Raw genomic sequence first — 56489 nt, forward strand, 5'->3', positions numbered from 1 at the left:
CCGAGCAGCGAGATGAATTCGCCGTCGTGGACCGACAGCGAGACCGAGGAGGCGGCGACGTGTCCGGGGTAGCGCTTCTCGAGGCGCTCCAGCGTGAGTGCGGGCATTCTGCTTACGGAATCGTGAGGACGGCGGCGGCGCTCAGCGCGCGACTTCGCGCTGCCAGCGGCGGGTCCACTCGGGCATGGACTTCGCGACCTGCTCGGGATCGGGCAGCCAGAGCTTGTCGAAGGTCTCCTTGTACGGAACGATCTTCGCGGCCTTGTCGCTGAGCTTGACCTGCGTGTTGACCGGGCCCGCGTACTTGCGCTCGGCGAAGCAGGCCTGGCCTTCCTTCGACAGCACCTCGTCGATGTACTTGAGCGCGAGCGCCGGCGACTTCGCGCCCTTGGGAATCACCAGCGCGGGCAGGATGCCGACCGCGCCTTCCTTCGGATAGACGATCGCGAGCGGCAGGCCCTTGTCGATGGCCGAGCCCGCGCGGTCGGGGTACCAGACGGCGGCGGCGATCTCCTGGCGCTCGAACAGCGAGACGATCTGGTCGGCCTGCGTATAGAGCGTGACCGAGGCCTTGGCGATCGGCTTCACGGCCGCGAAGCCGGCATCCATGTTGCTCAGCTCGCCGCCCTTCATGCGGTTGAGCGCCATCAGGAACTGCGAGCCCGAGGTGCCGCTGATGTCGCCGATGGCGAGGCGGCCGTCGTACTCGGGCTTGGCGAGATCGGCCCAGGAGGTGGGCGGGGTCTTGATCTGCTTGGTGTCGTAGACGATGACGGTGGCGCCCGTCATGAACACGATGTACTGGCCATCCTTGTCGAGCGCGCGCGGCGAGATGTCGGCGGCGTTCGCGAGTTTGGACTTGTCGATGATCTCGAGCAGCTTCTCGTTCTTGAGCTGCGCGGCGAGCGAGTTGTCGATGTAGACCACGTCGAAATCGGACTTGCCGCCGGTCGCGCGGATGGCCGCGGCGAACTGCGAGGAGCTGCCGAGCTTGAGCGCCACCTTGGCGCCGGTCTTCTTCTCGAACGAGGCGATGTGGCAGGTCTTCGAGTCGTCGGCGAAGGAGCCGCCGAAGATGCCGACCACCAGCTCCTCGGCGTGCAGCGCACCCGACATCAGCAAGGAGGCAAAGCCCAGGGACAGGCAACGTGCGAGCGCGGTTTTCATGGAAGCGACTCCTGTGAGAGCGAAGGCTGGAGGGGATCGAAGCGCGATGCGATTCACTTTATCTTTTGCAAAAGATAAACGCAAGGCATTTAAGATAGGTAGCAACCCGCTGCCCGGCGATGCACCAAGACGCATCGCGAACGCACGCAAATCGCCATCGAAAGGACGCCATGCAGCACAAGGACGATGCATCGAAGAGCCCCCCGCGACCCCGCGGTGCCAAGGCGCGCGAAGCGCTCGAGGTTCCCGCGCCCGAGGCCTTGCAACCCGCGACCGGCGGCGACCTGGTCGAGCGCGGCATCCGGCAATGGCGCACCGAGCGGCCCGACATCGACAGCAGCGGCAAGGCGGTGGTCGGCCGGCTGCTGCGGCTCGAGGAAGTGGTGCTGCGCACCATCAACGCAGTGCTGCAGCCCTTCGGCATCAAGTACCAGGAGTACGCGGTGCTCGCCACCCTGCGCGTGGCCGGCGCGCCCTACCGGCTGTCGCCCTCGCGGCTGCAGAGCACGCTGCTGTTCACCTCGGGCGGGCTGTCGAACCTGCTCAAGCGGCTCGAGCAGGAAGGGCTGGTCAAGCGCTCGATCCATCCCGACGACGGCCGAGGCGTGCTGGTGAAGCTCACGGCCAAGGGCATGCGGCTGGCCGACGAGGCGATGCCCAAGCATGCCGCCGCCGAGCTGCATCTGCTGCGCATGTTCGATACGGGCCAGCGCGAGTTGCTCGCCGGCCTGCTGAGCCAGATGATGACGGGCAACGCGCCCGAGACCGGCCCCGAGCCGGGCTGAAAGCTCAGAGCAGCCCGAGCGTCATCGCCTTGAGCGTCGCGGCCGCGCGCGTGGTGCAGCCGAGCTTGCGGAAGATGTTCTCGAGATGCGCGCGCACCGTGCTCGGGCTGATGCCGAGCGTGCGCGCCGCTTCCTTGTTGCTCTCGCCGAGGCTGATGCGGCCCAGCACCTCGACTTCGCGCGACGAGAGCAAGGCATTGGCTTCGCCCTCCGCGGCGGGCGCCTTCGCGGCCACCGATGCGCGGCCGGTCAGCGCGGCGACGGCTGCCGCGTCGAGCCGGCCCTGCTCCGCCTCGCAACGCAGTTGCGCCTGCGCCTCCTCGGCCGCCAGCGCGGGCCGGCCCGGCGCGCCCGTATGCAGCAGCACCCAGTGCACCGCCGCGGCCAGCACGCGCTCGGCCGTGCCGATCGCCGCGCCCTTCACGCCGCGGAAGAAGCCCGAGCCATCGAGCCGCTCGTCGACGAAGGAGGCGATCTCGGCCTCGGCCCGCAAGGTCTCGATGCGGCGCGCGGCGCGCTCGGTCCAGTAGGGCACGAGGCGCAGCCGCTCCTTGTCGGCCTCGCTGCGCAGCTTCAGCGAATCCCAGACCGCGTTCGGCACCGAGGCGCGGCCGATGCCATGGATCAGCGCCGCGCGCCGCACCTGCTCGCAGGCCGCGGCATCGAGCCCCACGCCCGCTGCGCAGGCGGCGGCCGCCTCGGCCACGCGGCGCGAGAAGCCGGTCATCCACGGCATCTTGAGATCGATCACGTCGGCGATCAGCTCGAGCGGCGCGAGCGCATCGCGCAGCGCGCCCTCGGGCGCCTGCAGGTCGGCCGCGGCGCCCTGGTCGAGCGCATGCAGCCAGTCGACCGCGTGCTGCCGCGCGACCTGCACCAGCGCCGCGGGATAACGCCCGTCGGCGCGCTCGGCGATCTGGCGCAGCGCGCTCTGCAGGCCATGCGTGCGCGAGAAGATCTCTAGATCGCCCGCGAGCGTGGCCAGGTACACCGCCTCCGGAATATGCGGCGCGGCCAGGCCCGCCGGCTTGCCGCTGCCGTCGAAGTTCTCGAACATGTGGCGCAGCGGCCGCTCGACCGCATCGGGCAGGCCGAGGAAGCGCGCGATCTCGCCCGACACCTCGCAATGGATCTCGGCCAGCGAGCCGACCGTGCCCGCGAAGGCCGCGGCCTCGCGCGCCGAGGCGGTCGCGAGCATCGCGCGGCGTCCGCCGACGTCGTCGCCAAGCAGGTCGGAGAACTCGGGCGCATTGGCGGTGCAGCCCGACCAGCGCAGCAGCGCGACGCAGGCCGCGTGGCCCTGCGCCGCATCGTCCCGGCCCATCGCCTGCGCCAGCCTCGCGGCGATCCACGCCACGCGCGCCGAGTGGTCGATGGGCTGGCCCATGCTGAGGTCGCCGACGAAGGCGAGCGCCTTGATGGCATCGAAGAGCGGAACGTGGGCGGTGGGCTGCAAGGCGAAGGATCCGGTGGAGGGCGACGGCACGGCGTGCCGGCCGCGAACGAACGCGGCGCGGCACGCGGCCGGCACCTTACTTCGACTGGCGCACGGCGTCCAGGATCACCTCGGCCACCTTCGCGGGCTGCGCCTGCTGCGGCACGTGGCTGGTGTTCAGCGTGGTCACGTGCGCGCCGATGCGCTGGGCCATGTCGCGCTGCAGCGCGGGCTGGATCATGTGGTCGGCGCTGCTGACGATGTACCACGAGGGCTTGGCCTTCCAGGCGGCGGCCGACACCTTCTGCTCGAAGGCCTTGGCCTGGATCGGGCCCTGCGTCACGGCCATCACGCGCGTGGTCGCGGCCGGCAGGTCCTGCGCGAAATGCTTGCTCATGCCCTCGGGCGTGAGGCGCAGGAAGCCCGAGGCATCGGCTGCGATGTGGGCAAAGCCGGGCGGCGCGGGATAGTCCTTGCCGAGCTCGCCCGAGTTCTGGCCCGCGTCGGGCGCGAAGGCTGCCACGTAGACCAGCGAGGCGACCTTGTCGTTGCCGCCGGCCTCGGTGATCACGGTGCCGCCCCACGAGTGGCCGACCAGCACCACCTTGCCGGGCTGGGCGTCGATGGCGCGCTTGGCGGCGGCCACGTCGTCCTCCAGCGAGGTCAGCGGGTTCTGCACCGAGACGACGTTGACGCCCTTGGCCTGCAGCAGCGGGATCACCTTGGCCCAGTCGGAACCATCGGCGAAGGCGCCGTGCACCAGCACCACGCTGGGCGATGCGTTGGCGGCGGCGGCCGCGGCCGGGCCCGCCGCGCTGGCGGCCGTGACGGAGAACGAGAGGCCGACGGCCAGGGCGGCGGCGGCGAGTTGGAGGCGTTGGAAGTGCTTCATGAGAGGGTCTTGGCAAGGGAGTGACGGGAGCCGCTACTGTCGGCCGCGGCGCCTTTTCGCGCCATTGGACGAATGTCCGATCGCCCCCTCCCCGCCCCCTCAGAACTTGTAGTTCAGCGTCGCCACCGCATTGCGCGGCGTGCCCGCGAAGGCCTGCCCGTCGATGTTGACGTTGTAGCGCTTGTCGAACAGGTTCTCGATATTGAGCTGCAGCGACAGCTGCGGCGAGACCGCGTAGCGCGCCATCAGGCTGAAGACGGCGCGCGAGCCCTGCGTGTAGCGCATGTCGACGTCGCCCACGCTGAACGGGTAGTACACGCGGTTCTGCCAGTTGACGCCGCCGCCGACCGTGAGCTGGTGCCAGCGGCCCGGCAGCCGGTAGGTGGTGAACAGCGTGGCCAGCGTGGTCGGCATCGAGGGGTTGATGCGGTCGCCGCTGCCCTCGCGCCCGAGCGTGCGCGCGATGCCCGCGTTGACCTGCCAGCCCTCGGCCAGCTCGCCCGACAGCTGCAGCTCGATGCCCTTGGTGACGACGCCGCGCGCGCCGTAGTAGGCGCCATCGGTCGAGCCGGGCACGAGGCGGGTGCCGTCGCGCTGCGCCACGTTCTCCTGCTCGGAGCGGAACAGCGCGAGCGAGCTGTTCAGCCTGCCGTTCAGGTGCTCGCCCTTGAGGCCGATCTCGTAGCTCTTGCCGGTCACCGGGTCGAGGTACCTGCCGCTGGTGTCGCGGTAGTTCTGCGGCTGGAAGATGTCGGTGTAGCTCGCATAGGCCGAGTAGTGCTCGCCCAGGTCGTAGATCAGGCCCACATAGGGCGTCAGCACTTCATGGCGGCGCGTGGTCCGGTCGTCGGCCGTGAGGCGGGTGGCACGCCAGTCGTTCTGGCGCGCGCCGAGGATGAACTTGAGCGAATCGGTGACCGAGAAGCGCGCGGCGCCGTAGTAGCCGGTCTGGCGCAACTTGTCGATGCCCGACACCTCGAGCTCGCCCCAGCTCGGCTCGGGATAGCCGCCGTTCCAGAGGTAGAAATTGCCGACCTCGGGCAGCGCGCTCAGGCGCACGTGGTTGGCCTGCACGTAGCGCGACTGGGTGTTGCTCAGGCCCAGCACCAGCTCGTGCCGGCGCCCCAGCAGCTCGAACGGGCCGGTGGCCTGCAGGTCGAGGCTGTTCTGGCGGAATTCGTGCTCGAAGTAGCCGGGCAGCGAGCCCAGCCCGGTGCCGGTGAGGCGGTCGAGGTCGCCGAACAGGTAGAGCAGCTTGGCGTTCTGCTTGCTCTGGCGGTGCGAGACATTGGCCTTGAGCTTCCAGCCGTTGCCGAAGGCATGCGTGAGGTTCGCGAACAGCGTGGTGTTGGTCGCGTCCCAGTGGGTCCAGGGCGTGCCGATGCTCTTCGAAGCAGCCCAATTCGCGGGGCCGCCGTCGCCGAAGGTCAGCGGCAGGCCGCCCCAGGTCGATCCGTTCGGACGGCTGGCCTGGGAGTCGATGCCCACGCTCAGCGAGGTGGCGGGCGTGAGGTCGGCATCGACCACGCCGTACAGCACGTGCTTGCGGCCGTGGTAGCGCTCGAGGAAGGAGTCGCGGTCCTCGGTCATGCCGATGACGCGGGCGCGCACGCGGCCGTCCTCGGTCAGCGGGGTCGAGAGGTCGACGGTGCCGCGGCGCAGGTTCCACGAGCCCAGGGCCAGCGAGGCGCTGCCGGTGAACACCTTGCTGTCGGCATGCTTGCGCACCAGGTTGACCGAGGCCGAGGGATTGCCGGCGCCGGTCAGCAGGCCGGTCGAGCCGCGCACGATCTCGATGCGGTCGTACAGCACCGGGTCGTTGTTGGAGGCGCCGAAGAAGTCGGTGGTGACCGTGGTCGGCACGCCGTCGTACTGGTAGTTGTCGATGTAGAAGCCGCGCGCGTAGAGGTCGGTGCGGTCGCTGTCGGAGCTGACCGCGAACACGCCGGTGACGCTCTTCATGGCCTGCCCGAGCGAGAGCAGGTTCTGGTCCTCGATCTGCTGGCGCGTGAGCACGGTGACCGACTGCGGCGTTTCGCGCGGCGACAGCGCCAGGCCGGTGGCCGCGGCGGTGGCGCGCGTGGTGTACGAGCCGGTGCCTTCGGTGGTGCCGCTGCGGTCGGCTTCGGCCGTGACGGTGACCGGTGCCAGCGTGCCGATGCCGGTCTGCGCGCCACCACCTGCAGGCCGCTGCCCGCGAGCAGGCGCTCGATGGCCTCGCGCGCGGTATAGCGGCCCGAGACCGCGGGGCTGCTGCGGCCCTGCGTCAGCGCGGGATCGAAGGACAGCGCGATGCCATTGCCGACCGCGAAGCTGGCGAGCGTGCGGCCCAGCGGGCCGGCGGGAATGTCGTAGGCCCGGGGCACCGCGGCATCGAGCGGCGAAGGTTCGGCCGCCAGGGCCGGCGGCGCGGCCAGCCCGGCGAGGGCGAAGGCCATCAGCGCGTGGCGCAGGGCGGCGTGGAAGCGGCGCTCCGCGCTGACGCGCGGAACGGACGGACGGGATGCGGACATGGAGACGGGCCTTTCGGTTGGCAGCGGTGGGTTCTTCCCTTCCTTGCCAGTCGAAACGAAAAAAAGTCTCACCCCTGGGCGGAAATATTTCTGGCCACCAGCGTGACCCAGTAGCCGCGCAGCCGCGTGAGCGCATCCACCGGATAGGTCGACACCAGCATGCGCAGCACGCGGTCGGTGTCGTCCAGCGGGAAGGCGCCCGAGATGCGCAGCCCGGCGACGGCCGCGTCGCAATGCAGCGCGCCGGGCCGGTAGCGCGACAGCTCGGCCGCGAAATCGGCCAGCCGCATCGCGTCGGCCAGCAGCATGCCCCGGGTCCACGCCACGCGGCTCTCGTCCGCGGGCGCGAAGGCCTCGATGCCATCGGCGCCGAAGCGGGTCTGCTGCCCGGCCGGCAGCACGCGCGACGCGCCGCGCTCGGGCGTGACGCGCACCGCGCCCTTGAACACCGCGACCGCGGTCGCGCCCTCTTCCTCCCTGCGCACGCTGAAGCGCGTGCCCAGCGCCTCCAGCGTGCCGCCGCCGGCCTGCACGCGAAACGGCCGGTGCGCCGCGGCGGTGTCGGGCGCGGTCGCGACCAGGATCGCGCCCGCATGCAGCACGAGCAGGCGCTGCGCGGCGTCGAAGCGCACGTCGACCGCGCTCGCTGTGTCGAGCATGAGGCGGCTGCCGTCGGCGAGCTGGAGCTCGCGGCGTTCGCCGGTGGCGGTGCGGTGCTCGGCGGTCCAGCCGCGCTCGCCGGCGAAGCGCCAGCCGAGCCAGCCCGCGGGCACGGCCGCCAGCAGCGCAGCCAGCCTGCCGATGGCGGCGCGCCGGCCACCATGGCGCGAGGAGCGCGCGAGCGACGGCATGGCCAGCGCCGACGGCAGGCCGCCGAGCTTGTTCATCAGCAGCTCGGCGCGCGCCCAGGCACGGGCATGGTCGGGATGGCTCTGGCGCCAGCGCTCGCAGGCGCGGCGGTCGGCATCGGTCGCGGCGCTGTCGTGCAGGCGCATCAGCCACTCGGCGGCCTCGTCGAGCACGCGCGGCGGCAGCGCCGCCGATGGCGCGTCGGCGGTGGAGGACGGCAGCGCGCTCACGCCATCAGCGCAAGGCAGCCGCGGAAGCCCTGCTGCATGTAGCGCTTGACCGTGACCAGCGACACGCCGAGCTCGCGCGCGATGTCCTCGTACTTCAGGCCCTCGATCTGCGACAGCAGGAAGGCGCGCCGCGCGGCCGGCTTGAGGCTGTCGAGCATGGCGTCGATCTCGTGCAGGGTCTGCAGGATGATCAGCCGCTGCTCGGGCGATGGCGCCTCGGGCTCGGGCATCACGGCCAGCGCCTCGAGGTAGGCGCGCTCGAGCGCCTGGCGCTGGTACCAGTTCACCAGGATGTTCTTGGCCACGCTCGTGAGGTAGGCGCGCGGCTGCGCGATCGCCTCCGGGTTGCGCGCGGTCAGCAGCCGCGCGAAGGTGTCCTGCGCCAGGTCGGCCGCGTCGAAGGAATTGCCGAGCTTCCTGCGCAGCCACGACTGGAGCCAGCCGTGGTGGTCGCTGTAGAGGGTGTGGACTTGCTGGAAGTCGGCTTCGGCGGCGGGAATGGCGGACACGGCGAACGGCGTTGGCGGCCTGGCTGCCGCACACGAATAAGAATTGTTCTCATTTTAGACGGATGCCCGCGCCCTCGCCCTCCGCCGCCGGTTCAGAGCCTGGGCGTGTACTTCACCGTGAACATCACGTTGCGCGGGTCGCCGTAGTTGTTGTTGCCGTTGGTCTCGTTGAAGGCCGGGATGTAGTAGCGCTTGTCGAACACGTTGTAGACGTTGAGCGCCAGGCTCAGCTCGGGCGTCGCCTGGTAGGCCACGCGCGCGCTCCACACCATGAAGCCCGGCACCTTGAACGAGCGGTCGTAGCCCAGCGTGCTGCTCTGCACCGTGAAGCCGCCGCCCACGCTGAGCCGGCTCCATGCGCCCGGCAGCCGGTAGTCGCTCCACACGCGCAGCATGTGCCGCGGCGTCCACTGGCTGAAGACCTGGCCCTGGTTGTCGGGGTCCTCGAGGAACTGGGTCGTGTTGTAGGTGTAGCCGGCCGTGAGCTGCAGCCGCGGCGCGATCTCGCCGCTGAGCTCGGCCTCGAAGCCTTCGCTGCGCACCTTGCCCGAGGACTTGTAGCAGTACCAGTCGTCGCAGGCATAGCCATTGTCGTAGTCGGTCACGGCGCGGTTGCGGTGGTCGTAGCGGAACACGGCCAGCGAGGCATTGAGCCGGCCGTCCATCAGCTCGCCCTTCAGGCCCAGTTCGTAGTTGCGGCCGGTGATCGGTTTGAGCGGCTCGTTGTTCAGCGCGCGCTCGGACTGCGGCTCGAACACCTCGGTGACGCTGCCGTAGGCCGACCACTGCCGGTCGAGCGCGAACACCAGGCCGACGTAGGGCGTGATCTTTGTGTTGGTGCTCACGGTGCTGCGGGTGTCGCGGGTGCGGTCGGCATAGAGGTAGTCGTACCAGCTCGCGCGCGCGCCGAGGATCGCCGTCAGCGGCTCCGCGAGCTTCACGCGCCAGCTGCCGTACAGGCCCGACTGGCTGATGTCGTACTCGGTGTGGCTCTTGGTGCCGCCCGCCGCGAGGATGGTCTCGTAGTTCTGCGCCGGCCGGTAGTGGTCGGGCGCGAAGATGTTGCCGCCGCTCGTGAAGCGGCGGCCGAAGCGGTCCTTCGAGGTGTACTTGGCGTAGTTCGCGCCGACCGTCAGGTCGTGCTCCAGCGACAGCGCCTCGAAGCGGCCGCGCACATAGACGTCGAGCCCGGCCTTCTTCGAATCGAACAGGTTGTCCCAGTCGGCGAAGCTCAGCCCGCTGCCGTCGGGCTGCACGTTGCCGTGCATGCGCTGGTGCTGCGAGGCATTGCGCTCGTTCATGCGCAGCGTCGAGGCCTTGAGCTTCCAGTTCGCGTTGAAGCGATGCTCCAGGTCGGCATAGAGGGTGGTCTGCTCGCTGTCGTGGTGGTTCCACCAGGCGCCCGTGTACACCGAACGCGGCAGCCCGATGTCGCTGCCGTCGGGATAGCGCGGAAAGCCGCGCAGCATGGGGCGGCCGCTGCCCTTCATCTGGCTGATGCCCAGGCCGAGGGTGGTGTCCGGCGACAGGTCGTAGTCGATCGCGCCATAGAGCGAGCGCGTGCGGCTCCAGACGAAATCGGTGAACGAGTGGCTGCGGTCCTCGTCGATCACCACGCGCCCGCGCAGCGTGCCCTCGGCATTGAGCGGCCCGCCCGCGTCGAGCTGCGCGCCGTAGTGGTTCCAGCTGCCCGCCTTGCCGGTCAGCACCAGCGTCTTCTCGGACTGGCCGCGATTGCGCACCAGGTTGACGGCGCCGCCCGGGCTGCCCGTGCCCTGCAGCAGGCCCGCGGCGCCGCGCAGCACCTCGAGACGGTCGTGGAACACCAGCGCCTCGGTGGCCCAGTTGCCCAGCGAATACCAGTTGCGCGGCACCGGCACGCCGTCGTACTGCCAGGCATCGATCTGGAAGCCGCGCGACGACAGCACCATGCCCGGCCCCACGCCCTTCACGCCGACCACGCCGGTGACGGCATTGGCCGCGTCGCGCAGGTCGACGAGGCCCTGGTCGTCGAGCCGCTGGCGCGTGAGCACGCTGACCGACTGCGGGATGTCCTTCGCCGCCTGCTCGCCCTTGCCGATCGTCAGCAGCGGCGCGGCATAGGAGCGCGTGCCCTCGCTGGTGGCGCTGCGCACCGGGGCCGCCGTGACGGTGATCGGCGCGAGCGTGGCGCCCGCGGCATCGCTTTCGGTGCCGGCCGCGGCCGGGCGCAGCACATAGGCACCGCCCGCGCCGCCGGCGGCCTCGAGCCCCGAGCCCGCGAGCAGGCGCGCGAAGGCTTCGCGCACGCCATGGCTGCCCTGCAGCCCCGGCGATCGCTTGTTCTGCACCAGGGCCGGCGGCATCGTGAGGCTCAGGCCCGCGGCGGCGGCGAAGCTGGCGAGCGCGTCGTCGAGCGGGCCCGCGGCGATGCTGTAGCTCCTGGGTTGCTCGGCCTGGGCCGTGGCGTCGACGCCTTGCGCCTGGGCCGCGGTGCCGCCGGCGGCGCAGGCCATGGCGAGCAAGGCGCCATGCACCGCGCGCGCGATGCGGGAATCGAAGAAAAACGGAGGGCGACGGGCCATGGGGAGATCTCTCGCAAGAAGGTGTGAAGTGGCTGTTCCTCAAGGCTTCACACGCGAGAAGAAGAAAAGGGACACGGCGCGGCCGATTTTTTTCGCCGGCCGGCCCGGCGCGCTCGCGCGCCCTCAGCCGCCGGCCGGTGCCACCGTCACCCAATAGCGCGTGCGCGACAGCACCCGCACCGGCAAGGCCTGCGGCAGGCTGTCGAGCACGGGCGTGGTGTCGCGCAACTGGAAGATGCCCGAGACACGCAGCTCGGCCACCGCGGGATCGCAATGCAGCACCCCGGGCCGGTAGCGGCCGAGCTCGGCGAGGAAGTCGTGCAGGCGCATGTTCTTCACGCGCAGCACGCCGCGCGACCAGTCGTCGGCCCCCGGGTCCAGCGCGCCCGGCGCATCGACCGCCGACGCGGAGAAGCCGGCCTGCTCGCCGGCGCGCACCACCACCGCGAGACCCTGCGCATCGTCGGGCCGGACCTCGACCGCGCCCTCGAGCACGCCCACGTGGCTGCGGCGGTCCTCGCGCTGCCGCACCACGAAGCGCGTGCCCAGCGCGCGCAGCCGGCCCTGCGCGGTCTCGACCACGAAGGGGCGGTAGGCGGGGTCGCCGGCGGACACGCGGTCGGGCGCGGTGTCGATCAGGATCTCGCCCGCGCGCAGGCGCACCCGTCGCAGCGTGGTGTCGTAGGCCACGTCGATGGCCGTCGCGGTGTTGAGCTGGATGCGCGTGCCGTCGGGCAGCCGCACTTCGCGCCGCTCGCCGGTGGCGGTGCGGTGGTCGGCCAGCCATTCGCGCGCCGGCGAGGCGCGCCATGCGACCCAGCCGGCGGGCACCGCGGCCAGCAGCAGCGCGAGCGCCTTGACCGCGGCGCGGCGGTCGGCCCGCACCGTGCGCCCCAGCGCGGGCATCGCCAGCGCGCCCGGCAGCAGGCCGAACTTGCGGCTCACCTGCTCGGCGCGTTGCCAGGCGTCCTCATGGGCCGGATCGGCCGCGCGCCATTGCGTCCAGCGCATGCGGTCGGCGGCCGTGGCCTCGCCCGACTGCAGCAGCAGGAAGCCCTGGGCGGCCTGCGTGGCGACGGCCTTGTCGACCACCACGCGCGGCACGCTCGCGGCGCTCATTGAAATACCTTCGTGCTTCGCACTGCGGTGCGAGCTTGCTTGGGGCGGCCCGGCGCAGCGCTCATGCGGCCAGCAGGATGCAGTGCGCCATCGCCTCGGCCATGTAGCGCTTCACCGTGCGCTCGCTCACGCCCAGCCGGGTCGCGATCTCGGCATAGCCGAGCCCTTCGAGCTGCGCCATCAGGAAGGCCTGACGCACCGGCGGCGCGAGGCCGTCGAGCATCGCGTCGATCTCCTGCAGCGTTTCGAGAATGATCGCCTGCTGCTCGGGCGACGGCGCCAGCGGCTCGGGCATCGCGCCCAGCGCATCGAGGTAGGCCTGCTCGAGCGAGCGCCGCCGGTAGAGGTTCGCGAGCAGGCGCTTGGCGACGACCGTCAGATAGGCACGCGGCTCGCGCAGCTGCCAGTCGCCCTGCTTCTCGGGCGTGTGATCGGGCGCCGTGAGGATGCGCAGGAAGGTGTCCTGCGCCAGGTCCGCGGCGTCGAAGGAATTGCCCAGCCTGCCGCGCAGCCAGCCCAGCAGCCAACCGTGGTGGCCACGGTAGAGGGCATGGACATGTGCATGGGGCTGCGGGTGAAGGGCGGAATCGGCGTTCATTCTTCCGAACGGCGTGCGGGGATCGCGGCCTCATGAATACGAATGGTTCTCATCTTAGTCGATCGAGCGATGGCGCCCGCGCGTTTCGGTATAACCACGGACACGCCAGCCGCAAGGCCCACCCCACACTTCAGCAGTTGTCGATCAACGACAGCTCACCCACCCCATGAAGATCGCCACCTGGAACGTCAACTCCCTCACCGCCCGCCTGCAGCACGTGCTCGACTGGCTGATCGCCAACCCGGTCGACGTGCTGTGCCTGCAGGAACTCAAGATGAGCGACGACAAGTTCCCGCTCGAGATCCTCAAGTCGGCCGGCTATGACGCGGCGGTGTTCGGACAGAAGACCTATAACGGGGTCGCGATCCTGAGCCTCGCGCCGGTGCGCGACGTGGTGAAGAACATCGGCGGCTTCACCGACGACCAGTCGCGCGTGATCGCCGCCACCATCGACACGCCGCGCGGGCCGGTGCGCGTGGTCAACGGCTACTTCGTGAACGGCCAGGCGCCGGGCTCCGACAAGTTCGCCTACAAGATGAAATGGCTGGACGCGCTGCGCGAGTGGCTGCGTGCGGAACTCGCCGCGAATCCGAACCTGGTGCTGCTGGGCGACTTCAACATCACGCCCGAGGACCGCGACAGCTTCGACCCGGTGGGCCTGAAGGAAACCATCCACCACACGACCGAGGAGCGCGACCACTTCAAGCAGTTGCTCGGCCTGGGCCTGACCGACAGCTTCCGGATGTTCGAGCAGCCCGAGAAGAGCTACTCGTGGTGGGACTACCGCATGCTCGGCTACCAGAAGAACCGCGGGCTGCGCATCGACCACGTGCTGGTGAGCGACGCGCTCAAGCCGCAGGTCAAGGGCTGCGTGATCGACCGCGTGCCGCGCAAATGGGAAAAGCCCAGCGACCATGCGCCGGTGGTGCTCGACGTGGACCTCGGTGGCTGAGGCCGGAAAGCGCCGCGCCGCGGCGATCGCCAAGGCCGTGGCCACGGCCGCGCTGGCACTGTCGCTCGCGGCCTGCGGCATGTTCGACAAGAAGCCCGCGGGCGGCGGCGAGAGTCCCGCGAGCCCCGGCACCACCGCCACCGCGCCCGACGACGGCCCGCCCGCGAAGTCCGACGTGCCCACGGTGCGCCTCATCACGACGCAGACGCCCGTGGTGCGGGCCTACCGCAAGATCGGCGCGCGCCACATCTACACGAAGTACGCGCAGCGCATCTACAAGGGCAAGATCCCGCCGCTGGTGTATGCGGTAGTGGTGGTCGAGACGGACATCGACGCGAACGGCAAGGTCACGGGCGTCACGTTCAGCCGCATCCCGAGCCATGCGCCCGAGGTGCCGCCGATGATCGAGGAGCTGATCAAGGCGGCCTCGCCGCTGCCCAACCCGGGCAAGCTGGGTGGCCACACCTACATCGACACCTGGCTCTGGGACAAGAGCGGGAAGTTCCAGCTCGATTCGCTGACGCAGGGACAGCGCAGCCGCTGAGCTTTCCGGCAGGACGACGAGCCGCGCGGCGCCGAGGCCGCGGGCTCGCCTGGCATCACTCGATGCCGAGTTCCTGGATCTTGCGCGTGATGGTGTTGCGGCCGATGCCGAGCTTCTGCGCGGCCTCGATGCGCCGGCCGCGCGTGCTCGACAGCGCCGTGAGGATCAGGCGCGATTCGAAGCGGCGCGACAACACGTCCCACACGTCGGTGCGACCGGCCGCGAGCAGCGCCTGGGCTTCGGCCTCGAGACCGCTTTCCCAGTTGCCGGCGGAGTCCGCGGGTGCGGGCGCTGCGACGGCAGGCGCCGACACGGCACTGTCGGCCACCGCGCCCGCGAAAGGCGTGGACGCATGCGGCGTCACGGGCACGGCAGCCGTTGCATACGCCACGGGCTCGCCCGCATGGCTGTCAGGCGCCAGCAGCGGAGCGGCACCCGAGGCCAGCACCTCGGGCGGCAGGTCCTTGGCCTCGATCAGTTGCGCCGGCGCCATCACGGTCAGCCAGTGGCAGATGTTCTCGAGCTGGCGGACGTTGCCGGGGAAGTTGAAGCCCGCGAGCTTGGCCAGCGCCGCATCGGAGATGCGTTTGGGCTCGACACCGAGCTGCCGCGCGCTCTGTTGCAGGAAGTGGCGCGTGAGCGCGGGCACGTCCTCGCCACGCTCGCGCAGCGCGGGCAGCCGCAGGCGGATGACGTTGAGGCGGTGGAACAGGTCTTCACGGAAGCCGCCGAGCTTCACGCGCTGCTCGAGGTCCTGGTGGGTGGCCGCGATGACGCGCACGTTGGCCTTGACCGAGTTGTGGCCGCCCACGCGGTAGAAGTGGCCGTCGCTGAGCACGCGCAACAGGCGCGTCTGCAGGTCGAAGGGCATGTCGCCGATTTCGTCGAGGAACAGCGTGCCACCCTCGGCCTGCTCGAAGCGCCCGCGCCGCATGGTCTGCGCGCCCGTGAAGGCACCGCGCTCGTGGCCGAAGAGTTCGCTCTCGAGCAGGTCCTTGGGAATGGCCGCTGTGTTGATGGCGACGAAGGGGCCGTTGGCGCGCGGCGAGTGCTTGTGCAGCGCGCGCGCCACGAGCTCCTTGCCCGAACCCGATTCGCCCGTGATCAGCACCGTGACGTTGCTCTGCGAGAGCCGGCCGATGGCGCGGAACACGTCCTGCATCGCGGGCGCCTGGCCGAGCATCTCGGGCGCGGCGACCATGCGCTCCTCGGCCACTTCCTCGCGCTGGCTCTCGTCGACGGCGCGGCGGATCAGCTCGACCGCGCGCGGCAGGTCGAAGGGCTTGGGCAGGTATTCGAAGGCGCCGCCCTGGAACGCCGAGACGGCGCTGTCGAGGTCGGAGAAGGCCGTCATGATGATGACCGGCAGGCCCGGATGCTTGGCCTTGATCTTGTCGAGCAGCTCGAGCCCGGAACCGCCGGGCATGCGGATGTCGCTCACCAGGACCTGCGGGCCCTGCTGCTCGTCCTCGGCGGCCTGTTCGAGGGCCGCCAGCACTTCGCGCGTGTTGGTGAAACTGCGGGTCGGAAGGTCCTCCCGCAGCAAGGCCTTCTCCAGCACGAAGCGGATCGATTGGTCGTCATCAACTATCCAGATCGGCTTCATGCATCTCCTTGTTGCCGGTGGCTGCTAGGGCAGCGGAATCAATATCTTGAAATCGGTTCGGCCCGGGACACTGTCGCACTCGATCACGCCGTGATGCTGTTGCACAAAAGTCTGTGCGAGCGTCAAACCCAGCCCTGTACCACCCTCTCTACCCGACACCAGCGGATAGAAGATTCGGTCCTTGATCGCGTCCGGCACGCCCGGTCCATTGTCGATGACATGCAATTCCAGTGCCAATCGATACCACTGCTTGTTGAAGATCACCTGGCGCGCGACCCGGGTCTTGAAAGTGATGCACGCATCGCCGGCCGCGCGGCGCTCGGCCAGGGCCTGCGCGGCGTTGTGGACGATGTTGAGCGTGGCCTGGATCAGCTGCTCGCGGTCGCCGCGGAACTCGGGGATCGAGACGTCGAAGTCGCGCTCGATGTGCAGGTCGCGCGGGAACTCCGCGAGGATCACCGAGCGCACGCGCTCGCAGACCTCGTGGATGTTGACGTCGCCCACCACGTGCGGCCGGCGGTGCGGCGCCAGCAGGCGGTCGACCAGCGTCTGCAGCCGGTCGGCCTCGTGGATGATGACCTGGGTGTACTCGATGAGGTCGCGCGACTCGACCTCCATCTGCAGCAGCTGCGCGGCGCCGCGGATGCCGCCGAGCGGGTTCTTGATCTCGTGCGCGAGGTTGCGGATCAGTTCCTTGTTGGCCTGCGCCTGGTCGAGCAGCCGCTCCTCGCGGTCCTGCCGCACCTGGTGCTCGAGCGGCAGCATCTCGACGATCAGTTCGCCGGCCTTCTCGCCCTTGGCCAGCGTGACCTGCACCGGCATCAACTCGTGGTTGACGCGGCGCAGGAAGGCCTCGTAGCGCAGGGTGGCGAAGTCGTTGGCGCTCGCGCCGTCGATGGCGGTGCGCAGCACCTGGGGTTCGTGGAAGCAGGCGCCGAACTGCGAGCCCTCGAGCGTGCGGCGCGAGGTGCCGAGCGCATCTTCGAGGCCGGCATTGGCGAACAGCACCGAGCCCTTGCTGTTGACGACCGCGATCAGGGTCGACAGCAGGTCGAAGGCCTGAAAGCGCGGACTGGCGCTTGCCGCCTTCTTTCCGAAAGCCATGGAAATCCTGTGGTGTTCGTCCTGCCGATGCAGGAACGGGTTAGTTCTTGGGGGCCGGCAGGCGGCTGATCTCGCGGCGGATGCCGGCGATGTCGCTTTCGTTGCGGGCCAGCTCGGCCTTCATCTCGGCCACGCGGTCGAGGTACTTCTGGTAGTTGCGGCCTTCGCTGCCCTGCTTCTCGGGCTCGCCGTTGTTGTATTCCTTCTGCAGCTCGGCCTGGCGGGACTCGGCCTTGCGCAGCTCGGACTCGAGCACCGAGCGCGCCTCGCCGTCGCGCGCGCGCTGGTCGGAACCCTCGACGCGCGGGCTGCCGGCCGGCGAGCGCGCCGCGGAGGTCGAAGCGGCGGCACCGCCGAGCGCGGCACGCGAGGCGCCCTGCACGACGGTGACGTTGCCGCCCTCCATCACCTTGCAGCCGCGCTGCTGCGCGACGGTGGCGTTGTTGGTGTATTCGTTCCCGCAACGCCAGACGCGCTCCTGGGCAAGCGCCGGCAGGGCGAACAGGGAAGCGGCCAGTAGGAGAAGTGGTGCGGCAGTCTTCATGGGATCTTGGGGACCTCGAGGGCCCGGGAGAGCGCGAAAAGGCGCATTTTCATGCAATTCGACGCCCTCGATGACGGGATGTTCCGGCCCCAATGAAAAGGACGGCCGAGGCCGTCCTTTCGTGTTACTCCGAGCGGGAAACCGCGATCAGAGCGAGTAGTACATGTCGAATTCGACCGGGTGCGTGGCCATGCGGAAGCGCGTGACTTCCTGCATCTTCAGGTCGATGTAGGCATCGATGTACGCATCGGTGAACACGCCGCCCTTGGTCAGGAAGGCACGGTCCTTGTCGAGGTACTCGAGGGCCTGGTCGAGGCTGTGGCAGACGGTCGGGATCAGCGCGTCTTCTTCCGGCGGCAGATGGTAGAGGTCCTTGCTCGCGGCTTCGCCCGGGTGGATCTTGTTTTCCACGCCGTCGAGACCGGCCATCAGCAGCGCGGCGAAACCGAGGTACGGGTTCATCAGCGGATCGGGGAAGCGCGCTTCGACGCGACGGCCCTTCGGGTTCGCCACGAACGGGATGCGGATCGAGGCCGAGCGGTTCTTGGCCGAGTAGGCCAGCTTCACCGGGGCTTCGAAGCCGGGGACCAGGCGCTTGTAGCTGTTGGTGCCGGGGTTCGTGATGGCGTTCAGGGCACGGGCGTGCTTGATGATGCCGCCGATGTAGTGCAGCGCGAAGTCCGACAGGCCTGCGTAGCCGTCGCCGGCGAACAGGTTCTTGCCGTCCTTCCAGACCGACTGGTGCACGTGCATGCCCGAGCCATTGTCGCCGACGATGGGCTTGGGCATGAAGGTGGCGGTCTTGCCGTAGGCGTGGGCCACGTTGTGGATCACGTACTTCTGCAGCTGGACCCAGTCGGCGCGCTGGATCAGCGTGCTGAACTTGGTGCCGAGTTCCATCTGGCCGGCGTTGGCCACTTCATGGTGATGCACTTCGACCGGGATGCCCAGCGATTCGAGCACCAGGCACATTTCCGAACGCATGTCCTGGAAGCTGTCGACCGGGGGAACCGGGAAGTAGCCGCCCTTGACGGCGGGACGGTGGCCGCTGTTGCCGTGCTCGTATTCCTTGTCGGTGTTCCACGAGGCTTCTTCGGAATCGATCTTCACGAAGCAGCCCGACATGTCGTTCTTCCAGCGCACGCCGTCGAACACGAAGAATTCGGGTTCCGGACCGAAGTAGGCCGTGTCGCCCAGGCCCGAGGCCTTCATGTAGGCTTCGGCGCGCTTGGCCAGCGAACGGGGATCGCGCTCGTACGGCTTGCCGTCGGTCGGGTCGATCACGTCGCAGGTCAGGATCATCGTGGTCTCTTCGAAGAAGGGATCGATGTTCGCGGTGTTCGGGTCGGGCATCAGCTGCATGTCCGACGCCTCGATCCCCTTCCAGCCGGCGATGGACGAGCCGTCGAACGCGTGGCCCGAGCTGAACTTGTCTTCGTCGAAGTGCGACACGGGCACGGTCACGTGTTGTTCTTTACCGCGGGTGTCGGTGAAACGGAAGTCGACGAACTTGACCTCGTTTTCCTTCACGAGCTTCATGACGTCGGCGACGGTCTTTGCCATCAATTTCTCCTGAGTTGGATGGGTGGTTGGGAATACAGGGATGCGGGATGCAGTTTCTGTGCCATTGTCGCCTGCGATGAACGGCCGGCGACGCGCACTTTGGCGGCCTGAAACACGGCCGAATTCACCAAATTGGTGCGATCAAAATCAACGCACCAATTCTGGGCCAAGTTGCGCATTAAAAGTGTGCAGGCCTTCGATGAGCTGGCCGTAGGCCGCATCGAGCAATTCCGGGTCGCCCTTGACGCCGAGCTCGATATGACGGCCGTACTGGGGGTGATCGACGCTCGGCAGGCTGAAAACCTTGATGCGCGCATGCCGTTCCTCGATCGCCTGCATCAGGGGCGTGAGGGTGGCTTCCATGGCACCGAAAACGATCACGGACTTCTCCAGGACCCGGGTCCGGACGAAAAGATCGGCATAACGGGCGTCGAGCACCGACTCGATCATCGGCCAGGCCATGACCGGAAAACCGGGCACGAAATGGACGTCGCCCACGCTGAAGCCCGGGATCTTGTTGTAGGGGTTGGCGATGATCCGGGCGCCCTCGGGAAACACGCCCATGTTGAGCCGGTGGATGTTGTCGGGCCGGTCGGGCTCGTAGGCGACGCCCTGCTCGCGCGCCGTGTCCTGCATGCGCTCGCGGATCAGCAGCTCGGCCTCGGGATGCAGCGCCAGCGGCACGCCCAGCGCCTTGGCGGCGCACTGGCGGGTGTGGTCGTCGGGCGTGGCGCCGATGCCGCCGGTCGAGAAGACGACGTCGCCCGAGGCGAAGGCGCGCGCCAGCGCGGCGGTGATGCGCTCGGGCACGTCGCCCACGTATTCGGCCCAGCCCAGCTGCAGGCCGCGCGCCGCGAGCAGTTCGATCACCTTGGGCATGTGCTTGTCGAGGCGCTTGCCCGAAAGGATCTCGTCGCCGACGACGATCAGGCCGAATTCACGGGTCATGGGGATTTCCATTGGGAGAGAACGGCCTGGTCGGCCTCGATGGCGGCGGCGTCGCCCGGAATGGCGGCCGCCGCGGCGGCCGCGCGCTGGCCACGCAGCTGCGCCAGCGCATCGAGGCAGTAGTGGCCGAACCACAGGGCCGAGAAGGCGAAGACCAGGGTGTAGATCCAGATCGCGAGCGGCACCAGCACGAAGAAAGCGGCCGCGAACAGCAGGCCCGAGGCCCAGACGATGCTCGGCGCCGCGCCGAGGTAGCCGCAGAGCACGCCGATGCACAACAGCGGCAGCCGGTGCGCGCGCAGCAAGGTGGCGCGCTCCTCGGCGCTGGCGTGCTCGGCCAGCGCGTCGAAGCTCATCACGCGGTAGGTGAGCCAGCCCCAGATCAGCGGCGGCAGGATCAGCACCAGCGGGGGAATCAGCCACAGCGGCATCGAGACCACCAGCGCGAGCAGCGCCAGCACGGTCAGGCCGATGGAGCGCGCGACGCTGCCGAAGAAGGAGGCGCCCTTCTTGCGCTCGAGCGAGGGAAAGCGGCGCTCGGCCACCAGCCGCGTGAGCGCCGGCGCCATGAAGCCCGCCACGATCAGGAGCGACAGCACCACGATCAACGGCGTGGCTGCGAACACCACGGCGAGCGGCGCCAGCACCGAGGTGACGTCGCCCGAGAACAGCCGCCCGATCCATTCCCAGAAGCTGGCCAGCAGCGGCCAGGATTCGAGCGCGCCGCGCGTCCAGGCGACCGCGGCATCCCAGTAGAAGTAGCCGAAGACGGCGGCCAGCACCACCATCAGGCCCAGCGGCACCAACGACAGCACGATCACGCGCGGCAGCATGCAATAGGCCACCGCGCGCCAGAAGGAGTCGAGGAGCAGGCGCATCGGGCCGGAGGATAACCCGGCGCGCCCCGCGCGGCCGTGAAGCCAGAGCCGGCGGCCAGGCGATTCGCCGGTTCGCGCGCACGCCGCGCGCAGCTGAGGCAGCTGGAGCGGAGCCGCGGCGCTCAACCGCGGCCGACCATGCGCTTGAGCCCCAGCCACTGCTGGGCCCAGAAACCCTGGCCGTAGTCGCGCACCTTGCCCGCGGCATCGGGCTCGACCTGGTCGCGCACGCCGGTCGGGTCGTAGCGGTTCTCGAAGTTGGCGGTCCCGAACATCATGTCCCACCAGGGCAGCAGCACGCCGAAGTTGTGGCCGCCGAGCGTGCTCTTGCCGTTCGACTCGTGGCCCAGCCCGATGCTGTGGTGCAGCCGGTGGAAGCGCGGGCTGATCCACAGCCGTTCGCCGAGGGCGCCGAAGCTCAGGCGCAGGTTGGCGTGCTGCAGGCTCTCGCTGAGCTGGGTGAAGGCAACGAAGGCGATGAACTGGCCCGGCGCCACGCCGATCAGCTGCGCCACGATCACGATCAGGGTGTCGTGCAGGATGTCGTCGAGCAGGTGGTTGCGGTCGTCGCTCCACATGGTCATCTGGCGCTGCGAGTGGTGCAGCGAATGCAGCCCCCACCACCAGTTGAACTGGTGCTGGCCGCGGTGGATCCAGTAGCCGACGAAGTCGAGCACCACGAGGTAGATCGCGAACGCGACCACCGGCACGTCGGTCACGCCGGGCCAGAGTTCGTCGAGGTGCAAGGTGCCCCAGCCGGCCGCGCGCAGGCTGCCCATGAGGTCGTCGAACACCGGCTGCAGCGTGAAGAACATCGCGAGCCGGAACAGGCCCAGCCGGTGGATCAGCGTGTAGAGCACGTCGATGCGGATCGCGCGCCGGTCGGTCACCGGCTCGACGGCGCGCCAGCGTTGCAGCGGGCCGATCAGCGCGACCAGCACCACGATCTGGATCAGGCCGACCAGCAGCCAGCCCGTGGCGTCGAAGGCGTCCTCGGTCCAGCCGCCGAGGCCGATCGCATAGACGAAGGGCTGCACGACGGTTTCGAAGAACCAGCCCTGCAGCGAGGAGAAGAGATCCGTCAGCCAGTCGATCACGGAAGCCGCCTCAGGGATGCGATGCGATCCAGGCGCGGTAGTCGGGATGCTGGCGCAGCGTCTGGAAGCAGAAGCCCTTGGCCTTCAGCCCGACGATCAGCGGCTCGAGGTTGGCCGGCGCCCATGGATCCTTGCGCGACCAGATGCCCAGGTGCGCGAGCAGGATGTCGCCGGGGCGGATGGTGTCGAGCGCCTGCGTGAGCAGCTTCTCGTTGCTGAACTTCTCGCTCGGCAACTCGTCGCCCAGGAAGCCCGCGGGCGCCCAGCCCACGTGCGCATAGCCGCAGTCGCGCGCGGCGGCCAGCAGCTTGGGCGAGGTCTTGCCGCCGGGCGCGCGGTACAGCGGCAGCGGTTTCTTGCCGGTGATCAGCTCGAGCCGCTCGGAGGACTTGCGGATGTTGGCGCAGTACTCGGCCGCGCTCCAGGTGAACTCGCGCCCGGCCAGCGCGCCCGCCGAAGGCTTGACGCGGAAGCTCGGCGTCACGCCCTTGAGGTCGGCGCGCCAGTAGACGTGGTCGTAAGTATGCGAGCCGAACTCGTGGCCCTCGGCCGCCCTCGCCTTCCACCAGGCGGCCCAGTGGTTGTCGAGGCTGTCGCCGTCGGTCTGGGTGCGCTCGGCGGCGGCAAAGAAGGTGACGTGCACCTGCTGGCGCTTGAGCACCTCGGCCACCAGCGGCGCGATGCCCATGTGGCCGGTGTCGAAGGTCAGGTAGACGGGTTTCTCGCAGCTCGCCGCGGCACTCTGGGCGCCAGCGGGAATCGCCACCGCGACGGCCAGCAGCGCGGCGAGCCCCGCGGCCGCACGCCGGCGCGAGCTAGATGCGCTTCGCATGGTCGAGCGTCCAGACGCCGTGCGGCGAACGGCCGACATTCACCTGCCGCACCACCTTGCCGCTGGCCAGGTCGACCACGCTGAGCTTCTTGGCCCAGCGCGAGGTCACGTAGAGGGTCTTGCCGTCGGCCGACACGTCCATGCAGTCGGGGCCGCCGGGCACCGGATAGGTGTCGGTGACCTTGAGCGTGGCGAGGTCGATGCGGCTGATGGAGTTGGCCACGCGGTTGCTCACGAACACGCTCTTGCCGTCGCCGGCCGAGCGGAAGGCGTGGGCGCCCTTGCCGGTCGGGATCTTGCCGACCAGCTTCGGCTGCGCGCCCGCCACGTCGAACACCTGCACGCCGTCGCTGCCGGTCAGGCCCACGAGCAGCGTCTTGTCGTTGTGCACGCCGTAGATGTCGGCCGGCATCGGACCGGTGGCCACGCGCCAGCGGATGGTCTGCGTCGGCAGGTCGACGGCGATCATCTCGTCGCTGTCCTGCATCGTCACGTAGGCGATGGTGCTGGTGTTGTCGATCCAGATGTGGCTGGGCGTCTTGCCGGTGGTGATGCGCTTGGCGAGCTTCAGGTCCTTGCCGTCCCAGCGGTAGACGTCGACGTGGTTGAGCCGGTTGGCCGCGGTCACGAACCACTTCATGTCGCGCGAGAACTGCAGCTGGTAGGGGTCGATGATCCCGTAGACCACGCGCTGGACCTCGGCGGTGCGCGGGTTCACGAAGGTCAGCGAGTCGCCGGCCGAATTCGCCACGATGACCGACTTCTCGTCGGGCGTCATGTAGATGTGGTGCGGCTCCTTGCCGGTCGGAATGCGCTGTTTCTCGGTCCAATCGACCGGATTGATCACGCTGACGCTGGCGTCGAGCGAGTTGAGCACGAAGATCGGCGGGGGTTCCGGTGGGGCCGCGGTGGCGGCGAGCGGCGCCGTGAAGGCGATCGCGCCGAACAGGCAGGCGGACAGCAGGGCCGCGGCGCGGCCGGTCGAACGGGAAAGAAAGCGCAAGGGAAGTTCCGGAAAAGGGCTTCGAATGTTAACGATCCGAACCGACGGCTGGCTGACCGCCAGCCGCCGAAAAGGCGGACAGTTGACAGTTATTTCGCAGGCGCGCGCAGGGCGGCGACCTCGTCGGCCGCCAGCCAGCGCCATTGGCCGGGCGCCAGGTCCGCGGGCAGCGCCACGGTGCCGATGCGCGAGCGGTGCAGCGCTTCGACGCGGTTGCCCACCGCGGCCAGCATGCGCTTGACCTGGTGGTACTTGCCCTCGGTCAGCGTGAGCCGCAGGTGCAGCGGGCTGTCGGACTCGCAGGCGGCCGCGCGCACCGGCTTCGGATCGTCGTCGAGCACCACGCCGGCCAGCAGGCGGGCGATCTGCTTGTCGTCGATCGGGTGCTTGGCCGTCACTTCGTAGACCTTGGGCACGTGGTGCTTGGGCGAGCCCATCTTGTGGATGAACTGGCCGTCGTCGGTCAAAAGCAGCAGGCCGGTGGTGTCCTGGTCGAGCCGGCCGATGGCCTGCACCCCCTGCACGGCGCCCTTGTTGGGCCGCAGCCGCAGCGGCGACGGCAGCAGCGTGTAGATGCTCGGATAGGTCGAGGGCTTCTGCGAGCACTCGGTGCCGGCCGGCTTGTGCAGCATCAGGTAGGCCTTCTCGTGGTAGGCCCAGGCGGTGCCCTGCACGGTGAACTGCAGGCCTTCCGCGTCCAGATCGGTGGCGGGATCGTCGACCACCGCGCCGGCGATGGTCACGAGGCCTTGTTGAACCAGGCCGGCGCACACGCGCCGCGTGCCGAAGCCCTGGGAATAGAGGATGTCTTGCAGTTGCATGGCGAAAAGAAAAGGCGGCCGCGCTTCGCACGCGGCCGCCCTTAAGTGTCTCAGAAGGCGCGGACCGGTCCGGCGCCCTCCTCGCGGCGCTCAATAGCCCGCGGCCAGCCCGGTGTTGCGGCGCGGATCGTTGGCGCCGTAGAAGCGGTTGTTGCCCACCGGCTTGCCGCCCAGGGTGGGCGCGCCCACGATGATCGCGGCCAGGTGGTTGGCCGGTTGCGGCACGCCGAGGTTGTGGCCCATGTCGGTCAGGATCTTGCGGGTGTCGGGGCTCAGCGCGAAGGTCTCGACGTTGGTGACGTCGGGCAGCCACTGCTGGTGGAAGCGCGGCGCATCGACCGCTTCCTGCACGTTCATGCCGTAGTCGACCACGTTGAGGATGGTGTGCAGCACGGCCGTGATGATGCGGCTGCCGCCCGGCGTGCCGACCACGAACACCGGCTTGCCGTCCTTGGACACGATGGTCGGGCTCATCGAGCTCAGCGGGCGCTTGCCCGGGGCGATGGCATTGGCCTCGCCCTGCACCAGGCCGTACATGTTCGGCACGCCGACCTTCGAGGTGAAGTCGTCCATCTCGTTGTTGAGCAGCACGCCGGTCTTGGCGGCCGTGACCTTGGCGCCGAACCAGTCGTTGAGCGTGTAGGTGACCGAGACCGCATTGCCCCACTGGTCGGTGATCGAGTAGTGGGTGGTGTTGCTGCCCTCGTGCGGCGCGACGCCGGGCTTGATGTCCTTGGAGACGCCGGCCTTCTTCGGATCGATGGCGGCGCGGATCTTCTCGGCATAGCCCTTGTCGAGCAGGCGATCGAGCGGGTTCTTCACGAAGTCGGGGTCGCCCAGATAGCTGTTGCGGTCGACGTAGGCATGGCGCATGGCCTCGATCTGGTAGTGCACGGACTGGGCCGAACGGAAGCCCAGGTCCTTGAGCGGATAGCCCTCGAGGATGTTGAGCATCTCGCAGATGATCACGCCGCCCGAGCTCGGCGGCGGTGCCGAAACCACGCGGTAGCCGCGGTAGTCGCACTCGACCGGCGCCAGTTCGCGCGTCTTGTACTGGTCGAGGTCGGCCTGCGTGATGATGCCCTTGCCGGCTTGGCTCGAGGCCACGATGGCCTGGCCCACCCAGCCCTTGTAGAAGCCGTCGGTGCCGTTCTGGCTGATCGCGCGCAGCGTCTTGCCCAGGTCCTTCTGCACCAGCTTCTGGCCGACCTGGAACGGCTCGCCCTTATTCAGGAAGATCGCGCCGGAGACCGGGTCCTTCTGGAAGTCGGCGGTCGAGGTCCAGAGCATGTCGATGTCGCCCTGCTCGAGCGCGAAGCCCTTCTCGGCGAGCTGGATCGAGGGGGCGATCAGCTCGGCGCGCTTCTTCGTGCCGTACTTCTCGCGTGCGTACTCCATGCCCGACACCGTGCCGGGCACGCCCACGGCCAGGTGGCCGTTGGTGCTCAGGCCCTTGATGACGTTGCCGTCCTTGTCGAGGTACATGTTGGCCGTGGCGGCCAGCGGCGCCTTCTCGCGGAAGTCGAGGAAGGTCTTGCGGCCATCGGCCAGCTGCACCGTCATGAAGCCGCCGCCGCCGAGGTTGCCCGCGGCCGGATAGACCACCGCGAGCGCGTAGCCCACGGCCACCGCCGCGTCGACGGCATTGCCGCCGCGCTGGAGCACGTCGACGCCGACCTTGGAGGCGAGGTGCTGGGCGCTCACCACCATGCCGTGTTCGGCCGCGACCGGCGCCTGCGACGCGGCCTGCGAAGCGCCGGCGGCCAGTGCGAGCACGGCGGCGATCGCCGCGCGCAGTTGGGGGGTGGATGGAAGTCGATGCATCTGAATGTCTCCTCTTGAGATGTCGTTGGTTGCGGAGTTTGGGTGTGTCTGGCGAGGGTTCAGCTGGCGAGCAGCGCCTTGCGCCGCAGGTCGCGCAGCGCCAGCGCCACCTGCTCGCGGGCGAAGGCGCTCAGCGCCTCGGGATCGGTCATCTGCTCGTCGTTGCGCACGAAGCGCAGGCGGTCGGCGCGCACTTCGGTCTCGAGGTGCTCGACCAGCGCCTCGTGCGAACGGGTGCCGTCGAGCAGCGGCAGCAGCGCGCGCTCGAGCAGCGACAGGGCCACCGTCTCGTGCCAGCCGTTGCAGACCGTGACCGAAGGCGCCTGGCCCGGTGCCAGGCCCGGCGCGTTGCGCACCGAGGCCGCGGCCTGCGGCCGCGCGGGCACCTGCGCGACCGAGGGCACCGGCGTGCGGCGGATGCGCAGCGCGCCGAGGATCAGCATCTCCTCGAGCATCGCCATCACCGCGGGCTCGACCGCCTCGCGCGGCTGGCCGAGCAGCGGCAGCACGCAGGCAATCAGTGCGTCGGCGCTCAGCGCCAGCGGATAGTGGCTGTCCAGCACATGCGCCACCGCCTTGTGCACCGGCTGGCGCAGGGTGACCGTCACGTTGCGGATCGCGGTGCAGTTCTGCTCGCGCGTGTCGAGCGTGAACGGCGCGCCGTTCTCGCCATGGAACACGCCCGCGAACAGCAGGCCGCGAATGCGAGTGGCGTCGAGCCGGTAGCGGATGTTGCGCGCCTGCTCCTGCTTCACCAGCAGCGTCTGGCGGAAGGTGCGGTTGACCAGAAAGTCGAGGTACTGCTCCATCAGCACCTGGCTGCCGCCGCATTCGCGCAGCAGCGGATCGCGCACCTGGGCGCCGTAGTTCTGCACGAACATCGTCGAGGGCTCGGCTTCGGCCAGGTAGGCCAGGCCGTGGCCCTCGGCGCGTGCGACGAACTCCTTGAAGTAGCACGGCGCGTTGCAGGGCTCGAGGAACTCGTGCAGCAGGTACGAGGTGGCACCGTCGCGCACGATCGGCGCGGTTTCGTCGAGCGTCTTCTTGAGCACGCTGTCGGGACGCGCCGACTGCGCGAGGAACTCGATCATCCCGCGGGCATAGGAGAGCTTCTCCTCGGGCGTGTCGCGCGGGCCGCCGCGCAGGATCATCGCGTCGCGCACGATCTCGCGCGCCTTCCAGCCCGGGTAGACGTTGTAGCTCACGTAGGCCACGCCGTTCGGCGCGAGGTTCTCGGAGCACACGCGCAGGATCGCGTCCTGCACCGGCCCCGGCACCCAGCTGTAGACGCCGTGGCAGACGATGTAGTCGAACTGGCCGAGCGAGGCGTCGACCTCGGCGATGTTGAAGGTCTTCACCTCGACGTTCGACAGGCCCAGCCGCTCGATCGCGCTCACGCCCTGCGCGATCTGCACCGACGACAGGTCGAGGCCGAGCGCGCGCGCGCCGGGGTGGCGCTCGGCGAAGGGGATGATGTTGTTGCCCGCCGCGCAGCCCAGTTCGAGCACGCGCGCGCCGGCGGGCGCGGGGGTTTCGAGGCCGAAGAGAAATGCCGTGGCTTCCAGGTGCTCGACCGCCGTCTGCGGGAACGGGTGCGAGTCGTAGGGCACCGCGTCGTAGTAGCTCGTCAGAACCGAAGTCAGGGAATCGGACACGGGCAGCCTTTTTAGGAAGATGCGAGGGAGAGAACGCGCGCGATCTGAGCGCGCCGGCGCCCGCCGAATATAGCCCTGCGTGACAGCGAAAAGAGCCGAGGTCGGGTTGTCCAGGAGGGCCTCCGTCCCGCCGCACAGCCGCATGTAAGACAATGCCGCGACCTTCCGCGCCAGCGGCGCTCGGTGCGGTCTTTGGGTGTACAAATCGGCGTTCTGACACCATGCAGCTCTCCGATCCATCCTTCGTTCTGTCGGTCTTCCTGGCCGGTGTCGCCGTCGGGGCGATGCTGGTTGCCGTCATGTCGGCCATCCGCGCCGAACGCGGGCCGAACGGCCCGATGCCCAAGCCGGGCAGCGACGGCGACCGACTGGCGCGATAACGTCCCTGGCCGACGGCCACCTGGGCTCGACATCGTCGAGGCCAGGCATGCGGCCTTGCCGTTCCCCCTCTAGCTCTTCTGACGCACGAACACGCGCTTCACGCAGGTGAAACGCGTACCGGATCCATGAAGGGGAGGGTTTGGCCGTGGCCGACCCGGGAATGCCTCCCGGGTCGCCAAGCTCGGATCGGTCCGAGTCAGCCTTTGAGAATGTGGTGGAGCTGGGGGGATTTGAACCCCCGTCCGCAAGCCTTCATCGCGCAGTTCTACATGTTTAGCGATCTGATTTAAGTCTCGCTTCCGGAGTCGCGCAGTCGCACGCTACACCGGACGCCAGCACCCTATTTTCTTGCCCCGACCCAAGGTACCCGGATCGAAGCCAGCCGATGTAATTATCCTTGCAGCCGGGAGGCACTGATTGCTCAGAACCCCCTTGCCCAGCCCATCGGCCTGCTGTTGCAAGGCTCACTGGCAATTAAGCAGCGAGTGCGAAACGTTCGTCGTTTGCAGTTAGTTTGTTTGAATCTGTTTTACGAGCGCATTCAGCTCGACATGCCCCGCTGCGACTCCGAACCCGCGTCGAAACCAGTGCAGCCCCAAGGGGGCGTATTTTAGGCGCTATCCAGCAGTTTCAAGAGCTCGCCCGGAGAAGTTATCAAGGCATCGGCCTCCCAGCGGGTCGCATCGGCCTGCGCGCCCATGTAGCCGTAGGCTGCGGCCACGGTCCGCATGCCCGCCGCGCGGCCCGCGATGATGTCGCGCTCGTCGTCGCCCACGTAGATGCAATGCTCAGAAGGGATGCCCAGCCGCCGGGCCGCCTCGTGCAGCGGCTCGGGATGCGGCTTGGCATGCGGCGTGGTGTCGCCGCTCACCACCGCGCCCGCGCTCGCGAACAGCGGCATCGCCTGCGTGAGCGGCTCGGTGAAGCGCTTCGACTTGTTCGTGACCACGCCCCAGCGCAGCCCGCGCGCGACCAGCGCCTCGATCAGCGGCGGAACGCCTTCGAAGGCCTGCGTGTTGAACATGCAGCGCTCGTAGGTCACGAAGAACTCCTCGCGCAGCGCATCGAACTCGGGCGCATCGGGCGTGATGCCGAAGGCCACGCCGAGCATGCCGCGCGCTCCGGCGCCGGCCATGGGGCGGTAGCGCTCGAGCGGGTAGGAGGCCAGTCCCCGGGCGGTGCGCATCTGGTCCGCCGCGGCGCCCAGGTCGGGGGCGCTGTCGATCAGCGTGCCGTCGAGGTCGAACAGCACGGCGCGGGTCGGCACGCCCTTCACGCCCGGGCCTCCGCCGGCTTCTGCGTGGCGAACATGTAGTTGACGCTGGTATCGGCGCTGAGCCAGTAGCGCCGCGTGATCGGGTTGTGCTCGAGGCCGCGCGTGTGCCGCACGTCGAGGCCCGCCGCGCGGCAGTAGGCCGCCAGCTCGCTGGGCCGGATCAGCTTCGCGTACTCGTGGGTGCCGCGCGGCAGCATGCCCATCACGTACTCGGCGCCGACGATCGCGAGCATGAAGGACTTGAGGTTGCGGTTGATCGTCGAGAAGAAGACCCAGCCGCCGGGCTTGACCAGCGTGGCGCAGGCCTGGATGACCGAGGCCGGGTCCGGCACGTGCTCGAGCATCTCCATGCAGGTGACGACGTCGAAGCTGCCGGGCTGCTCGGCCGCGAGCGCCTCGGCGCTGACCTCGCGGTACTTCACGCCGCGCGTGCCGGCCTCGAGCGCGTGCAGCTGCGCCACCTTCAGGGCCTTGCCCGCGAGGTCGGCACCGAGCACGTCCGCGCCCTTGCGGGCCATCGAATCCGAAAGAATTCCGCCGCCGCAGCCTATATCCACGACGCGCCGCTGGGAAATCGGCGCAATACCTTCAATCCATTCCAGGCGCAAAGGATTGATTTCGTGCAAAGGGCGAAATTCGCCTTCCATATCCCACCACTTGTGGGCCAGCTCCGAAAATTTGGCGAGTTCGGCGGGATCGGCATTCACGTTTTCTGTCATATGACGGATTATGAAACGGACGATGACCGGCCCATGACGAATGGGCCTCATTGAAAACTTTCAGCCTGCATTGATTCAGGCATAAAAAAACCCCGCCGAGGCGGGGTTTTAGGGTCGATGGAATCGAGCTATCAGTTGGCGCGGGTGCCGACCACTTCGATTTCCACGCGACGGTTCTTGGCGCGGCCTTCCTTGGTGCGGTTGTCAGCCACAGGCTGCTTCTCGCCCTTGCCTTCGGTGTAGACGCGGTTGCGTTCGATGCCCTTCGAGACCAGGAAGGCCTTGACGGCTTCGGCGCGACGCACCGACAGACGCTGGTTGTAGGCGTCCGAACCGATCGAGTCGGTGTGGCCGACGGCGATGATCACTTCGAGGTTCACGCCACGGATCTTCTCGACCAGGTCGGTCAGCTTCGCGCGGCCTTCAGGCTTCAGCACCGACTTGTCGAAGTCGAAGAATGCGTCGGCAGCGAAGGTCACCTTCGAAGCGGCAACAGCCGGGGGTTGAGTGGGAGCCACAGGCGGGGGAACAACGCCAGGAGCTGCGGGAACTGCAGCAGCCGGGGGAACCAGAGCACCGTCGCAACCGGCAGCAGCCGTGGCGGGCGTCCAGTTGGCATCGCGCCAGCACAGTTCGTTCGTGCCGTTCTTCCAAACCAGTTCGCCGGTGCCGTTTTGCCAGTTGTCGATCGTAGGACCGCCATTCGCAGCGGTGACACGGGTCTGCGCGCCGGCGGCAGTGGCGAGCGCAGCGACTGCAAACATCATCGCCACTTTATTCAGTTTCTTCATGGTTCTCCTCTTGGGGAAAAAGCCGCAGCCGCGCTGCGAATCAAGGACGCTTTAAGTGACCACCACCCAAAACGTTGAGGCGATTGTGCCATAGGGTCTTTGGCAAACAGGCCGCACGGCGGCCACGAAGCGTAGGACGGAGGCGGAATAGAGCCCTTGTGTTGCGGCGGTGCGACACCCCTCACAGCGTAAAATTTCGCCTTCCTGCCGCCAGCCTCTCGCTCAATGACGTCCTTCGCCAAAGAAACCCTGCCCATCAGTCTCGAAGAGGAAATGCGCCGCAGTTATCTCGATTACGCCATGAGCGTGATCGTGGGCCGCGCCCTTCCCGACGCGAGGGACGGCCTCAAGCCGGTGCATCGCCGCGTGCTCTACGCGATGCACGAGCTCAACAACGACTGGAACCGGCCGTACAAGAAGTCGGCCCGTATCGTCGGCGACGTGATCGGCAAGTACCACCCGCACGGCGACCAGTCGGTCTACGACACCATCGTGCGGCTGGCCCAGGACTTCTCGATGCGGCACATGCTGGTCGACGGCCAGGGCAACTTCGGGTCCGTGGATGGCGACAACGCGGCCGCAATGCGGTATACGGAAATCCGGCTGGCCAAAATCGCGCATGAAATGCTGGCCGATATCGACAAGGAAACGATCGATTTCCAGGACAATTACGACGGCTCCGAAAAGGAACCGGCCGTGCTGCCGAGCCGGCTGCCGAATTTGCTGGTCAATGGCTCCGGCGGTATTGCGGTCGGCATGGCCACCAATATTCCGCCGCACAACCTCAATGAAGTGGTGGACGCCTGCCTGCACCTGCTGCGCAACCCGCAGGCCAGCATCGACGAGCTGATGGAGATCGTGCCGGCGCCCGACTTCCCCACGGCCGGCATCATCTACGGCATCAACGGCGTGAAGGACGGCTACCGCACCGGCCGCGGCAAGGTCGTGATGCGCGCCAAGTGCCACTTCGAGGACATCGACCGCGGCCAGCGCCAGGCGATCATCGTCGACGAGCTCCCCTACCAGGTCAATAAGAAGACGCTGCAGGAGCGCATGGCCGAGCTGGTCCACGAGAAGAAGATCGAGGGCATCAGCCACATCCAGGACGAGTCCGACAAGTCGGGCATGCGCCTGGTCATCGAGCTCAAGCGCGGCGAAGTGCCCGAGGTGGTGCTCAACAACCTCTACAAGCAGACCCAGCTGCAGGACACCTTCGGCATCAACATGGTGGCGCTGGTCGACGGCCAGCCGAAGCTGTGCAACCTCAAGGACCTGATCGAGGTCTTCCTGCAGCACCGCCGCGAAGTGGTGACGCGCCGCACGGTCTTCAACCTGCGCAAGGCCCGCGACCGCGGCCACGTGCTCGAAGGCCTGGCGGTGGCGCTGGCGAACATCGACGACTTCATCGCCATCATCCGCAACGCCCCGACCCCGCCGGTCGCCAAGGCCGAGCTGATGGCGCGCAGCTGGGACAGCAAGCTGGTGCGCGAGATGCTCACCCGCACGCGCGCCGATGGCGGCGTGATCAGCGCCGACGACTACCGTCCCGAAGGCCTCGAGCGCGAGTTCGGCATGGGCAACGACGGCCTCTACCGCCTCTCGGAAACGCAGGCCCAGGAAATCCTGCAGATGCGCCTGCAGCGCCTGACCGGCCTGGAGCAGGACAAGATCGTCGCCGAGTACAAGGAAGTCATGGCCGAGATCGACGACCTGCTCGACATCCTGGCCAAGCCCGAACGCGTCTCGACCATCATCGGCGACGAACTCGGCGCCCTCAAGCAGGAGTTCGGCCAGTCGAAGGTGGGCGCGCGCCGCAGCCTCGTCGAGCACAGCGCCTTCGACCTCTCGACCGAAGACCTGATCACCCCCACCGACATGGTGGTGACGCTCTCGCACAGCGGCTACATCAAGAGCCAGCCGCTCGGCGAATACCGGGCGCAGAAGCGCGGCGGCCGCGGCAAGCAGGCCACCACCACCAAGGAAGACGACTGGATCGACCAGCTCTTCATCGCCAACACGCACGACTACATCCTGTGCTTCTCGAACCGCGGCCGGCTCTACTGGCTCAAGGTGTGGGAAGTGCCGGCGGGCTCGCGCGGCTCGCGCGGCCGCCCGATCGTCAACATGTTCCCGCTGGCCGAGGGCGAGAAGATCAACGTCGCGCTGCCGCTCACGGGCGAGAAGCGCAACTTCCCGGCCGACCAGTACGTGTTCATGTCGACCTCGATGGGCACGGTCAAGAAGACCACGCTCGACGAGTTCAACAACCCGCGCAAGGCCGGCATCATCGCGGTCGACCTCGATGCGGGCGACTACCTGATCGGCGCCGCCCTCACCGACGGCAAGCACGATGTGATGCTGTTCAGCGACGGCGGCAAGGCGGTGCGCTTCGACGAGAACGACGTGCGCCCGATGGGCCGCAACGCGCGCGGCGTGCGCGGCATGATGCTCGAGGAAGGCCAGGGCGTGATCGCCATGCTGGTGGCCGAGGACGAGCAGCAGAGCGTGCTCACGGCCACGGAAAATGGTTACGGAAAGCGAACAAGCATTACGGAATACACGCGCCACGGCCGTGGAACCAAAGGCATGATCGCGATTCAACAGAGTGAGCGAAACGGCAAGGTCGTTGCCGCCACACTCGTGCATTCGGACGATGAGATCATGCTCATCACCGACAAGGGCGTGCTGGTGCGCACCCGAGTCGCCGAGATTCGTGAACTGGGTCGCGCGACGCAAGGCGTTACGCTGATCGGGCTCGACGAAGGTGCCAAACTCAGCGGGCTGCAACGTATCGTCGAAAACGATGCCAATGGCGAACCCGAGCCCGGCGCAGACGACACTTCCACATCTTCAACGGAGAATCCTCAGTGAAAAAACAAATCAAGCTCGCACTCCTGACCATCGCCCTGGCTGGCAGTTCGATGGGCGCCCTGGCCCAGGACAAGGCCACGCTCATCAAGCAGTTCCTCGACCTGCAGCGCCCCGGCATCGAAGCCCTGGCCCGCGGTCTGGTCGAGCAGTCGAGCGCCCCGATCGCGCAGGCCGGTTCGCAGTACCTGCAGACCCAGGTGCCCGAAGCCAAGCGCGAAGCCGCCGCCAAGGCCGCCGATGCCGAGCTCAAGAAGTACTACGACGAGGCCTACCCGATCGTGCGCGACAAGGCCGTGCAACTGGCCCCGACCACGCTGACGCCGCTGCTCGAGCAGTCCTTCACCGAAGACGAGCTCAAGCAGCTGCTGGCCTGGATCAACTCGCCGCTGAGCAAGAAGTACCAGGACCTGAACCCCAAGATGCAGACCGCGCTGACGGAAAAGCTGGTGGCCGAGACCCGCAGCTCCATCGAGCCGAAGATGCAGGCGCTCGACACCAACGTCGCCAAGGCGCTGGGTGCCCCGACCGAAGCGCCGTCCGCGCCCGCCAAGGCACCGGCCAAGGCTCCCGCCAAGAAGTGACGTGAACGCCCCGCAGAAGCCGGCCGGCCCGCGCCCCTACAACTTCTCCGCGGGCCCCGCCGCCATGCCCGAGGCGGTGCTGCAACGCGCCGCCGCCGAAATGCTCGACTGGCACGGCAGCGGCATGAGCGTGATGGAGATGAGCCATCGCGGCAAGGAGTTCGGCGAGATCTACGCGCAGGCCGAAGCCGACCTGCGCGCGCTGCTGGCGGTGCCCGCCAACTTCCGGATCCTGTTCATGCAGGGCGGCGGCCTCGGCGAGAACGCGATCGTGCCGCTGAACCTGTCGCGCGGCGGCACGGTCGACTTCGTGATCACCGGCAGCTGGAGCATCAAGTCGCACAAGGAAGCGCAGCGCTACTGCAGCGCGCGCGTGGCCGCGAGCAACGCCGACGACCAGCACACGCGCCTGCCCGATCCCGCGAGCTGGCAGCTGTCCGGCGATGCCTCGTACGTGCACCTGTGCAGCAACGAGACCATCAACGGCATCGAATTCCACGAGCTGCCCGACCTCGCCGCCCTCGGCAGCAAGGCGCCGCTGGTGATCGACTTCTCCTCGCACGTCGCCTCGCGCGGCGTCGACTGGAGCCGCGTCGGCCTGGTCTTCGGCGGTGCGCAGAAGAACCTCGGCCCGGCCGGGCTCACGATCGTCGTCGTGCGCGACGACCTGCTGGGCCATGCCCTCGAGATCTGCCCGAGCGCGTTCAACTACAAGACCGTGGCCGACAACCAGTCGATGTACAACACCCCGCCGACCTGGGGCATCTACATGGCGGGGCTCACGTTCCAGTGGCTGCGCGAGCAGACCGAAGGCACGGCGACCGGCGTGGCCGCGATGGAGCAGCGCAACATCGCCAAGGCGAAGCTGCTGTACGACTTCATCGATGCATCGTCCTTCTACCTGAACAAGATCGACCCGGGCTGCCGCTCGCGCATGAACATTCCGTTCTTCCTGCGCGACGAGGCCCGCAACGAGGCCTTCCTGTCGGGCGCCCGCGCGGCGGGGCTGCTGCAGCTCAAGGGCCACAAGTCGGTGGGCGGCATGCGTGCCAGCCTCTACAACGCCATGCCCCTGGAAGGCGTGCAGGCCCTGGTGAGCTACATGCGAGAATTCGAGCGGTCGCACGCCTAGACGCGCGCGAACCTCACCGATGACCGCCCCAGCTCCTACCCAGCCCTCCTCCCCCGACCATTCCGAAAGCCTCGCCGATCTGCGCGTGCAGATCGATTCGCTCGACCAGCAACTGCTGCGCCTGCTCAACGAGCGGGCCCACGTGGCGGAGCTGGTCGGCGAAGTGAAGAAGCGCGAAGGCACGCCCTTCTTCCGCCCCGACCGGGTGGCCCAGGTCATCGACAAGATGCAGAAGGGCAACGGCGGTCCGCTCAAGGACCTGCACGTGGCCGCCATCTGGCGCGAGATCATGTCGGCCTGCCTGGCGCTCGAGTCGCCGCAGCGAGTGGCGGTGCTCGGCCCCGAAGGCACTTTCTGCGAGCAGGCGGCCATCGAGTACTTCGGCGGCGCCGCCGACCTGATCTACTGCGCCAGCTTCGACGAGGTCTTCCACGCCACCGCCGCCGGCAGCGCCCAGTACGGCGTGGTCGGCGTCGAGAACTCGACCGAGGGCGTGGTCACGCGCTCGCTCGACCTCTTCCTGCACTCGCCCACCCACGTGGTCGGCGAGGTCAGCCTGCTGGTGCGCCACCACCTGTTGCGCAGCAGCAATTCCCTCGAGGGCATCGAGGCCGTGCTGGCCCATCCGCAGGCGCTGGCCCAGTGCCAGGGCTGGCTGACCAAGCACCTGCCGCATGCCGAGCGCCGCGCCGTGTCGAGCAATGCCGAGGGCGCGCGCCTCGCGGCCGCCAACCCGGCGTTCGCGGGGCTGGCCGGTGAGCGCGCCGCCACGCGCTTCGGGCTGCACATCGTGGCCCACGCGATCCAGGACGACTCCTACAACCGCACCCGCTTCTCGGTGATCTGCCTGCCGCAGACGCTCGCGATGCCGCCCGCCTCGGGCCGCGACTGCACCAGCCTGATCGTGTCGGTGCCCAACCGGCCGGGCGCGGTGCACGACCTGCTGGTGCCGCTGAAGGTCAACAACGTGTCGATGACCCGCTTCGAGTCGCGCCCCGCGCGCACCGGGCAGTGGGAGTACTACTTCTACATCGACCTCGACGGCCATCCCTCGCAGCCCAACGTGGCCGCGGCGCTGGCCGAACTGCGCGGTCTCTGCGCGTTCTACAAGGTGCTCGGCGCCTACCCCGTCAAGGCCTGAGTCCGTCGCAAGCAAGCACATGTTCGAGCAACTGGGATTGATCGGCTGCGGCCTGATAGGCGGCTCCTTCGCGCTGGCGCTGAAGCGCGCCAAGCTGGTGAAACGGGTGGTGGGCTACAGCAAGTCGCCCTCCACCACGGAACGAGCCCGGCAGCTCGGCGTGATCGACGTCGCCGCGCCCTCGGCGCTGTTGGCGGTGTCGGGCGCCGACATCGTGCTGCTGGCCGTGCCGGTGGCGGCCTCGGAAGCCACCTTCAAGGCGATCCGCCACGGCATCGGCAGCGACGCGCTGGTGATGGACGTCGGCTCCACCAAGGGCGACGTCATCGAGGCCGCGCGCCGCGGCCTGCAGGGCCAGCTCGGCAACTTCGTGCCGGCACACCCGATCGCGGGCAAGGAAGTCTCGGGCATCGAGCATGCCGAGGCCTCGCTGTTCACCGGCCGCCACGTGGTGCTCACGCCGATCAAGTCCACGCTGCGCTCCAACGTGCAGCGTGCCTCGCAGGTCTGGAGCGGCATCGGCGCCAACGTGCTCACCATGACCCACGAGGAGCACGACAGCACCTTCGCCGCCGTGAGCCACCTGCCGCACCTGCTGGCCTTCGCCTATGTCAACGGCCTCGCCGGCCAGCCGCAGGGCGAGCGCTTCCTGAGCCTGGCGGGCCCGGGCTTTCGCGACTTCTCGCGCATCGCCGCGAGCGACCCCGTGATGTGGCGCGACGTGCTGCTGGCCAACCGCGAGCAGGTGCTGGCGCAGTCGCGCGCCTTCCGCGCCGCGCTGCTCGAGATGGAGAACGCCATGGCCGAGGGCGAATCGCAGGCCTTGGAGCAGTCGATCGAACGCGCCCGCCGCGTGCGGGCCGCCTGGCAGCCCGGCGCCTCGTCGTCGCACGATTCGCAGCAGGACGCCTGAGATGTACGCCTCGGCCTTCCTCGATCTCCCCGCGCTGACCGGTGCCTCGGGCACGGTGCAGTTGCCCGGCTCCAAGAGCATCTCGAACCGCGTGCTGCTGCTGGCCGCGCTCGCGAGCGGCACCACCACCCTGCACGACGTGCTCGACTCGGACGACACCCGCGTCATGCTCGATGCGCTGCGCGCGCTGGGCTGCGGCGTCGAACCCGCGGGCACGCTGGTGCGCATCACCGGCATCGGCGGCCGGGAAATCGGCAACACCGAGCTGCTGTCGCTGTTCCTCGGCAATGCCGGCACGGCGATGCGGCCGCTGACCGCGGCGCTGTCGCTGCTGGGCGGCGAATTCGAACTGCGCGGCGTGCCGCGCATGCACGAGCGCCCGATCGGCGACCTGGTCGACGCCCTCACCCAGCTGGGCTGCCGCATCGACTACCTCGGCAACCCCGGCTATCCGCCGCTGCGCATCCATCCCGTGCCGCATGGCGAGCTGGTGCTCGACGCCCCGATCCGCGTGCGCGGCGACGTCTCGAGCCAGTTCCTGACCGCCCTGCTGCTCGCGCTGCCCCTCGCAGCGGCAAGCGACATCACGATCGAAGTCGTCGGCGAGCTGATCTCCAAGCCCTACATCGAGATCACGCTGAACCTGCTGGCGCGCTTCGGCATCGCGGTGCGGCGCGACGGCTGGGAGCGCTTCACGATCCCCGCCGGCAGCAGCTACCGCTCGCCAGGCGACATCCATGTCGAGGCCGACGCCTCGTCCGCCAGCTATTTCATCGCGCTGGGCGCCATCGCGACGGCCGCGTCCGGGCCCGACGGCATCCGGATCGAGGGCGTGGGCGCCGATTCGATCCAGGGCGACATCCGTTTCGTCGACGCCGCGCGCCAGATGGGCGCCGAGATCGACAGCGGCCCGAACTGGCTCGCGGTGCGCCGCGGCGCCTGGCCGCTCAAGGCCATCGACCTCGACGCCAACCACATCCCCGACGCGGCGATGACGCTGGCCGTGATGGCGCTCTACGCCGACGGCCCCAGCACCCTGCGCAACATCGCGAGCTGGCGCGTCAAGGAAACCGACCGCATCGACGCCATGGCCAACGAGCTGCGCAAGCTCGGCGCCACGGTCGAGGCCGGGCCCGACTTCATCCGCGTGCACCCGCTGGCGCCGGCCGGCTGGCGGCCCGCGAGCATCCGCACCTACGACGACCACCGGGTCGCCATGTGCTTCTCGCTCGCCGCCTTCAACCCGGCACGGGTGCCGGTGCGCATCCTCGAGCCGCACTGCGTCGCCAAGACCTTCCCCGACTACTTCGAGACCCTGTTCTCGGTCTCCACGGCCGCTGGCATTCCGGTGATCAGCATCGACGGCCCGACCGCCTCGGGCAAGGGCACGCTGGCCTCCGAAGTCGCGCGCCTGCTGGGCTACCACTACCTCGATTCGGGCTCGCTCTACCGCGTGACCGGGCTGGCCATGCGCCGCGCCGGCCTGAGCGCCGACGCCGCGCACGAAGCGCAGATCGCCGCGCTGGCCGCCGCCCTGCCGCTGCAGTTCACCGAGGGCAAGGTGCTGCTGGACGGCGAGGACGTCAGCGAGCTGATCCGCTCCGAGGCCGCCGGCATGGACGCCTCGCGCGTCTCCACGCTGCCGGCCGTGCGCGAGGCGCTGCTGGGCCTGCAGCAGCGCTTTCGCCAGCTGCCGGGCCTGGTGGCCGACGGCCGCGACATGGGCACGGTGATCTTCCCCGACGCCGCGCTCAAGGTGTTCCTGACCGCGAGCGCCGCCCAGCGCGCCGAGCGGCGCCATAAGCAGTTGATTTCAAAGGGTATTTCGACTACACTCGACAGTCTTCGCTCCGATCTGGAGGCGCGTGACGCCCGGGACTCGTCCCGCAGCGTCGCCCCTTTGAAGCCGGCGCAGGACGCGCGCCACCTCGACAACTCCCAGCTCTCGATCGAGCAATCGATCGACACGGTGTTGGACTGGTGGCGACAAGTGCAGCCTTTCGAGTCCGCTTGAAAGGCTCGCGCTCACCGGGTGTTCCGGGGGGCGCCTACCGCTCCAGAAGGCTCCCTTCGCGCGACAGCGCACCGGCCTTCTGGTTGTTCAACCAACCGGGCTTTCGCCCACAACCAACCGCCGTCTCCAGATCCAGCGCAGTCGCATGCAATGTCGCAAGAGCGCCTGCCAACCCTGCCTGACGGAAGGAACCATAAATGTCTGAATCTTTTGCCGACCTATTCGAAGAGTCCCTGAAGCGTTCCGAAATGCGCACCGGCGAGGTCATCACGGCCGAAGTCGTGCGTGTCGAACACAACCACGTCGTCGTCAACGCCGGTCTGAAGTCCGAAGCGTATGTGCCGATCGAAGAGTTCAAGAACGACAAGGGCGAGCTCGAAGTCCAGGCCGGCGATTTCGTTTCCGTTGCCATCGGCAGCGTTGAAAACGGCTACGGCGACACCATCCTCTCGCGCGACACCGCCAAGCGTCTCGCTTCGTGGCTGGCCCTCGAGAAGGCGCTGGAATCGGGCGACTTCGTCACCGGCACCACCAGCGGCAAGGTCAAGGGCGGCCTCACGGTGCTCGTCAACGGCATCCGCGCGTTCCTGCCCGGCTCGCTGATCGACACGCGTCCGATCAAGGACCTGACCCCGTACGAGAACAAGACCCTCGAATTCAAGGTCATCAAGCTCGACCGCAAGCGCAACAACGTCGTGCTGTCGCGCCGTGCCGTGGTCGAAGCCAGCATGGGCGAAGAACGCGCCAAGCTGATGGAAACCCTGAAGGAAGGCGCTGTTGTCCGCGGCGTGGTCAAGAACATCACCGAGTACGGTGCGTTCGTGGACCTCGGCGGCATCGACGGCCTGCTGCACATCACCGACATGGCATGGCGCCGCGTCCGCCACCCGAGCGAAGTCGTTCAGGCCGGCCAGGAAATCACCGCCAAGATCCTCAAGTTCGACACCGAGAAGAACCGTGTCTCGCTGGGTCTGAAGCAAATGGGCGATGACCCGTGGATGGGCGTTTCGCGCCGCTACCCGCAATCGACCCGCCTGTTCGGCAAGGTCACGAACATCGCCGACTACGGCGCGTTCGTCGAGCTCGAACCCGGCATCGAAGGCCTGGTGCACGTCTCCGAAATGGACTGGACCAACAAGAACATCGCTCCGAACAAGATCGTCTCGCTGGGCGACGAAGTCGAAGTCATGGTCCTGGAAATCGACGAAGACAAGCGCCGCATCAGCCTGGGCATGAAGCAGTGCAAGGCCAACCCGTGGCAAGAGTTCGCTCAGAACACGAAGCGTGGTGACCGCGTCAAGGGCCCGATCAAGTCGATCACCGACTTCGGCGTGTTCGTGGGTCTGGCTGCCGGCATCGACGGCCTGGTTCACCTCTCGGACCTCTCGTGGAACGAAGCCGGCGAAACCGCGGTTCGCAACTACAAGAAGGGCCAGGAAGTCGAAGCGATCGTGCTGGCCGTCGACGTCGACCGCGAGCGCATCTCGCTGGGCATCAAGCAGCTCGACAGCGACCCGTTCACCACCTTCACCACGGTCAACGACAAGGGCCAGATCGTGACCGGCAAGGTCAAGACGGTCGACGCCCGCGGCGCCGAGATCGACCTGGGTGAGGACATCATCGGCTACCTCCGTGCTTCGGAAATCTCGCGCGACCGCGTCGAAGATGCCCGCAACGTGCTGAAGGAAGGCGACGAAGTCACCGCCATCGTCGTGAACGTGGATCGCAAGACCCGCAACATCCAGCTGTCGATCAAGCAGAAGGACATGGTCGACGAGCAAGGCGCCATGGCCAACCTGAGCCAGCAATCGGCACGCGAAAACGCGGGCACGACGAGCCTGGGCGCCCTGCTGCGCGCCAAGCTCGACAACAGCGACAACAAGTAAGCCGTCGCCGGAAGACAGAGCAGGCCCTGGTGGCCTCTCTGTCTTTTTTTTCGCCCCTGCTTTTTGCTTTGACCTATGACCCGCTCTGACCTCGTCGAAGAACTCGCAGCGCGCTTTGCGCAACTCACCCACCGGGATGCCGAATACGCCGTCAAGACCATCCTCGACGCGATGAGCGATGCCCTGGTGCGCGGGCACCGGATCGAGATCCGCGGCTTCGGCAGCTTCTCGGTCAACCGGCGTCCGCCGCGCATCGGCCGCAACCCGCGCTCGGGCGAGAGCGTGCAGATTCCCGAGAAGCGCGTGCCGCACTTCAAGCCCGGCAAGGCCTTGCGCGAGGCGGTCGACGCCCGCAGCGCCGAACTCGGCATCAAGACGACGCCGAAGGCCTGAGTCCAGCCGCCAACGGCCCCCTCCATCGGCGCGGACCGTCCGGCGCAGGTGCAAACGTAGAATCGTCCCGCCAACGGGACCGCGCATGAAATACCTCCTGTGGCTGCTCAAGGCAGCCATTTTTTTTACGCTCTTCGCCTTCGCGCTGAACAACCAGCACGACGCGACCGTCTATTTCTTCTTCGGCACCTACTGGCGCGCGCCGCTGGTGCTGGTCGTGCTGGCCGCCTTCGCGGGCGGCCTCGTGGTGGGCGCGCTCGGCATGCTGCCGGGCTGGTGGAAGCACCGCAGCGCCGCCGCGCAACTGCCGGCCACGACCGCGGGCAGCGCCGCCGCCTCCTCTGCCCCGGCCGCCGTGCCGGCGGCAACCCCGGCGCCGACCATCGCCGCCACCGACCTTCCCGCCGTACGCCAACATGGACTTTGATCCCAGCTGGTTGCTGATCAGCCTGCCCGTCGCCTTCGTCCTGGGCTGGCTGGCCTCCCGCTTCGACATCCGCCAGCTCAAGCTCGAGAACCGCCAGGCCCCCAAGGCCTACTTCCGCGGCCTCAACTTCCTGCTCAACGAGCAGCAGGACCAGGCCATCGACGCCTTCATCGAGGCGGTGCAGAACGACCCCGACACGCAGGAGCTGCACTTCGCGCTCGGCAACCTGTTCCGCCGCCGCGGCGAATACCAGCGCGCGGTGCGCGTGCACGAGCACCTGCTCGGCCGCGGCGACCTGAGCCGCAGCGACCGCGAGCGCGCCCAGCATGCGCTGGCGCAGGACTTCCTGCGCGCCGGCCTGCTCGACCGCGCCGAAGCCGCGCTGCAGAAGCTCGAGGGCACGCGCTACGAGAACGAGGCGCGGCTCGCGCTGCTGGCCATCTACGAACGCTCGCGCGAATGGAGCCAGGCCGCCGACGTGGCACGCAAGCTCGACGAGTCCGACCAGGCCAGCTACGGCACGCGCCGCGCGCACCACCTGTGCGAACAGGCCGCCGAACAGGTCGGCATGGGCGACCTCGCGGCCGCGCGCCGCCTGCTCGAACAGGCCGTGGCCCAGGCACCGCAGGCGCCGCGCCCGGCGATCGACACCGCGACCCTGCAGCTGCGCAGCGGCGAGGCCGGCGCGGCCTTCGACACCCTGGTGACGCTGAGCGACACCGCGCCGCTCGCGCTGCCGCTGTATGCCGCCGCGCTGCAGCAGGCGGCCGTGGCCGCCCACCGCGAACCCGAGGCGCTCGCGCTGCTGCAGCGCCGCTATGCCGAATCGCCGTCGATCGACGTGCTCGAAGCACTGATCGCGCTCGGCGGCGCGCCCGCCGGCACCACGCCCGAGGCCGAGGGCGAAGCACCCGTGCCACGCGACGGCTACATCGCGCACCTCGCGCACCAGCCCTCGCTGGTCGCGGCCTCGCGCTGGCTCGCGGGCGAACGCTTCGAGCACGAGCAGTTCCATCCGCAGGTGCAGCGCGCGCTCGACCAAGCCACGCGGCCGCTGATGCGCTACCGCTGCGCGGCCTGCGGCTTCGAGGCGCACCAGTACTTCTGGCACTGCCCCGGCTGCCAGGCCTGGGACAGCTATCCGCCGCGCCGCGTCGAAGAGCTCTGATCGACCTCGCAGGCGAGACCTTCGATCACCTTGCTGAACAATGGTGGCCGCTGGCGCGCGGCCGTCAACGCCCTGTTCCGAGCCCTCGTTGAGCCGAAGCCGACGTCTTGTCGGCGCATCAAAAGCATCAACGAGGGAGTTCAAACATGTTCAAGAAAATCGTGGCCACGGCCGCCCTGCTGTTCGCTGCCGCATCGTTCGCGGCGGTCGATGTCAACAAGGGCAGCGAAGCCGATCTCGATGGCCTCAAAGGCGTGGGACCCGCGCTCTCCAAGCGCATCCTCGATGCGCGCAAACAGGGCGAGTTCAAGGACTGGGCCGATCTCATGCAGCGCGTGAAGGGCGTGAAGGAGAAGGCCGCGGCCAAGCTCTCGGCCGAAGGCCTCACGGTCAACGGCAAGGCCTACGCGGGTGGCGAGGCGCCCGTGGCCGCCAAGAGCGGCAAGGCGACCAAGAGCGCGGCCAAGCCGTAAGGAACGAGGCCGATCGAGACCCGCATCGGCAGGTCCATGACGGGTTCGAGAGGCCGCGCGGCGGGCCTCGCCAGGGCCGCCCGCGGAGCTTCCGCGCGGCGGCTTTTTTCATCCCGAAGCCATCCCGCGCACGCGACGCCCGCGCGCGCCATGACAGGGAAATGCCTCAGCAAGTGGCCCGGAATTTGCACGTATGCTCGCTTTCGTTTTCACTTTCACACGTACCGGAGCGCTCATGAATCACAAGTTCGGCATTGCCCTCGCGGGCCTCACCCTCGGCGCCGCGGCCTTCGCCCAGACCAAGTGGGACCTGCCCACCGCCTATCCGGCCAGCAACTTCCACACCGAGAACATCACGCAGTTCGCGAGCGACGTGGACAAGGGCAGCGCGGGCAAGCTCAAGATCACGGTGCATTCGAACGCCTCGCTGTTCAAGGCGCCCGAGATCAAGCGCGCGGTACAGGGCGGCCAAGCGCAGCTCGGCGAGATCCTGCTGGTGAACTACCAGAACGAGTGGCAGCTCTTCGGTGCCGACGGCATCCCCTTCCTGGCCGACAGCTACGACGCGGCCTGGAAGCTCTACCAGGCGCAGAAGCCCGCGCTCGAGAAGAAGCTCGCCGAACAGGGCATCCAGCTGCTCTACACGGTGGCCTGGCCGCCGCAGGGCATCTTCGTCAAGAAGGAGATCGCCTCGGCCGCCGACCTCAAGGGCGTGAAGTGGCGCGCCTACAGCCCCGCCACCGCGCGCATCGGCGAACTGGTCGGCGCCCAGCCCGTCACCGTGCAGCAGGCCGAACTCTCGCAGGCCATGGCCACCGGCGTGATCGAGTCGTACATGTCCTCGGGCTCGACCGGCTACGACACCAAGACCTACGAGTACATCAAGAACTTCTACGACACCCAGGCCTGGCTGCCGAAGAACGCGGTGCTGATGAACAAGAAGGCCTTCGACGCGCTCGACAAGCCCACGCAGGACGCCGTGCTCAAGGCCGCGGCCGATGCCGAGAAGCGCGGCTGGGACCTGTCGAAGAAGAAGAACCTCGAGTACCTCGACCTGCTCAAGAAGAACGGCATGACGGTGCACGTGCCCTCGGCCCAGCTCAAGTCCGACATGAAGAAGGTCGGCGACACCATGATCAAGGAATGGACCGAGAAGGCCGGCGCCGAAGGACAGGCCGTGGTCGAGGCCTACAAGAAGATGTGAGCGGACGTCCTGACGGCACCCGATGCGCAAGACGCTCGACTTTCTCTACATGAGCGCCGCCGCCCTGGCGGCGCTTTTCATGGTGGGCCTGCTGGTGGCGGTGCTCCTGTCCATCATCGGCCGCCAGCTCCACTTCAACATCCCCGGCATCGACGCCTACGCCGGCTACCTGATGGCCGGCGCGGGCTTCCTCGCGCTGGCCCATACGCTCAAGCGCGCCGAGCACATCCGCGTGACGCTGGTGCTGCAGAACCTGCCGCCCGCCGCGCAGCGCTGGCTTGAACGCTGGGCCATGGGCGCGGCGGCGCTGCTGGCGCTGCTGTTCGCCTGGTACAGCGTGCGCCTGGCCTGGCAGTCGTTCGACTACCACGACATCTCCACGAGCAACGACGCCACCCCGCTGTGGATTCCGCAGCTGTCGATGGCGCTCGGCGTCATCGTCTTCGCGATCGCCGCGATCGACGAGTTCGTGATCGAGTGGCGCGGCCGCCCGGCCAAGGTGGCGGGCACGGAGGCGCTGCGCCATGAGTGACATCGCCATCGCCGGCTTGCTGATCCTCTCGCTGTTCCTGATCCTGGGCAGCGGCGTGTGGATCGGCCTTACGCTCTCGGGCGTCGCATGGATCGCGATGCAGGTCTTCTCCTCGCGCCCCGCGGGCGACGCGATGGCCGTCACCATCTGGGGCTCGGCCTCGAGCTGGACGCTCACCGCGCTGCCGCTGTTCGTGTGGATGGGCGAGATCCTGTTCCGCACGCGGCTGTCGCAGGACATGTTCAAGGGCCTCGCGCCCTGGATGCAGGCGCTGCCGGGCCGGCTGCTGCACACCAACGTGGTGGGCTGCGCGATCTTCGCGGCCGTCTCGGGCTCGAGCGCGGCGACCTGCGCCACCATCGGCAAGATGAGCCTGCCCGAGCTCAAGCGCCGCGGCTATCCCGACGACATGGTGATCGGCACGCTGGCCGGCGCGGGCACGCTGGGGCTGCTGATCCCGCCGTCGATCATCATGATCGTCTACGGCGTCAGCGCCGACGTGTCGATCGCGCGGCTGTTCATCGCGGGCGTCGTGCCGGGCATCCTGCTGGCGCTGCTGTTCTCGGGCTACATCGCGTTCTGGGCCCTGCGCCATCCCGAGCGCGTGCCGCCCGCGGACGCGAAGCTGCCCTTCGTCGACAAGCTCAAGGCCTCGATGTCGCTGATCCCGGTGGCGCTGCTGATCCTCAGCGTGCTGGGCTCGATCTACGCCGGCATCGCCACGGCCACCGAGGCGGCGGCCGTCGGCGTGGTCGGCGCGATCGTGATCTCCGCCGCGCAGGGTTCGCTGAACTGGCACAGCTTCAAGGAAGCGCTGCTGGGCGCCACGCGCCTGTACTGCATGATGGCGCTGATCCTCGCGGGCGCGGCCTTCCTCACGCTGGCCATGGGCTACATCGGCCTGCCGCGCCACCTGGCCGAGTGGATCGGCTCGCTGGGCCTGTCGAAGTTCCAGCTGGTGGTGATGCTCGCGCTGTTCTACATCGTGCTGGGCTGCTTCCTCGACGGCATCTCGATGGTGGTGCTGACCATGGGCGTGATCATGCCGACCGTGACCGCGGCGGGCATCGATCCGATCTGGTTCGGCATCTTCATCGTGCTGGTGGTCGAGATGGCGCAGATCACGCCGCCGGTGGGCTTCAACCTGTTCGTGCTGCAGGGCATGACCGGCAGGGACCTGCTGTACATCGCGCGCGTGACGCTGCCGATGTTCTTCCTGATGGTGGCCGCGGTGCTGCTCATCTACTTCGTGCCGCAGCTCGTGACCTGGCTGCCGCAACAGATGGCGCCCTGAGCTGCCTCCCGCCGGCCCGACAATCGCCGCATGCTCGTTCCGATTCTCGCGATCTGCATCGGCGCCTCCATCGGCGCCCTGTCCCGCTGGGGCCTCGCGCTCTGGTTCGGCGCCGGCGGCCTCATGCCCTGGGGCACGCTGGCCGCCAACCTGATCGGTGGCTACCTCATCGGCCTCGCCATCGCCACCTTCCAGTTGCTGCCCAACCTCGATCCGGTCTGGCGGCTCGCGCTGGTGACCGGCTTCCTCGGCGGCCTCACCACCTTCTCGAGCTTCTCGGCCGAAGTCACGACCATGCTGCTCGAAGGCCGGCTCGGCGTGGCCCTGGTCACGGCCGCCGCGCACCTGGGCGGATCGCTGTGCCTGACCTGGCTGGGCATCCGCACCGTGCGGGCCTTGTCGGCCTGATCGACCACGAAAAAACCGCCTTATGTCCTGCGGTTATAGATAGGGTCCGCCATAGAGGCGGCCGATAGAATCGACCGCAATGCCCCTCGTCCTGCTCGTCGCACTCCCGTTCCTTGCCAGCGTGCTGGCGGCCTTGATGCCGTCGAACGCGCGCAATCGGGAGTCCACGCTCGCAGGGCTGGTCGCGCTGGGCTGCGCGGTGCAGACGGCGTGGCTGTTCCCCCGGCTCGCCAACGGCAACGTGCTGCGCCACGAGATCGAATGGCTGCCCGCGCTGGGCCTGAACCTCGTGTTCCGCATGGACGGCTTCGCCTGGCTGTTCTGCATGCTGGTGCTGGGCATCGGCACGCTGGTGGTGCTGTATGCGCGCTACTACATGTCGGCCTCCGATCCGGTGCCGCGCTTCTTCTCGTTCTTCCTCGCGTTCATGGGCGCGATGATGGGCGTGGTGCTCTCGGGCAACCTGATCCAGATGGTGCTGTTCTGGGAGCTCACCAGCCTGTTCTCTTTCCTCCTCATCGGCTACTGGCACCACCGGCGCGACGCCCGGCGCGGCGCGCGCATGGCGCTCACGGTCACCGGCGCGGGCGGGCTGTGCCTGCTGGCCGGTGTGCTGGTGCTGGGCCGCATCGTCGGCAGCTACGAGCTCGACGTGGTGCTGGCCTCGGGTGACGTGATCCGCGCCCACGCGCTCTACCCGGTGGCGCTGGTGCTGATCCTGCTGGGCGCCTTCACCAAGAGCGCGCAGTTCCCGTTCCACTTCTGGCTGCCGCGGGCCATGGCCGCGCCCACGCCGGTGTCGGCCTACCTGCACTCGGCCACCATGGTGAAGCTCGGTGTGTTCCTGATGGCGCGGCTGTGGCCCGTGCTCTCGGGCACCGAGCAGTGGTTCTGGCTGGTGGGCGGCGCGGGCGCGATCACGCTGCTGCTCGGCGGCTTCATCGCGATGTTCCAGCGCGACCTGAAGGCGCTGCTGGCCTACTCGACCATCTCGCACCTCGGCCTCATCACCTTGCTGCTGGGCCTCAACAGCCCGCTCGCGGCGGTGGCGGCGGTGTTCCACGTCATGAACCACGCGACCTTCAAGGCCTCGCTGTTCATGGCCGCCGGCATCATCGACCACGAGACCGGCACGCGCGACATCCGCAAGCTCAGCGGCCTGATGAAGCTGATGCCGATCACGGGCACGCTGGCCATCATCGCCAGCGCCTCGATGGCCGGCGTGCCGCTGCTCAACGGCTTCCTCTCGAAGGAGATGTTCTTCGCCGAGACAGTGTTCATCCAGGCCACGCCCTGGGTCGACTTCAGCCTGCCGCTGATCGCCACGCTGGCCGGCATCTTCAGCGTGGCCTATTCGGCGCGCTTCGTGTTCGACGTGTTCTTCGGCGCGCCCTGCGGCAACGAGGTGCCCAAGCCCCCGCACGAACCGCCGCACTGGATGCGCGTGCCGGTCGAGCTGCTGGTGCTGATCTGCCTGGTGGTGGGCGTGGCGCCGGCCTGGTCGGTCGGCCCGATGCTGGCCGCCGCGGCCGCGCCCGTGGTCGGCGGCATCCTGCCCGAGTACAGCCTCGCCGTGTGGCACGGCTTCAACCTGCCGCTCCTGATGAGCTTCGTTGCCCTGGCGGGCGGCGCGGGGCTCTACCTGCTGCAGCGCCGCCAGCGCGCGGCCGGCGGCCTCGAGCACACGCCACTGCTGCACCGCTTCGACGGCCAGGTGATCTTCGAGCACCTGATCGCGCTGCTGAGCGAGGCCGGCCGCCGCAGCCGCCGCCTGTTCGGCACGCGCCGCATGCAGACCCAGTTGCTGCTGCTTGTGGTGGTGGCCGTGGCCGGCGCCTTCGCGGCGCTCAAGCAGACGCCCGCGGCCGCCGGCACGCGCGAGTTGCTGCCCTTCTCGCCGATGTTCGCCATGACCTGGTTGATCGGCGGCGTCTGCGCGCTGGCCGCCGCCTGGCAGGCCAAGTTCCACCGGCTCGCGGCGCTGATGCTGGCCGCGGGCGCGGGCCTGGTCTCGTGCGTCACCTACATCTGGTTCTCGGCGCCCGACCTCGCGCTCACGCAACTGGTGGTCGAGGCCGTGACCACGGTGCTGATCCTGCTGGGCCTGCGCTGGCTGCCGATGCGCAGCAAGGACGCGGTGCAGACCGCGAGCGCGCGCCTGCGTCCCTGGGGCCGGCGCGGCCGCGACCTGCTGGTGGCCACCGTCGCGGGCTGCGGCATGGCGGCGCTGGCCTGGGCCATGATGACGCGCACCTTCCCGCAAAGCATCTCGCCCTTCTTCCTCGAGCGCGCGCTCAGCGAGGGCGGCGGCACCAACGTGGTCAACGTGATGCTGGTCGACTTCCGCGGCTTCGACACCTTCGGCGAGATCACCGTGCTCGGCGTGGTGGCGCTCACCGTCTATGCGCTGCTGCGCCGCTTCCGGCCCGCGGTCGAATCGATGGCGCTGCCGCCGCAGCAGCGCGCCCAGGCCGACGACGGCAGCAGCGACCTGCTGAACCCGCGCCGCGCCAAGGACACCGCCGTCGGCTACCTGATGGTGCCCGCGGTGCTGGTGCGCCTGCTGCTGCCGCTGTCGGTGCTGGTGGCGGTCTATCTCTTCATGCGCGGCCACAACGCGCCCGGCGGCGGCTTCGTCGCGGGGCTGGTGATGTCGGTGGCGCTGGTGCTGCAGTTCATCGTCTCGGGCACCGAGTGGGTGGAGGAACACCTGCGCATCTACCCGCGCCGCTGGATCGCCATCGGCCTGCTGTTCGCGCTCGGTACCGGCAGCGGCGCGGTCTTCTTCGGCTACCCCTTCCTGACCACGCACACCGCCCACCTGCACCTGCCGGTGCTCGGCGACATCCACGTGCCCAGCGCCCTGTTCTTCGACATCGGCGTGTTCGCGCTGGTGCTCGGCGCCACCATGCTGATCCTCACCGCGCTAGCGCACCAGTCGGTGCGCAGCCATCGCTGGGCCGACGAGCAGGCCGAGAAGGAGGCGCAGGCCGAAGCAGATGCGCTGGCGGCCGGCGCCACGCCGGAGGGAGCGCGCTGATGGAAATCGTGCTTGCCCTCGCGATCGGCGTGCTGACCGGCTCGGGTGTCTACCTGCTGCTGCGTCCGCGCACCTTCCAGGTCATCATGGGCCTGACCCTGATCTCGTACGCGGTCAACCTCTTCATCTTCAGCATGGGCCGGCTCAAGGTCGACAGCGAGCCGGTGCTGATCCCCGGCTTCGCGGCCACGCTGGCCAACACGGCCGACCCGATGCCGCAGGCGCTGGTGCTCACCGCGATCGTGATCGGCTTCGCGATGACCGCGCTGTTCCTGGTGGTGCTGCTGGCCTCGCGCGGCCTGACCGGCACCGACCACGTGGACGGCGAGGAACGCCAAGAACAGGAAGAGGCGCGCGAATGACCGAGCTCTTCCGCCTGCTCGACCAGTTGCTCGAGATCAGCATGCCGCACCTGGTGGCGGTGCCGATCCTGGTGCCGATGCTCACGGCCGCACTGATGCTGCTCTTGGGCGAGCAGCGCCGCCGCACCAAGTCCTTCCTCAGCGTGGTCTCGGGCCTGGTGGGCCTCATGGCCGCGCTCGCGCTGCTGCGCTGGGTCAACGCGGCCGACACCGGCGGCGGCCCGGGCTCGATCGGCGTCTACCTGCCCGGCAACTGGCGCGCGCCCTTCGGCATCGTGCTGGTGGCCGACCGGCTCTCGACCATGATGGTGGCGCTGACCGGCGTGATCGCCTTCGCCGCCTCGATCTACTCCACCTCGCGCTGGGACCGCGCGGGCGTGCACTTCCATCCGCTGCTGCAGCTGCAGCTCATGGGCCTGAACGGCGCCTTCCTCACCGGCGACCTGTTCAACCTGTTCGTGTTCTTCGAGGTCATGCTGGCCGCCTCCTACGGCCTGCTGCTGCACGGCTCGGGCCGGCTGCGGGTGCAGGCCGGGCTGCACTACATCGCGATCAACCTCGCCGCTTCCTCGCTGTTCCTGATCGGCGCGGCCATGCTGTATGGCGCCACCGGCACGCTCAACATGGCCGACCTGGGGCTGCGCATCGCCCAGCTCGCGCCCGGCGACCGCGGCCTGGTGCATGCGGCCGCGGCCATTCTGTTCACCGCCTTCTTCGCCAAGGCCGGGGCCTGGCCGCTCAACTTCTGGCTGGTGCCGGCCTACAGCGCGGCGGTGTCGCCGGTGGGCGCGGTGTTCGCGCTGCTCACCAAGCTCGGCGTCTACACCGTGCTGCGGCTGTGGACCGTGCTGTTCGCACCCGACACCGGCGCCTCGGCCGAGTTCGGCCAGGTGGTGCTGATCGGCGCCGGCCTCGCCACCCTGTTCGTCGCGGCCATCGGCATCGTCGGCACGCAGCGGCTGTCGAACCTCGCGGGCTTCAGCGTACTGATCTCGGCCGGCACCTTGCTCACCGCGGTCGGGCTGGGCCAGCCCGATGTCTGGGCCGGCGCGCTGTTCTACCTGCTGAGCTCCACGCTCGCGGTGGCCGCCTTCTTCCTCTTGATCGACATGATCGAGCGCTGGCGCAACGCCGGCATGAGCGTGGCGCCGCACGAGGCCGCGGGCAATGCGCCCTTCCTGGCCGAGGACCTGCGCGCGCTCGACGACGTGAACCTCGACGACAACGCGCAGGCACTCTACGGCCGCGCCATCCCGGCCGGCGTGGCCTTCCTCGGCCTGAGCTTCATGATCTGCACGCTGCTGCTCACGGGCCTGCCGCCGCTGTCGGGCTTCGTCGGCAAGTTCGCGATGCTCTCGGGGCTGATGGGCAGCGCCAGCGCGCTCACCGCCGCCGACTGGACCTTCCTCGTGCTGCTGATCGCCTCGGGCTTCCTCGCGCTGATCGCGCTGACGCGCACCGGCATCCGCCATTTCTGGACCCAGCCGCATGCCAACCTGCCCTCGCTGCCCGCGCTCGAGGTACTGCCGGTGGCCGGGCTGATCGCGGCCTGCATCGCGCTCACCGTCTGGTCCGAGCCGGTGCTGCGCCACGCGATGGCCACCGCCGAGGGCCTGCGCACGCCGAGCGCCTACCGCGAAGCGGTGATGGGCGCGCGGCAGGTGCCGAACCCGGTGCCCGCTGCTGCCAAGGGCGATACGAAGGCCGGCACGCCATGAAGCGCCTGATCCCCTCCCCGCCGCTGTCGGTCGCGCTGCTCGTCGTCTGGCTGCTGCTCAACCAGTCGCTCGAGGCCAGCACCCTGGTGTCGGGCCTGCTGCTGGCCGTCGCCGTGCCGCTGCTGACCAAGGGCCTGCGGCCCGCCACCGTGCGCATGCGCCGGCCCGGCGTGGCGCTGCGGCTGGCCGGCGTCGTGCTCTACGACATGTCGCTGTCGGTGTTCGCGGTGGCGCGCGCGCTGCTCACGCGCCGCAGCGACCAGATCCATTCGAACTTCCTGCGCATACCGCTGGACCTGCGCGACCCCAACGGCCTCGCGGTGCTCGCGATGATCATGTGCCTCACGCCCGGCACCGCCTGGGGCGAGGTGGCCTTCGACCGCAGCACCCTGCTGATCCACGTCTTCGACCTCGACGACGAGGCGTCCTTCATCGCCCAGATCAAGAGCCGCTACGAACGTCCGCTGATGGAGATCTTCGAATCATGACGCCCATCCTCTTCTGGTCGCTCAAGTTCGCGCTGTTCCTGCTCGCGGTGGCGATGCTGTGCGCCGTCGCGCGCCTGCTGATCGGCCCCACCGCGCAGGACCGCGTGATGGCGCTCGACTGCCTCTACATCAACGGCATGTTGATGATGCTGGTGCTGGGCATCGTCTACGCGAGCGACGTGTACTTCGGCGCCGCGATGCTGATCGCGCTGTTCGGCTTCGTCAGTTCGACGGCGATGGCCAAATTCCTGCTGCGCGGGGAGGTGATCGAATGAGCGACTTCGTCGTGGGCCCGCTGCCGCTGTGGGCCGAGATCGCCACCGGCGTGTTCGCGGTGCTGGGCGCGGCCTTCGCGGCCATCGGCTCCTTCGGCCTGGTGCGGCTGCCAAGCTTCTTCCGCCGCATCCACGCGCCCACCCTGGGCGCCACCGGCGGCGTGTGGTCGATGATGGTCGCGACCATCGTCTACTTCTCGGTGCAGAGCCACAGCCTGTTCCTGCACGCGACCCTGATCGCGCTGTTCGTGGCGCTCACCACGCCCGTCACCACCATCTTCCTGATGCGCGCCGCGCTGTTCCGCGAACGGCAGAAGCACGGCGACGTGCCACCGCCCGCGCCCTCGGATCAGGGGCCGATCCCGCCCTACCAAGGCTGAAGGCCCGCGGCGCTCAGGGCGCCATGCGCACGCTCTTGTCGAGGAAGTCGTTGCTGAACAGCAGCGCGGGGTCGTAGGGCTTCTCGATGCCGATCAGCGACGAGACCAGCTCGTAGTCGGCCTTCACGCGCGCGCCGTCGAAGGCGCCGAGCGCCACCTTGGTGGTGGTGTCGTCGCGCATCAGCTGCTTGATGCGTTCCCACTGGTCGCGCTGGTTGTCGGGCGACAGGCCGCTCACGCTCGCGGTCAGCGCCTGCAGGCAGGGCGCGAAGTCCTTCACGCAGGCCTCGTAGGCGCGCTGCGTGACGGCGACGAACTTCTTCACCTGCTCGGGCTTCTTCGCGAGGTAGGCGCCGTTGACGATCAGCGAGTTGCCGTAGACGTTCACGCCCGCGCCGCGCCAGGGCTGGAAGCCGAGGTCGTCGCCGAACTCGCGCACCTTGAGGTCGTGCTCGTTGTAGAAGTCGCTGATGATGTCGACCGACTTGCTCTTGAGCGCCGCCACCTTGGCCTGCGGGCTCACGTTGACGAAGCTCACGCTGGCCGGATCGAGCCCGGTCTTCTTGGCGAAGGCCGGCCACATCAGGCGCGCCGCATCGCCCGGCGGGTTGCCGATCTTGCGGCCCGCGAAGTCCTTCGGCCCCTGGATGCCCGAGGACTTGAGCCAGTAGAAGCCCTGCGGGCTGTTGGCGTAGATCACCATCAGCGCCTTCACGTCGGCGCCCTTGCCGCGCGCCTGAATGGTGGTCGGCAGGTCGGAGATGCCGAGCTCGCTGCCGCCCGTGCCCACGCGCTGCGCCGACACGGCCGAGCCCTTGCCGGCCTCGATGTTGAGGTCGATGCCGGCCTCCGAATACCAGCCCTTGGACTTCGCGTAGTAGAGCGGCGCATGGTCCGCCGTGGGCGTCCAGTTGAGCATCAGGCTCATGGAATCGGCGGCGAATGCCGCGGGGCCCTGCAGCGCGAGAACGGCGGCGGCGCCAGCCACCGACAACAGCTTTTTCATGCAGCTCACTCCAAAAGAAGGTACAAACAGATCCTGAAATTCATATTACCAACTGTTTGGTTGACAGGCAATCGAAGCCTTCCCGCCCTGGAGACAGAATCCGACCATGCCTTCCGCCACCTCCCGCAAATCCGCCACCGCACCCGCCGCCACACCGGCGGCCGCAGCCCCCGTCGCCACGCGCCGCGAGCGCGACCCCGTCGCCGCCAAGCAGGCGCTGATCGCCGCCGCGGTCGCCGAGTTCGCGACCAAGGGCTTCGCGGGCGCGCGCGTCGACGAGATCGCCTCCGCCGCGGGCGTGAACAAGCAGCTCGTCTACCACTACTTCGAGAGCAAGCAGGGGCTGTACCTGGTGGCGCTCGAATCGGTCTATGCCGAGATCCGCGAGAAGGAACAGAAGCTGGAGCTCGGCGCGCTCGAGCCGCGCGAGGCGATGGCCCAGCTGGTGGCCTTCTCCTTCGACTACCTGGCCGAGCACCCCGAGTTCATCGCCATGCTGGCCGACGAGAACCGCAACCGCGGCGAGCACCTGCACGAGTCGGAACGGCTGCAGAAGATGCACTCGCCCTTCATCGAGATGCTCGAGGCCACGCTCGAGCGCGGCGTGGCCGCGGGCGTGTTCCGCGCCGACTTCGACGCGATCAATCTCTACATCTCGATCGCCGGCATCTCCTACTTCTTCTTCTCGAACAACCACACGCTGTCGGCCATCTTCGGCACGCCGCTCGACGCGCGCGGCGCGCTGCTCAAGCGCCGCCGCCACGTGATCGAGTTCGCGCTCAACGCGCTGCGGCCCTGAGCGCCCGCGGCCCTCGCGCCGCTTTTTATCAACTAGTTGGTTGACTCGCTCGGCCAGCCTGCCTATGATCCGCCGCATTGTTTCCTTCCACAGGAATTGAGATGACGGCATCCGACGGCGCCTCCCCGCCCACCGCAAGCTCCGCGCCGCTGTCCGGCGAACGCCCCGCCTGGCAGCGCTGGGCCGTGGTGGTCGCGGTGCACGTCGCGGCCGTGCTGCTGTGGGAGTTCGCGGTGCGCGCCTTCCAGATCCAGCCTTTCGTGCTGCCGGCGCCGTCGAAGGTGCTCGCCACCCTGGCCAATCCGCAGCACGCCTGGCTCATGAACACCGGCGTGACCGCGCTCGAGGTGTTCGGCGGCTACGTGCTGGGCCTGGTGCTCGGCATCCTCTGCGCGCTGCTGTTCGTCACCAGCCGGCGGCTGATGCTGGTGGCCTTCCCGCTGCTGGTCACGCTCAACATGATCCCGAAGGTGGCGATGGGCCCGCTGGTGATCGTGTGGTTCAGCTACGGCATCGGGCCGAACATCCTGATCACCTTCAGCCTGTGCTTCTTCCCGATCCTGCTGACCACGATCCGCGGCCTCAACGAGACCGAGCCCGAACTGCTCGACCTGGTGCGCGCGCTCAAGGGCTCGCGCTGGCAGCTGTTCCGCTACATCCAGCTGCCGGGCTCGCTGCCCTACGTGTTCTCGGGCATGAAGGTCGCCACCATCCTCGCGGTCGCGGGTGCGGTGGTGGGCGAGTTCATCGCGTCGGAGCGCGGCCTGGGCTACCTGATGATCCAG

53 protein-coding genes, 1 other RNA gene and 1 pseudogene (2 of these 55 only partly in view) are annotated in these 56489 nt (G+C 68.5%); 27 read left to right on the plus strand and 28 right to left on the minus strand.

Annotated features, from left to right (window positions below; translation table 11 throughout):
- Window positions 1-107, minus strand: partial view of an ABC transporter ATP-binding protein gene (locus AC07PU_RS09245; protein ID WP_495316909.1) — the start only. It extends 979 nt beyond the left edge of the window; only the first 107 of its 1086 coding nucleotides appear in the window; it begins with the start codon at window positions 105-107; its stop codon lies off the left edge, out of view.
- 34 nt (window positions 108-141) lie between these two features.
- On the minus strand, window positions 142-1167 hold the full coding sequence (locus AC07PU_RS09250) for an ABC transporter substrate-binding protein (RefSeq protein WP_495316911.1): 1026 nt from the start codon (window positions 1165-1167) through the stop codon (window positions 142-144).
- 170 nt (window positions 1168-1337) lie between these two features.
- Between AC07PU_RS09250 and AC07PU_RS09255 the strand changes: the two genes are divergently transcribed.
- Complete coding sequence (locus tag AC07PU_RS09255) at window positions 1338-1952, plus strand: MarR family winged helix-turn-helix transcriptional regulator (RefSeq protein ID WP_495316914.1); 615 nt, start codon at window positions 1338-1340, stop codon at window positions 1950-1952.
- Between the two features lie 4 nt (window positions 1953-1956).
- Here AC07PU_RS09255 and AC07PU_RS09260 read toward each other — a convergent pair whose 3' ends face one another.
- From AC07PU_RS09260 to AC07PU_RS09300, 9 genes and pseudogenes are all read right to left on the minus strand, one after another.
- Entirely contained in the window at window positions 1957-3408 is a 1452-nt protein-coding gene (locus AC07PU_RS09260; protein WP_495316916.1) for an HD domain-containing phosphohydrolase, read from the minus strand.
- A gap of 76 nt (window positions 3409-3484) precedes the next feature.
- Window positions 3485-4279, minus strand: coding sequence for an alpha/beta fold hydrolase (locus AC07PU_RS09265; protein ID WP_495316918.1), 795 nt, complete (start codon window positions 4277-4279; stop codon window positions 3485-3487).
- A 99-nt stretch (window positions 4280-4378) separates the two neighbouring features.
- The gene (gene fhuE, locus AC07PU_RS09270) at window positions 4379-6439 is read right to left on the minus strand and encodes a ferric-rhodotorulic acid/ferric-coprogen receptor FhuE (protein ID WP_495317263.1); all 2061 of its coding nucleotides are present in this window, start codon (window positions 6437-6439) and stop codon (window positions 4379-4381) included.
- A gap of 68 nt (window positions 6440-6507) precedes the next feature.
- Window positions 6508-6792, minus strand: a pseudogene (locus AC07PU_RS09275) (TonB-dependent siderophore receptor); the annotation flags it as partial.
- Between the two features lie 68 nt (window positions 6793-6860).
- Window positions 6861-7871 carry a FecR domain-containing protein gene (locus AC07PU_RS09280; protein ID WP_495316920.1) on the minus strand — a complete coding sequence of 337 codons (1011 nt, stop codon included), beginning with the start codon at window positions 7869-7871 and terminating at the stop codon, window positions 6861-6863.
- Window positions 7868-8371 carry a sigma-70 family RNA polymerase sigma factor gene (locus AC07PU_RS09285; RefSeq protein ID WP_495317265.1) on the minus strand — a complete coding sequence of 168 codons (504 nt, stop codon included), beginning with the start codon at window positions 8369-8371 and terminating at the stop codon, window positions 7868-7870. The genes AC07PU_RS09280 and AC07PU_RS09285 overlap by 4 nt, the downstream gene beginning before the upstream one ends.
- A 101-nt stretch (window positions 8372-8472) precedes the next feature.
- On the minus strand, window positions 8473-10944 hold the full coding sequence (locus AC07PU_RS09290; RefSeq protein ID WP_495316922.1) for a TonB-dependent siderophore receptor: 2472 nt from the start codon (window positions 10942-10944) through the stop codon (window positions 8473-8475).
- A gap of 123 nt (window positions 10945-11067) precedes the next feature.
- Complete coding sequence (locus tag AC07PU_RS09295; protein ID WP_495316924.1) at window positions 11068-12063, minus strand: FecR domain-containing protein; 996 nt, start codon at window positions 12061-12063, stop codon at window positions 11068-11070.
- 61 nt (window positions 12064-12124) lie between these two features.
- Window positions 12125-12661 carry a sigma-70 family RNA polymerase sigma factor gene (locus tag AC07PU_RS09300; RefSeq protein WP_495316926.1) on the minus strand — a complete coding sequence of 179 codons (537 nt, stop codon included), beginning with the start codon at window positions 12659-12661 and terminating at the stop codon, window positions 12125-12127.
- A 166-nt stretch (window positions 12662-12827) separates the two neighbouring features.
- Here AC07PU_RS09300 and xth point away from each other — a divergent pair, with 166 nt between their 5' ends.
- Window positions 12828-13613: an exodeoxyribonuclease III gene (gene xth, locus AC07PU_RS09305; protein WP_093343378.1), complete on the plus strand. Its 786-nt coding sequence runs from the start codon at window positions 12828-12830 to the stop codon at window positions 13611-13613.
- Entirely contained in the window at window positions 13606-14157 is a 552-nt protein-coding gene (locus AC07PU_RS09310) for a hypothetical protein (RefSeq protein WP_495316928.1), read from the plus strand. The genes xth and AC07PU_RS09310 overlap by 8 nt, the downstream gene beginning before the upstream one ends.
- 55 nt (window positions 14158-14212) lie before the next feature.
- Here the strand turns inward: AC07PU_RS09310 and ntrC are convergent, their stop codons facing one another.
- The 12 genes from ntrC to AC07PU_RS09370 form a co-directional block, all read right to left on the minus strand.
- Entirely contained in the window at window positions 14213-15763 is a 1551-nt protein-coding gene (gene ntrC, locus AC07PU_RS09315) for a nitrogen regulation protein NR(I) (RefSeq protein ID WP_431512106.1), read from the minus strand.
- 24 nt (window positions 15764-15787) lie between these two features.
- Window positions 15788-16867 carry a nitrogen regulation protein NR(II) gene (gene glnL, locus AC07PU_RS09320; protein WP_093343381.1) on the minus strand — a complete coding sequence of 360 codons (1080 nt, stop codon included), beginning with the start codon at window positions 16865-16867 and terminating at the stop codon, window positions 15788-15790.
- 40 nt (window positions 16868-16907) lie between these two features.
- Window positions 16908-17411, minus strand: a complete 504-nt coding sequence (locus AC07PU_RS09325; protein WP_093343383.1) for a hypothetical protein — start codon at window positions 17409-17411, stop codon at window positions 16908-16910.
- A gap of 147 nt (window positions 17412-17558) precedes the next feature.
- Window positions 17559-18974 carry a type I glutamate--ammonia ligase gene (gene glnA / locus AC07PU_RS09330; RefSeq protein WP_093343384.1) on the minus strand — a complete coding sequence of 472 codons (1416 nt, stop codon included), beginning with the start codon at window positions 18972-18974 and terminating at the stop codon, window positions 17559-17561.
- A 147-nt stretch (window positions 18975-19121) separates the two neighbouring features.
- Window positions 19122-19922, minus strand: coding sequence for a competence/damage-inducible protein A (locus AC07PU_RS09335; RefSeq protein ID WP_093343386.1), 801 nt, complete (start codon window positions 19920-19922; stop codon window positions 19122-19124).
- A complete protein-coding gene (locus tag AC07PU_RS09340) occupies window positions 19919-20800 on the minus strand; it encodes an EI24 domain-containing protein (RefSeq protein WP_495316933.1) in 882 nt (293 codons plus the stop codon). The genes AC07PU_RS09335 and AC07PU_RS09340 overlap by 4 nt, the downstream gene beginning before the upstream one ends.
- A 122-nt stretch (window positions 20801-20922) precedes the next feature.
- A complete protein-coding gene (locus AC07PU_RS09345) occupies window positions 20923-21897 on the minus strand; it encodes a sterol desaturase family protein (RefSeq protein ID WP_296778655.1) in 975 nt (324 codons plus the stop codon).
- Between the two features lie 10 nt (window positions 21898-21907).
- Complete coding sequence (locus AC07PU_RS09350) at window positions 21908-22729, minus strand: polysaccharide deacetylase family protein (protein ID WP_495316936.1); 822 nt, start codon at window positions 22727-22729, stop codon at window positions 21908-21910.
- The gene (locus tag AC07PU_RS09355) at window positions 22713-23732 is read right to left on the minus strand and encodes a YncE family protein (protein ID WP_398498162.1); all 1020 of its coding nucleotides are present in this window, start codon (window positions 23730-23732) and stop codon (window positions 22713-22715) included. The genes AC07PU_RS09350 and AC07PU_RS09355 overlap by 17 nt, the downstream gene beginning before the upstream one ends.
- An 89-nt stretch (window positions 23733-23821) precedes the next feature.
- Window positions 23822-24553 carry a pseudouridine synthase gene (locus tag AC07PU_RS09360; RefSeq protein ID WP_057589615.1) on the minus strand — a complete coding sequence of 244 codons (732 nt, stop codon included), beginning with the start codon at window positions 24551-24553 and terminating at the stop codon, window positions 23822-23824.
- Between the two features lie 90 nt (window positions 24554-24643).
- Complete coding sequence (gene ggt / locus AC07PU_RS09365; protein ID WP_093343395.1) at window positions 24644-26377, minus strand: gamma-glutamyltransferase; 1734 nt, start codon at window positions 26375-26377, stop codon at window positions 24644-24646.
- A 59-nt stretch (window positions 26378-26436) separates the two neighbouring features.
- Window positions 26437-28032 (minus strand): methyltransferase regulatory domain-containing protein, encoded by a 1596-nt coding sequence (locus AC07PU_RS09370; protein ID WP_495316940.1) that lies wholly within the window; start codon window positions 28030-28032, stop codon window positions 26437-26439.
- Window positions 28033-28253: 221 nt separating this feature from the next.
- Here AC07PU_RS09370 and AC07PU_RS09375 point away from each other — a divergent pair, with 221 nt between their 5' ends.
- Complete coding sequence (locus AC07PU_RS09375) at window positions 28254-28412, plus strand: hypothetical protein (protein WP_203205080.1); 159 nt, start codon at window positions 28254-28256, stop codon at window positions 28410-28412.
- 213 nt (window positions 28413-28625) lie between these two features.
- On the opposite strand, the gene ssrA is transcribed toward AC07PU_RS09375, so the two are convergent.
- The 4 genes from ssrA to ompA form a co-directional block, all read right to left on the minus strand.
- Window positions 28626-29010, minus strand: a transfer-messenger RNA (tmRNA) gene (ssrA, locus tag AC07PU_RS09380).
- Window positions 29011-29023: 13 nt separating this feature from the next.
- Window positions 29024-29689, minus strand: coding sequence for an HAD-IA family hydrolase (locus AC07PU_RS09385; protein WP_208510334.1), 666 nt, complete (start codon window positions 29687-29689; stop codon window positions 29024-29026).
- Complete coding sequence (ubiG, locus tag AC07PU_RS09390; protein WP_490876877.1) at window positions 29686-30408, minus strand: bifunctional 2-polyprenyl-6-hydroxyphenol methylase/3-demethylubiquinol 3-O-methyltransferase UbiG; 723 nt, start codon at window positions 30406-30408, stop codon at window positions 29686-29688. Before ubiG ends, AC07PU_RS09385 begins: the two co-directional genes overlap by 4 nt.
- A gap of 131 nt (window positions 30409-30539) precedes the next feature.
- Window positions 30540-31199 carry an outer membrane protein OmpA gene (ompA, locus tag AC07PU_RS09395; protein WP_208510333.1) on the minus strand — a complete coding sequence of 220 codons (660 nt, stop codon included), beginning with the start codon at window positions 31197-31199 and terminating at the stop codon, window positions 30540-30542.
- A gap of 225 nt (window positions 31200-31424) precedes the next feature.
- Between ompA and gyrA the strand changes: the two genes are divergently transcribed.
- The 21 genes from gyrA (at window position 31425) to mnhG (ending at window position 53899) form a co-directional block, all read left to right on the plus strand.
- Entirely contained in the window at window positions 31425-34070 is a 2646-nt protein-coding gene (gene gyrA / locus AC07PU_RS09400) for a DNA gyrase subunit A (protein ID WP_093343403.1), read from the plus strand.
- The gene (locus tag AC07PU_RS09405) at window positions 34067-34651 is read left to right on the plus strand and encodes a DUF2059 domain-containing protein (protein ID WP_256222547.1); all 585 of its coding nucleotides are present in this window, start codon (window positions 34067-34069) and stop codon (window positions 34649-34651) included. The genes gyrA and AC07PU_RS09405 overlap by 4 nt, the downstream gene beginning before the upstream one ends.
- 1 nt (window position 34652) lies before the next feature.
- Window positions 34653-35783: a 3-phosphoserine/phosphohydroxythreonine transaminase gene (gene serC, locus AC07PU_RS09410; protein WP_495316946.1), complete on the plus strand. Its 1131-nt coding sequence runs from the start codon at window positions 34653-34655 to the stop codon at window positions 35781-35783.
- 19 nt (window positions 35784-35802) lie between these two features.
- Window positions 35803-36924, plus strand: coding sequence for a prephenate dehydratase (gene pheA, locus AC07PU_RS09415; RefSeq protein WP_093343406.1), 1122 nt, complete (start codon window positions 35803-35805; stop codon window positions 36922-36924).
- Window positions 36925-36943: 19 nt separating this feature from the next.
- Entirely contained in the window at window positions 36944-37837 is an 894-nt protein-coding gene (locus AC07PU_RS09420; RefSeq protein ID WP_093343407.1) for a prephenate dehydrogenase, read from the plus strand.
- Between the two features lies 1 nt (window position 37838).
- Window positions 37839-39851 (plus strand): bifunctional 3-phosphoshikimate 1-carboxyvinyltransferase/cytidylate kinase, encoded by a 2013-nt coding sequence (locus AC07PU_RS09425; protein ID WP_495316949.1) that lies wholly within the window; start codon window positions 37839-37841, stop codon window positions 39849-39851.
- Window positions 39852-40048: 197 nt separating this feature from the next.
- Window positions 40049-41737 carry a 30S ribosomal protein S1 gene (gene rpsA, locus AC07PU_RS09430; RefSeq protein ID WP_093343410.1) on the plus strand — a complete coding sequence of 563 codons (1689 nt, stop codon included), beginning with the start codon at window positions 40049-40051 and terminating at the stop codon, window positions 41735-41737.
- A 75-nt stretch (window positions 41738-41812) separates the two neighbouring features.
- Entirely contained in the window at window positions 41813-42130 is a 318-nt protein-coding gene (locus AC07PU_RS09435; RefSeq protein ID WP_057589604.1) for an integration host factor subunit beta, read from the plus strand.
- Between the two features lie 85 nt (window positions 42131-42215).
- On the plus strand, window positions 42216-42557 hold the full coding sequence (locus AC07PU_RS09440) for a LapA family protein (protein WP_209541139.1): 342 nt from the start codon (window positions 42216-42218) through the stop codon (window positions 42555-42557).
- Window positions 42547-43725 (plus strand): lipopolysaccharide assembly protein LapB, encoded by a 1179-nt coding sequence (lapB, locus tag AC07PU_RS09445; RefSeq protein ID WP_296801285.1) that lies wholly within the window; start codon window positions 42547-42549, stop codon window positions 43723-43725. Before AC07PU_RS09440 ends, lapB begins: the two co-directional genes overlap by 11 nt.
- A 146-nt stretch (window positions 43726-43871) precedes the next feature.
- Window positions 43872-44198: a ComEA family DNA-binding protein gene (locus AC07PU_RS09450; protein WP_495316953.1), complete on the plus strand. Its 327-nt coding sequence runs from the start codon at window positions 43872-43874 to the stop codon at window positions 44196-44198.
- Between the two features lie 235 nt (window positions 44199-44433).
- Complete coding sequence (locus AC07PU_RS09455) at window positions 44434-45402, plus strand: TRAP transporter substrate-binding protein (protein ID WP_093343415.1); 969 nt, start codon at window positions 44434-44436, stop codon at window positions 45400-45402.
- Between the two features lie 22 nt (window positions 45403-45424).
- Entirely contained in the window at window positions 45425-45934 is a 510-nt protein-coding gene (locus AC07PU_RS09460) for a TRAP transporter small permease (RefSeq protein WP_093343416.1), read from the plus strand.
- Window positions 45927-47228 (plus strand): TRAP transporter large permease, encoded by a 1302-nt coding sequence (locus AC07PU_RS09465; protein WP_495316957.1) that lies wholly within the window; start codon window positions 45927-45929, stop codon window positions 47226-47228. The genes AC07PU_RS09460 and AC07PU_RS09465 overlap by 8 nt, the downstream gene beginning before the upstream one ends.
- Before the next feature lie 30 nt (window positions 47229-47258).
- A complete protein-coding gene (gene crcB / locus AC07PU_RS09470) occupies window positions 47259-47636 on the plus strand; it encodes a fluoride efflux transporter CrcB (protein ID WP_495316960.1) in 378 nt (125 codons plus the stop codon).
- Window positions 47637-47715: 79 nt separating this feature from the next.
- On the plus strand, window positions 47716-50676 hold the full coding sequence (locus tag AC07PU_RS09475) for a monovalent cation/H+ antiporter subunit A (RefSeq protein WP_398498778.1): 2961 nt from the start codon (window positions 47716-47718) through the stop codon (window positions 50674-50676).
- The gene (locus AC07PU_RS09480) at window positions 50676-51038 is read left to right on the plus strand and encodes a Na+/H+ antiporter subunit C (protein ID WP_057589595.1); all 363 of its coding nucleotides are present in this window, start codon (window positions 50676-50678) and stop codon (window positions 51036-51038) included. The genes AC07PU_RS09475 and AC07PU_RS09480 overlap by 1 nt, the downstream gene beginning before the upstream one ends.
- Entirely contained in the window at window positions 51035-52756 is a 1722-nt protein-coding gene (locus tag AC07PU_RS09485; protein WP_495316964.1) for a monovalent cation/H+ antiporter subunit D, read from the plus strand. Before AC07PU_RS09480 ends, AC07PU_RS09485 begins: the two co-directional genes overlap by 4 nt.
- Complete coding sequence (locus AC07PU_RS09490) at window positions 52753-53244, plus strand: Na+/H+ antiporter subunit E (RefSeq protein WP_495316966.1); 492 nt, start codon at window positions 52753-52755, stop codon at window positions 53242-53244. The genes AC07PU_RS09485 and AC07PU_RS09490 overlap by 4 nt, the downstream gene beginning before the upstream one ends.
- Window positions 53241-53519, plus strand: a complete 279-nt coding sequence (locus AC07PU_RS09495; RefSeq protein ID WP_057589592.1) for a K+/H+ antiporter subunit F — start codon at window positions 53241-53243, stop codon at window positions 53517-53519. The genes AC07PU_RS09490 and AC07PU_RS09495 overlap by 4 nt, the downstream gene beginning before the upstream one ends.
- Complete coding sequence (mnhG, locus tag AC07PU_RS09500) at window positions 53516-53899, plus strand: monovalent cation/H(+) antiporter subunit G (protein WP_093349234.1); 384 nt, start codon at window positions 53516-53518, stop codon at window positions 53897-53899. Before AC07PU_RS09495 ends, mnhG begins: the two co-directional genes overlap by 4 nt.
- Before the next feature lie 13 nt (window positions 53900-53912).
- On the opposite strand, the gene AC07PU_RS09505 is transcribed toward mnhG, so the two are convergent.
- The gene (locus tag AC07PU_RS09505) at window positions 53913-54905 is read right to left on the minus strand and encodes an ABC transporter substrate-binding protein (protein WP_256222777.1); all 993 of its coding nucleotides are present in this window, start codon (window positions 54903-54905) and stop codon (window positions 53913-53915) included.
- Between the two features lie 106 nt (window positions 54906-55011).
- On the opposite strand from AC07PU_RS09505, the gene AC07PU_RS09510 reads away from it, so the two are divergent.
- The gene (locus AC07PU_RS09510) at window positions 55012-55704 is read left to right on the plus strand and encodes a TetR family transcriptional regulator (protein WP_495316970.1); all 693 of its coding nucleotides are present in this window, start codon (window positions 55012-55014) and stop codon (window positions 55702-55704) included.
- 101 nt (window positions 55705-55805) lie between these two features.
- On the plus strand, window positions 55806-56489 hold the 5' portion of the coding sequence (locus AC07PU_RS09515) for an ABC transporter permease (RefSeq protein ID WP_093349229.1). Its footprint extends 132 nt past the window's final position; 684 of the gene's 816 nt are visible here — the first part of the coding sequence; its start codon is at window positions 55806-55808; its stop codon lies beyond the right edge, outside the window.

It is taken from the genome of Variovorax sp. GW821-FHT10D07 (assembly GCF_059415325.1).

Bases quoted from the DNA above. Each gene is read 5' to 3' on its own strand.
- AC07PU_RS09250 (WP_495316911.1), bottom strand. From the start codon at position 1,167: ATGAAAACCGCGCTCGCACGTTGCCTGTCCCTGGGCTTTGCCTCCTTG.
- AC07PU_RS09255 (WP_495316914.1), top strand. From the start codon at position 1,338: ATGCAGCACAAGGACGATGCATCGAAGAGCCCCCCGCGACCCCGCGGT.
- AC07PU_RS09265 (WP_495316918.1), bottom strand. From the start codon at position 4,279: ATGAAGCACTTCCAACGCCTCCAACTCGCCGCCGCCGCCCTGGCCGTC.
- AC07PU_RS09290 (WP_495316922.1), bottom strand. From the start codon at position 10,944: ATGGCCCGTCGCCCTCCGTTTTTCTTCGATTCCCGCATCGCGCGCGCG.
- AC07PU_RS09295 (WP_495316924.1), bottom strand. From the start codon at position 12,063: ATGAGCGCCGCGAGCGTGCCGCGCGTGGTGGTCGACAAGGCCGTCGCC.
- AC07PU_RS09300 (WP_495316926.1), bottom strand. From the start codon at position 12,661: ATGAACGCCGATTCCGCCCTTCACCCGCAGCCCCATGCACATGTCCAT.
- xth (WP_093343378.1), top strand. From the start codon at position 12,828: ATGAAGATCGCCACCTGGAACGTCAACTCCCTCACCGCCCGCCTGCAG.
- ntrC (WP_431512106.1), bottom strand. From the start codon at position 15,763: ATGAAGCCGATCTGGATAGTTGATGACGACCAATCGATCCGCTTCGTG.
- glnL (WP_093343381.1), bottom strand. From the start codon at position 16,867: ATGGCTTTCGGAAAGAAGGCGGCAAGCGCCAGTCCGCGCTTTCAGGCC.
- AC07PU_RS09325 (WP_093343383.1), bottom strand. From the start codon at position 17,411: ATGAAGACTGCCGCACCACTTCTCCTACTGGCCGCTTCCCTGTTCGCC.
- glnA (WP_093343384.1), bottom strand. From the start codon at position 18,974: ATGGCAAAGACCGTCGCCGACGTCATGAAGCTCGTGAAGGAAAACGAG.
- AC07PU_RS09335 (WP_093343386.1), bottom strand. From the start codon at position 19,922: ATGACCCGTGAATTCGGCCTGATCGTCGTCGGCGACGAGATCCTTTCG.
- AC07PU_RS09340 (WP_495316933.1), bottom strand. From the start codon at position 20,800: ATGCGCCTGCTCCTCGACTCCTTCTGGCGCGCGGTGGCCTATTGCATG.
- AC07PU_RS09350 (WP_495316936.1), bottom strand. From the start codon at position 22,729: ATGCGAAGCGCATCTAGCTCGCGCCGGCGTGCGGCCGCGGGGCTCGCC.
- AC07PU_RS09360 (WP_057589615.1), bottom strand. From the start codon at position 24,553: ATGCAACTGCAAGACATCCTCTATTCCCAGGGCTTCGGCACGCGGCGC.
- ggt (WP_093343395.1), bottom strand. From the start codon at position 26,377: ATGCATCGACTTCCATCCACCCCCCAACTGCGCGCGGCGATCGCCGCC.
- AC07PU_RS09375 (WP_203205080.1), top strand. From the start codon at position 28,254: ATGCAGCTCTCCGATCCATCCTTCGTTCTGTCGGTCTTCCTGGCCGGT.
- ubiG (WP_490876877.1), bottom strand. From the start codon at position 30,408: ATGACAGAAAACGTGAATGCCGATCCCGCCGAACTCGCCAAATTTTCG.
- ompA (WP_208510333.1), bottom strand. From the start codon at position 31,199: ATGAAGAAACTGAATAAAGTGGCGATGATGTTTGCAGTCGCTGCGCTC.
- gyrA (WP_093343403.1), top strand. From the start codon at position 31,425: ATGACGTCCTTCGCCAAAGAAACCCTGCCCATCAGTCTCGAAGAGGAA.
- pheA (WP_093343406.1), top strand. From the start codon at position 35,803: ATGACCGCCCCAGCTCCTACCCAGCCCTCCTCCCCCGACCATTCCGAA.
- AC07PU_RS09420 (WP_093343407.1), top strand. From the start codon at position 36,944: ATGTTCGAGCAACTGGGATTGATCGGCTGCGGCCTGATAGGCGGCTCC.
- AC07PU_RS09425 (WP_495316949.1), top strand. From the start codon at position 37,839: ATGTACGCCTCGGCCTTCCTCGATCTCCCCGCGCTGACCGGTGCCTCG.
- rpsA (WP_093343410.1), top strand. From the start codon at position 40,049: ATGTCTGAATCTTTTGCCGACCTATTCGAAGAGTCCCTGAAGCGTTCC.
- AC07PU_RS09435 (WP_057589604.1), top strand. From the start codon at position 41,813: ATGACCCGCTCTGACCTCGTCGAAGAACTCGCAGCGCGCTTTGCGCAA.
- AC07PU_RS09440 (WP_209541139.1), top strand. From the start codon at position 42,216: ATGAAATACCTCCTGTGGCTGCTCAAGGCAGCCATTTTTTTTACGCTC.
- lapB (WP_296801285.1), top strand. From the start codon at position 42,547: ATGGACTTTGATCCCAGCTGGTTGCTGATCAGCCTGCCCGTCGCCTTC.
- AC07PU_RS09450 (WP_495316953.1), top strand. From the start codon at position 43,872: ATGTTCAAGAAAATCGTGGCCACGGCCGCCCTGCTGTTCGCTGCCGCA.
- AC07PU_RS09455 (WP_093343415.1), top strand. From the start codon at position 44,434: ATGAATCACAAGTTCGGCATTGCCCTCGCGGGCCTCACCCTCGGCGCC.
- AC07PU_RS09460 (WP_093343416.1), top strand. From the start codon at position 45,425: ATGCGCAAGACGCTCGACTTTCTCTACATGAGCGCCGCCGCCCTGGCG.
- AC07PU_RS09465 (WP_495316957.1), top strand. From the start codon at position 45,927: ATGAGTGACATCGCCATCGCCGGCTTGCTGATCCTCTCGCTGTTCCTG.
- crcB (WP_495316960.1), top strand. From the start codon at position 47,259: ATGCTCGTTCCGATTCTCGCGATCTGCATCGGCGCCTCCATCGGCGCC.
- AC07PU_RS09475 (WP_398498778.1), top strand. From the start codon at position 47,716: ATGCCCCTCGTCCTGCTCGTCGCACTCCCGTTCCTTGCCAGCGTGCTG.
- AC07PU_RS09480 (WP_057589595.1), top strand. From the start codon at position 50,676: ATGGAAATCGTGCTTGCCCTCGCGATCGGCGTGCTGACCGGCTCGGGT.
- AC07PU_RS09485 (WP_495316964.1), top strand. From the start codon at position 51,035: ATGACCGAGCTCTTCCGCCTGCTCGACCAGTTGCTCGAGATCAGCATG.
- AC07PU_RS09490 (WP_495316966.1), top strand. From the start codon at position 52,753: ATGAAGCGCCTGATCCCCTCCCCGCCGCTGTCGGTCGCGCTGCTCGTC.
- AC07PU_RS09495 (WP_057589592.1), top strand. From the start codon at position 53,241: ATGACGCCCATCCTCTTCTGGTCGCTCAAGTTCGCGCTGTTCCTGCTC.
- mnhG (WP_093349234.1), top strand. From the start codon at position 53,516: ATGAGCGACTTCGTCGTGGGCCCGCTGCCGCTGTGGGCCGAGATCGCC.
- AC07PU_RS09505 (WP_256222777.1), bottom strand. From the start codon at position 54,905: ATGAAAAAGCTGTTGTCGGTGGCTGGCGCCGCCGCCGTTCTCGCGCTG.
- AC07PU_RS09510 (WP_495316970.1), top strand. From the start codon at position 55,012: ATGCCTTCCGCCACCTCCCGCAAATCCGCCACCGCACCCGCCGCCACA.